Genomic DNA, 57,671 nt, shown 5'->3' on the forward strand with positions numbered 1-57,671 from the left:
CACTCCACATTCAATTTCACTTTATGCGCGAATCTAGTCGCCCCAAACCCTTGTAACTACGTTGTCCAAATTTCATCTTATGTGCAAACCCACAGGCAAGAGCGACTTAGAGATTTTGTTGATGAACTAATTAAAGATGTAGATATTTGTCAATACAAGTATATGTTTGTCTATATTATTGGCGACTTAGGACATACTCTCTGACATGCTCTGCGGAATCTTGTTGTAATGCTGATGCCGCGATCGCTTCACTTGCAACTATACTTGATCCAGCGATCGCCTGCTTCACTCCAGGTATACTTTGGGGATTGACGCTTAATTCATCCAGCCCTAAACCTAATAAAATTGGTGTTGCGAAAGTATCTGCTGCCAATTCTCCACATAATCCTACTGAAATACCTGCTGTATGGGCAGCTTGGACTGTTTGCTGTACCATTCGTAACACTGCTGGATGTAGCGCATCAACTAAATTTGCCACACGGGGATTATTGCGATCGCTAGCCATGACGTACTGACTTAGGTCGTTAGTACCTATACTAAAGAAGTCTACTTCAGCGGCTAACTGATCTGCGATCGCAACTGCCGAGGGTACTTCGATCATAATTCCTACTTTCATCGCGGCATCAAAGGCAATACCAGCTTGATTTAGTTCAGCCTGCACTTCACCCAAAATTACCTTGGCTGCACGTACCTCCGTCACCGTAGCAATCATCGGCAACATGATTTTAATTTGGTGTCCGACACTGGCTCTCAAAATTGCCCGTAACTGAGTTTTAAACAAATCCAGATGATCTAAACAGAAACGAATTCCCCGCCAGCCTAAAAAAGGATTAGCTTCTGGAAACCCTACTCTGAGATAGGGAAGTGGCTTATCACCACCGACATCTAGGGTACGAATAATTAGCGGACGATTATCTAAAACTTGGGCGATCGCCTGATACACTGCTAGTTGTTCTTCTTCAGTTGGGGCGCTTGTCCGGTCTAAATACAGAAACTCAGTGCGGAGTAATCCCACGCCTTCTGCACCGCTAGCTACAGCAACTTGGACATCATTTATACTACCAATATTGGCGAAGACGCTAATTTGCTTACCATCACGAGTAATTGCTGGTTGATGTGCTGTAGCTCGTGCTTCCTGTTGAGCAGCTTGCCAAGCTGACTGCTTTGCTGCTAGTAAATCTAGGATGTGTGATTCTGGTTCTACCCAAGCTCTGCCACTTTCGCCATCAAGGGCCATAAGTGTACCATCTGCTAAGTGCAACACCTGGGCATCTACTCCCAGAACTGCGGGAATACCCAATGTCCGAGCAATAATTGCACTGTGGGAGGTGGCGCTACCAGAAGTAGTACAAATACCCAACACCTTTGTCGGATCTAATCCAGCGGTATCTGAGGGGGTTAAATCAGTCGCCACTAAAATCGCCGGTTCCTGAAGATGCAGGTTAGCGGGGGCATTGCCAGATAGTAATCGCAGCACTCTTCGCCCGACATCTACAACATCGTCAACTCGCTCTTGCAGATAAGAATCCTCAAGGGTGTGGTAAGAAGTTATGACTTCATCTACTACAGCTTGCCAAATGGCTTCAGCATTTATATGGTTTGCTAAAATGCGCTCTTTAGCCGCTTCTAACAACACTGGATCTTCTAAAAATAGTAATTGAGCGTCAAAAATGGCAGCTTCAGCATCACCAATTTGCAGAGATGCTTGTGAGAAAACTGCTTGAATTTCTTGTTGGGCGGTGTGGATTGCTGTTTGTAATCTTTGCCACTCTGATTCAACATCTTCTATGTGGTATTGCGTAACAATGATCTGAGTGGGTTGATAATGAATAACGGGTGCGATCGCTACTCCTGGAGAAGCTGCAATCCCCGAAAGTTCGCCGTGAGTTGCTGGCGTAACTTCGTGGTGAAATACTGGTGGAGAATTCAAAACAACACGATCTTCACCCTCCGGGTTCGGCAGTCCCTCTTTGTTGGAACAACAAGACCGGGCTGCCTCACCAAAGTTATTTGCGAATAATGCCTGTAATGCTTCCAGCGCCTCATCTACATCTGAGCCAGTGGCAGCGATCGCCAGTTCGTGTCCTTGACGTACCCCTAAAGTTGTAACTTGGTTAATACTGTCACCCCTAACTAGCTGAGTATTTCTCGTTAAATTCCGTACTAGAATTTGGGATTGAAACCGAGCTGCGGTTGCTACAAACTGCGCTGCGGGACGGGCATGTAATCCTAAGCGATTGCTCACAATTAGCCGGATTTCTCGCGTTGGTGATTCTACATTGGTTGTTGTTGGGGTGATAACTGACAACGGACTACTAACTAAACCCAATTGAGTTGCTTTTGCTAGGAGTGCGCCGCGTGCTTCCGCCATCACTTGGTGAATATCTCTACCAGCTGCCGCCGCTACCACAGCAGCGATCGCACCTTCTACTAGCGGGGCTTCACACAAATACACTTTTTGCTGTTGTGCTTCTGGTAGAAACTCAATTGCCATTTCTGCACTTAGCAAAGCACTACCCAAATCCATTAACACCAAGACACCATCATCAGAAAATACAGAAGCGATCGCCTCATAAACCTGGATAGGATCTGTACCCAATGGATTTTCAGGATCTTCAATACCTGCTGCAACAGCAATGGAAACTTGGCCCTGAACCATCTGCGCGGCGAGTTCCCGCACACCCAGAGCCAGTTGTTTACTGTGAGAAACGATAACAATTCCGATCACTGCCACACCGTCAACCTTGTTGAGAGGTTTGCGTTTAGCTAGTTATCCTTTTCATTTTCCCGTACCGCTAAATAAGAGGAAGTCTCCTGCCTCCTAATTACAATTGCAACTGCCCGAAAATATTCCGGTCTTTCCAGCTAGAAATGCGAACAAGATAGCCTTCTTTTACATCAATACCTGGTATCCACTCATAAACTCCATCGCTAGCAGTACGGGAAGAAATGTTTTGGATAAGTTTGTTCCCATCGTACAACTTAATCGAGACATCGCCATCAAAATTATCCCGCCACAATATTAAATAAGGCTGATCTTTCTTTGGAAGTACTTTCTTCACTGGCTGAGTGATCAAAATTTTTGGCGCGACCTGGTTTTTGCTTTTCTTGCGGAATCCCAAATAATGGGGTAGGTGTCGGAAAGTAGGATTTTCTTGCAGATTAGACAGTTGGGGAATAATTGAGATTGGCTCTGATGCCCTACCTCCAGACCAAGTTTATAATTTCTGGCGTTTTTCAGCAAAAGTCCGCCTAAATGGACAGAAGTTACTGATTAATCAGCGTCAAATTCCATTGCAATCAGGGATGTCTATTAATGCTAATGTGAAATTACCAAGCCCCTTCGGGGCGGGAACAGGGAACAGAAAAAAAATTAGCCCCGAATACAGGGTTTAAAGCCCCTAAATTTATTTATGAAAAGAGATAAAAATATTTGAAACGAGATGGCGTCAGCCACGATGTTTCAATGTGTCCTTGTACAAATCCCCTGATTTTAATTATGGGGATTTCCCTGTTGCCTGTTGCCCGTTCCCTGTTCCCTTTTAAGTAAGCGCACCATTATGAGTATCTTCACTGATTTTTTAGTGGAGAAAACTGAAAGCTTAAAGTTCCTCCGTTAAACAAAGGGTGTTAAGGCTACGACCAGAGAGAGCAAGGGTTAAAGACAAGAATACTGAATTTTGGTTCAGCACTACCACATCAGTAGGGGATTCTACCCCTACTGAGAAATCTCCCCCTGCCCCCTGCCTCCTCAATGAAGTTTTTCGTGAGCAGCCAAAATAATTTCTTCGGTTTCTTCCCAGCCAATACATTTGTCAGTTACAGAAACACCATATTTTAATTCTTCTTGTTTACCAGTAATTGGTTGGCCGCCTTCATACAAATGCGATTCCAACATCATGCCAACAATTGATGTATTCCCATCCACGATTTGCTGAATAATATTTTCTAACACAGCACCTTGTAATTTGTAATCTTTATTGCTATTGCCGTGGCTACAGTCGATCACAATTCTTGGTGGTAAATTCGCCTGTTTTAATTTCTCTTCTACTAGTTTGACATTTGCTGGATCAAAATTGGGTTGACTACCACCCCTTAAAATTACATGACCATAGCTATTACCTTTAGTTTGAAAGACACTAACCTGTCCATTTTGATTAATTCCCAGAAAATTATGCGGGTTTCCAGCTGACTGTAGGGCATTCAAAGCTACTTGAATATTTCCGTCAGTACCATTTTTAAACCCTACAGGCATCGAAAGCCCACTTGCCATTTCGCGGTGAGTTTGTGATTCGGTTGTGCGTGCCCCAATGGCAGACCATGTAATCAGTTCACTAATATATTGAGGGATAATTGGATCTAGTGCTTCTGTGCCAGCAGGTAATCCCAACTCTGTAATTTTTAATAATAGATCCCGTGCAATTAATAAACCATTCTCTACATGGAAAGAATCATCCATATCTGGATCGTTAATTAATCCTTTCCAGCCGACGGTTGTTCTTGGTTTCTCAAAGTAAACTCGCATAATTAATAGCAGTTTATCTTGAACCCGCTCGGATAATATTTTCAACCTCTCGGAATATTCAAGCGCTGCTTTTGGGTCGTGGATTGAGCATGGGCCAACTACTATAAATTTTCGGCGATCTTGAAAATCCAGAATATCTTCTATTTCCTGCCTATATCCTAAAACTCTTTGTTCGGCTAATTGTGTTAAAGGTAATTTTGATTTAATTTCATTGGGAGTTAATAAAATGCGATCGTTCTCAATGTTAGCGTTATCGATACTGCTATTAAATAACTTGTTGTGCATGGGGATGCTCTGGCCATTTTATATACGCACTTCAACTCAGAAGTGTAACACAAACCTATGAAATTTTAAAATAGCTTATTTTTCACTTGACAAATTTGTAATTAGACTGTAGACAAATTAAAATAATAACTAAAAAAGGGGAAATATCTTTCCCCCTTTTCTTTTGCTATTAGACTACTGACTCAGTGGTAGTGTATATCATTACTGCCATACAAACACTTTAGCTTCGTATGGGCCCAAGTCTATGATGATGCCATCATCACCAGCTTCGACATCATAATTACCTGTCCACTCATGCCATGTACCAGCACTTGGAAAGTTAGGAACATGATAGCCAGCGAGGAAGTTTTCTGAGAAATTTGCTATTACAACTACCCGAGAACCTTCATCATTCCAACGAGTATAAGCTAATACTTTTACCTCAGCATTTTCGTGGATAAAATCAATATTTTCCGTGTAAAGAGCGTGATTACTTTTACGCAGGTTGGTTAGTCCTTTGTAGGATTCAAATAAACTCCGATTTAAATCATTCCCTAACAGTGTCCAATCGATTTTCGATGATTCGGGTTGTTTAGGTTTATACTCACCAAATTCCTCTCCCATCCAAATCAGAGGTACGCCCACAGCAGTCATTAGGATAGCTACTCCTAATTTAGCCCGTCTAAAGGCTTCTTCGTCAAAAATCTCACGGTTCCCCAATTCGACCATGATATGGTTGTGGTCGTGGTTGGTGAGGTAATTTACTACATTAGTAGCACCCAAGAAACCTTGGCGCTTGCAGTCAATGACATCTTTTAGACGCTCTAAATCAAATGTATCACCGCAGATATGTTCTAGAATGCAATGATAAAAACTGTCGTGCCAGCAACCATCCATTGGCCCATCGACATTGGTAATGCTGGTAGTTTCAGGAATGTGTTCAGCAACATTATAAAAAGGCTTCGCGCCAGCAGTTTTTTTGGCTTCCTGAACAATCCAGTGCATGAAATCGTAGTTAGCAATTTGCCGCGCCGCATCATAGCGAATACCATCAAGGTGATACTCCTCAATCCAAAAACGGATTGTCTCACCAATAAATTTTCGCGCTGGATAAATATCTAACTTTTCATCATGATGTTCGTAATTAAATTCAGGTCCCCAGTTATTATCAGGGTCACGAGGTTCGTGATGATACCAATAATCGTGGTCAATTTGTGTTAAGGGGGCAGATGCTTCTGAGTGGTTATAAATTCCGTCGATAATTACACGAATACCTCTAGCGTGACACTCGTCAATCAATTTTTTCAACTCAGCAGTCGAACCATAACTTGATTCTGTTGCGAAAAAGTGACGCGGGTTATAACCCCAGCTATAATCACCAGGATATTCTTTAAGTGGCATCAACTCAAGAGCGTTGATTCCTAGTTCACACAAATAATCTAACTTTTCAACGACGTGTTTATACTTACCTCGTGCATAAGGATCATCCTCGCCACCAGAAAAGTCACCGACGTGTAATTCATAAATTACTAATTCGTGGTCAGCAGGTAAAGGCTTATCATCATGTTGCCAAAGGTATTTATCGGTAATCCTTTCGCCATCTTTGACGTGGACAACACCATCATCTTTTCCACTCAGTTCATCTATATCAGTTGCACAGGGATCTGTGACATCAACCCATTGTTCTGGTTCAAAAAACCATGAATTTGACTGAACGCGGAATTTATATTTATAAACGCCATCTTCTAGTTCAACACTTGTGCGGAAATAACCATCATCACCTCTTTCCATTGGAATTTCTTGCCAATCAGAAAAAGAACCAATTAATGCGGCTCCTTTGTTGTAAGGTGCAAATAAATTAAATTCAATTGGCTTTGCCATAGAAGTGTTTGTAATATCAAGGGTTGATAGAAATATTCTCTGATGGTAAATTGAATTTGCGAATCGCTCTATAGAAATAATTAGATTGCGAGCGCTTCTATCTTCAGGAATAATTGCCAAATACTTTATAAAAGTTAATTATATTTCTTTTGTTTTTGGCTTTTTTTAGCATTTATTAATTGACTAATAGATAGATTTAGTCTATTAAAGATTTTGCCTAATACAACTAATATTTTCAAATACTATTAAATAAAACTACAATCAAGCAATAGTTTTTTATTAAATTCTAATCCAGCAAATATTCAGTAAAATTAGGATATTTTTTGCCAAATATCTCCCGGTCAAATTACTCTATTTTGCCGTGAGTTTGTTGCAAATAACTTAATAACCAATTCGCTGCTGTTGCTCTGCGAGTTTGCCGAGGGCCAAATTCACCAATTTTGTACCCTTTGAAGCCCAGTTTTTCTTTTAGCATTTGTTTATTTTCAGGAGGAATGGAACGAGTCAACTTAACTGTTGCAGGGCGAGATTCAATGAAATCTGGTGGTTGTGGATACTCATCCTGCCATTCTGGTGCAACTTGGCTAGTGTCCCATTGTGCAATTGAGGAATCAAAGCGATAGCCTAAATAATGCCATAGCAATTCGTTAACTGTTGCATCATCAAGTTTCTCGTCAAGAATTGCCCAAATTGTTTCTGTATTGAGTGGTGGGAGGTTACACATAAGCAACTAAAAATTCTAAATTGAAGGGGCGCGAGAGGTTGTAGATGATATGGTTCGCTGGTGTCACTCTGGGCCACCTGCTGCTGTAGTCAAAGATGTTGTGGTTGAGTATGAAGTACCCGAAGGGTTACGGGGATTTGAAGTTAAGCGAGTTAGTTAAGGAGTTAGCAGCTAACCATAGTTTACCGCCTGTGAAAAATTTTGATTAAAATGCAGATACTTGGCGGCGTGCTGTTTATCTACATAAATCCAGAAGATATCCAATGAGTAATCAATTACAAGACTACAATCCCAGCGGCGTAGGTGAAATAAATGGCAACCTCTTAGGTTTACCCTGCGATTATGAGTCTGCAAACTTGATTGTCTTTGGTGTGCCGTGGGAAGTCACTGTTTCATACGGTGCTGGTACTGCTAATGGCCCACAGCGAATTCTAGATGCTTCGACTCAACTGGATTTGTTCGATTTTGATAACCCTGATGGTTGGAAGCAAGGAATTTTCATGGTGGAAATTCCCCAGCAGATTTTAGAGAACAATACATACTACCGCACCTTGGCAGCAAAAATTATTGAGCGATTAGCCCAAGGGAAGTCACTCTCTGATACGCCAGATTTAATACCTGTCTTGACAGAAATTAATCAGGCTGGCCAACAGGTTAATCAATGGCTGTTTGAAAATTGTCAAGAAGCAATTAATAATGGTAAGCAAGTTGCAGTCATTGGTGGAGATCACAGTTCGCCTTTAGGTTATTTCCAAGCATTAGCGGCTAAATACGCCAACTATGGCATTTTACATATTGATGCCCACGCAGATTTACGCGATGCCTACGAAGGATTTGAGTTTTCTCATGCGTCGATTATGTTTAATGCGATGAAAATACCGCAAATTTCTAAGCTGGTGCAGGTAGGTTTGCGTGATATTAGTCATGATGAAGTGCAAATGATTGACCAATCTAGCGATCGCATTATCGCTTATTATGACCCAGCCATCAAGCAAAAGCTTTACTCTGGACAAACTTGGATTGATTTATGCCGAGAAATTATCAGTCATTTACCTGAGTATGTTTACATTAGTTTTGATGTAGATGGTCTAGATCCAAAACTCTGCCCAAGTACAGGTACTCCTGTTCCAGGTGGGTTGGAATTAGAGCAAACTTTTTGTCTATTTCGGGAATTGGTCAATAGTGGGAGAAAAATTATTGGCTTTGATATCTGCGAAGTTGGTGATGCTGAATGGGATGGTAATGTTGGAGCGCGGATAGTTTACAAGTTGGCAAATCTAATGGATTTATCTCAGCGGAAGATTTGAAGAAGAATTCTGTTCGATAATCAAATTAAACCTAACTCTTGTGGGGTGGGCATCTTGCCATTGGTGTCAACTTAACATGAAGAGTGTTGAGTTCCGAGTGCTGTACATGGATAGCGGGGCGTTTAGCCCGTGCTGAGATGAAAGACCGCCCACAAGGGGCGGGGCTTTTACCATAGTGCAAAAGTATTGAGTATTCAATTCAAAACTCAGCACTCAGCACTGAGTATGATGAAAACTTCTGTAAATAAAATTACTGACAAAAGGCATTTATCGAAGAAAGGCAGAGGGCAGAGGGCAGAAGGCAGAAGGGATTTATCCCTTCTCTGATTGCCCGATAAGCGTAGCGTTAGCGACGCAGGAGCGTCACCGTCTGCGCGACGGTCGGTTGCAAGGGTTTAAGACCCCCACCAAATTGAAAATTTGGTGGCTCTCGAACAGAAGAGGGTTTGAATCCCCATCTGAACGAAACCTTCTGCCAACTGAGCCTCCTGACTTCTGCCTTCTTTATTCGATGTTAAATCATAAAGTAATATAAAAATTTTGGCAGAGAATTTTGGTCAAGAGTATAATTTCAGACACCATAAATGATTGTCGTGATGTTTATACTTACCCATAAGTAAATCAAACAGGTGCAATATGAAACTACAAGATTTTTTGGGAAAAGATGATAAATGGGGATTCGAGGCGATCGCTGAAGATGCAGACTTATCTCGTCAGATTCAGGTATTATTAATTGGTTTAGGTTTGCTGGAACCTCCAGCCGATGGGAAGTTTGGCCCTGTTTCTGTGATAGGTCTCAAAAAATTTCAAGAATTGACAAAGACTGAAGAGAGTGGCTTTTTAGGAGCAGTCACAGCCAAAGAACTGATTGAAACTAAACTAGACGATCTTCCTAAACCCCCTTTAAAACTTGGTAATGACATTGCTAGCAGGATTGTGAAATACTTGCAATCTAAAGATTATCAGCTATTCACCAATCCCAAAGAATACAACATTGTTTATATAGAGGGTATAAATGGAGACTGGACTCTCAACAATGATGCACCCAATGAATTTAACGATCGGCGGATTGTTATTGAAGTCGTAAATGGTGTTCCCAAAATCGTAGATCACTGGGAAGCCACTACAGAACCAGGCAAGTACTACACTGATAATCCGATGAATCCTAAAGGAGCAGCTAGGATTCAGTTTGGACAATACAAAGCTTGGGCTGTTGGTACTCACGGCACAGCAGAACCTCACGAAGCATTAGTGCAAGTTGGAGATATCACTGTCTGTAGAGATTTGAACAAGGATTTTAAACGGACTGGCGACAAGCTTGATACAGGTGATAATTTTTACGTGAATCAACACTACGGCTTTGATTTTCCCCGAAGTGATATTCGTCGTGCGAGTGCGGGTTGTTTAGTCGGACGTACTCGTGAGGGACATAGAGAGTTTATGGCGATTATTAAACAAGACCGTCGTTATGTCGCTAATGGCAAATATACTTTCTACACTAGCGTGATTCCTGGGGATGATTTACTGAAAACGTTTCCAGGATAGAAATAATGGGTAATGCAATGTGTGTTGTGGGCGCACAACTCCCGGATTTCTCACCAATGCTCAAAGCCTGTGCTTGTGCAGGGGAGCAGGGGAGCAGGGGAGCAGGGGAGCAGAGGAGAGTTCAATGTGCCAAGTTCAATCCCCTCTGCCCCTCTGCCCCTCTGCCCCTCTGCATTTCAAACTTGTGAGAAATGCGGGAACTGTGCGCCTCTACTGTGAGAAGTAATTTTATCTAACCTTGTTCTTGTGGTTGCCCTATTTGTGCCGTCAGCTTCTCTTTATCTTGCCTGCGTTTTTTGGCGTAAAGTTGAATAGTGACTGCCATCAAAATAATCATGGCAAAAATAGCCCAAGCAGCGATATCTGTAGGTAGATTATTTTTAAACACAGCCAGCAGGACGATCGCTACTAACATAACTGTAGGTGCTTCATTTAAAGCACGTAATTGCTGACCACTCCAACGACACTCATCTACTGCTAATTTCTTCATCAGCCGAGCGCAGTAATGATGATAGCCAATTAGAATAGCCACAAACAGCAGCTTGATGTGCAACCAACCCTCTTTTAAAATATCCGGTTCAGTGCTTACTAAACCGATGGCCATTGCGATCGTCACGTACATTCCTGGGTTAGTGATGATATAATAAAGGCGCTTTTCCATAATTTGATACTGATTTTTCAGTATCGTTTGTGCTGGTTCAGGTTCAAGGTTAGCTTCAACGTGATATATAAAAAGACGTACTAAGTAGAACAAACCAGCGAACCAAACTACAAATCCGACAATATGAAATGCTTTAAACCAGGAATAAGCCATGAATCATAATCTCCTTTACTTGTGGTTGCAATCCATTTTTAATGGTAATAAAAAGTAGTCAGGAGCCAGAATTCAGAATATTCCACCCGTTAAAGGATAGAGTTTTAACAAGAAATAACATTTGAATTCTGCCACTTAATCTTTCATTTAGGGGACTACAGTGATGATTTTGCATCCTCCACTAATTGATTCTGAATTCTCACATTCATTTTTATAATATCGATTTTTGCCAAAGCTATATTCTCAATGAGCATCCTTACAACGCACAAAGGGTAAAAGGTCTTCCAAAATCGTTTCGTGGTAGTGTTCTTGAGGATAATGTCCGACGTTATTAAGTTTTATTAATTCGGTATTTGGTACGGAATTGGCAAAGTTTTCGGCAATGTCTACAGGTAGCCAAGGGTCAATCATACCCCATTGAATCAGAATTGGCTGTTGCCATTCTTTAAAGCCAGATTGTATTTCTGTCATGGCGGAATCAAGCTGTAAGTTGCGAATACTTGACAAGAGACTTCTACCAGATGAAGAAGCAGTTAAAAATGGTTTTCGATAAACATCTAAATCTTTATCTCCTATGCGATAACGGCTTCCACCTTCTAGCGTCCGGTCAACTAATAGAGGATCTTGGGTCATTATTTCACCAGCCAAAGGTAAACCCATTTGTTTAATTTTCCAGGGTAATTTAGCAGCAGTGGAAATTGGTGTATTTAAAATAGCTAAATTAGCAATTTGTTCTGGATGACGCAAGGCATATTGTAATCCTACAGAACCTAAAAAACCTTGTACAACTAAAGAAAAATGTTCAAGTTCTAAAGCTCTGATAAATCCTTCTAAAGCTGTAATAAAAGCATCAGGAGTGTAAGCAAAATCTCGTTTTTCTGGTTTGGCAGAAAAGCCGTAACCAATCCAATCTGGAGCGATCGCTCTTGTCCCCTGATTTGCCAACGCAGGTATAATATGACGCCAACTGTAACTTTGTGAAACTAAGCCATGTAGCAGCAACACAGGCGCTAAGTCACTTCTGCCGATTGGTAAAGATTCCCGATAAAACCATTCCAGTGAATCTACATTGATTTTATGTTCTGTTATTGACACGTTATTTTCCTATATTGGGGACTGGGGATTGGGTACTGGGGATTGGGTACTGGGGATTGGGGACTGGGGATTGGGGACTGGGTACTGGGGATTGGGTACTGGGGATTGGGTACTGGGGATTGGGTACTGGGGATTGGGTACTGGGGATTGATAGAAGAATTCAGTCCTTAGTCCTTAGTCCTTAGTCCCAGTCCCTAGTCCCCAGTCCCCAGTCCCTAGTCCCCAGTCCCCAGTCCCTAGTCCCTAGTCCCCAACCCTTGAGAAATAATCATCTCACGAATCGCATAAGCTGTAGTGGGTGCTAGTAAAACGCCGTTGCGATAGTGTCCGGTAGCTAGGAGGACGTTACTAAACCCTGGCAACTTACCAATAACCGGGGCTGGTCTTCCTTCAGGACGGGGACGTAACCCCGACCAAGTGCGGAGAATAGTTGCTGTGGCTAATTCTGGACAAAATGCGATCGCTTGTTCTCTAACAGATTCCAACAGTTCTTGATTGGGCGGTATATCATCGCCATTGCTGGGAAATTCCACTGTTGCGCCTACCCAATAATCTCCACCGCCCACAGGAACAATATGGACATCGTTACCCGTTATCGCTGGCTGGAAGTCAGGATTACCTAATGGATGCCCTACACGCACCTGCAACGCTTGCCCAAGTACGGGGCGGATATCAATTATCTGATTTAATTTTGCTGTCAGTGGTGTAGAACCTAACCCCGCTGCAATTACAAACCAATCAGCAGCTATTTTTCCTTCTGTAGTTTCAAAGCAATCGCAAAATTCAGGTGTTGAGGTTGGGGCATCCAAAACAGTCACGCCAAATTTGAAAGTTACACCATTTTGCTGGGCAGCCTCAACTAAAGCTAATGTCAGGGCAGTTGGATCGAGCTGGCGATCTTGGGGAGAATAAACAGCACCAGTAATTTTTTCGTTATTAATTTGAGGACAGATATTCTGGAGTTTAGCCGTGTCCCAAATTTCTAGATTCCAGCCTTGAGAGTGGCGAATTTCTACTAGTTTTTCCCATGCTGACATCTCCTCTAGGGAGGAATCAGATAAAAGCATGAGAATTCCCTGACGATTAAAAGGAATTTTGCAGCCTGTTAAAGCTTCTAGTTCAGGAATCAAGGTTTCATAGCGTTGGATGCTAGTTTGTCGCATCTGCCAAGCCTTACCCTTGATTTTTTGGCTGATTGCGCCCATTAAAACGCCAAGTGCAGCGCCCGTGGAAGCTTGTGCTGGTGGTTGGCGATCGCAAACTGTGATTTTCAGTCCTTTTACTAGACTCAATTCGTAAGCGATCGCAGCCCCGACTACACCACAACCGATAATAACTACATGACTCATTGCTGTTTGGAAGCGGAGACGGGGGAGTAGGGGGAGATAGAGGAGAAAGGGGAGCAAGTAAACAATTTTTACTCTTCCTCATCTTCCTCATCTTCCTCATCCCCCTCATCCCCCTCATCCCATCTTACCTTGCGCTTAACTTGCTTCTGTGCTGGTTTTAGGAAGCAATTGGAGGAATTTGTCAATATCTGCGAAAGCAGCTTGGGATTTATTCAGAGCAACTAGAGGATTGCCAGCACTAGTAGCTTTATCAAGTTTAACTAGGTCGTTAAACAAATCTCGTGTTATTTGACGTGCTGTAGGTTGGTCTTTGGGTAGAAGGTTGGGAGTGACATAAGTCAGGTTCAGCCTTGCTTCTGTTATGGGCCCATGTATAAAGTTACGCACATTGATCCAATCACCTTTTTTAATCAGGGTTGTCAACTCTTCTGAGCGATCGCGCACAGCCTGAATTTCAGGAACATAAGCCTGAATTTTTTCCAGTTGTACTGCTGTGTAAGTCGGAGGTGCGATCGCAACACCAGGGCCACCACAACTAATCAGAAATGTGGCCAATAATACTAGAAAAAATGAAAAAATCGAGCGTTGACGCACCATATATTCAACTTAATTGCTTTTGGTTTACCGATTCACAGTGTCATTTTAGATCGCTAGCGCAATAATTTATCGTTCTTGTCAGCCGAGGATTTTGCACAAAATCTTGATATTTTCTCTAAAAGGACTTCCAAATAAAAAAATAATCAATCGCTTTGGGGAGACTTGGGAGAGATATTGCTACCTTGTCCCCCTGCTCCTATTGGATGCAAAAATTGAGTAATTTAATTTTTGGATGTCCCAAAGGGCAGAGTTCCATCTGCTTTTGAAGAATTTTTAAGTACAATTACTTAATAGGTGTTAACCAGTCCCAACCAGAAGCAATTTTTGGCTTCTGTTAGTAACGAAAATTGTTAGGAAAATATGATTTAGAGTTGCTAAATCTCAAAGCTCTTGATAAGCTGAAACACCAATCATATAAGCCTTCTGGCGGTTTTTCTGTCTTCACATCCTTGAAGATGCCGATGCGATATAGGAGTGTTTTTTAGTGAACGCAGCTGAACAGGCAACGAACCTTGAACTCGCCAGCAACATAGCTACGGTAGTTAATTTGTTCAAATTCGAGTTTCCTGATGCCAAATCCGATCTCAAACCCTGGAAAAATGACCCAGAAACTAGGGAGTTAGTCGATCCAGATTCTATAGATATTGGCTTTCACTTTCCTGGTATTAGCAAATCTTGGCGAAGTCGTAGTATTTTAATTCAAATCCGATTTTATCAAGATCCCATCAATAATTCCCACCGTGCGATCGGCGTAGAGGTAGCTGGATTCGATCATCGCGGTGAAGCGTGGCGACTTTCTACGGTAGAAAACTGGAATGTTGTCGGCGCATCTTCACCTTCTGGTGAAATCGAGAATAAGCTCAAACAAATTTGCCGACAGATTTTAGAAGTATTTAATAAAGCAAGTGAATAAAATCAACTTGTGTCAGAGAAAGTAGTGAGGAATAATACAGAGGAGAGCTTTGCGTAGGCGTAGCCACCCCGATCACAATGACTACTGTAATATTTGTACATGGCACTGGCATTAGAGAACGAGAATACAACGAAACCTTTGAGATAATTGAGCAAAAGATTCACGCTCAACGTCCTGATATCAAAGTTGCTCCCTGTCTTTGGGGTGCATTAGGTGCAAAGTTCAATGCTCTTCGCGCATCAGTACCCTTGGAGAATGCGACACTGGCTTTATCTCAAGGAGAAGAAGACGCAGATATTGTACTCTGGAGGCAATTATACCGCGACCCTCTTTATGAATTGCGGGTCTTGTCTTTGAAACCGATTGAGTCAGGAAATCCCTTTGGGGAAGAACCAGGGGATATTTTACAACGAAGCATTGGCGATGAGAAAACGCTTATATGGGGATGAACACCCCGCTGTGGCTACTAGCCTGAACAATTTGGCATTTCTCTACTACTCCCAGGGACGCTACAGTGAAGCCGAACCAAAGTACATGAAAGCTTTGGCGATGAGAAAAGGTCTGCTGGGAGATGAACACCCCGATGTGGCACAAAGCCTCAACAATTTGGCTGCACTCTACAATTCACAGGGACGCTACAGTGAAGCTGAACCAAAGTACATGGAAGCTTTGGCGATGAGAAAAGGTCTGCTGGGAGATGAACACCCCGATGTGGCACAAAGCCTCAACAATTTGGCATTGCTCTACCGTTCCCAAGGAAAGTATAGCGAAGCCGAACCTTTGTTTATCCAAGCTTTAGAGATTGCTGAAAAACGGTTGGGGGCAAATCATCCTAAGACAATAACCATTCGTGCAAATCTGGAAGACTTGCGGCGGAATCGTCAGCCTTGATTCAGGAGAATGGTTGCTTTTGTCTAGCGTTGGTTTCAGTAATTTAGGTAATCTGCATCGGCTGCATTACCCGCCTGGGATTCAAATCTTAGTTTAATAAGTAGGCAACATAATTAATTACACAAAATCATTGCAAATGCACTAAAGCCAAATAAAGCGATCGCACAACCTAAAACTACTTCTCTACGATATGCTATGTGAAGGGTGCGATCGCATCTTGTAGAAAAGCAGCTTGTTGCTAGATATTGTAAGCACATCATACTTAAAAAATACCCTGTTTCAACCTTGACAAAAGTGCAGTAGACATCTCCAGAAATTAAATATGCGTTATCCAGAATCCTTGTAGAGACGTAGCACTGCTACGTCTCTACATTCATTTTCACCAGATGTCTAGTTCCATAAGAAGCACTCATGTAGTCTTTGTTTGCGATCGCCCATAGTCATCTACAATTTGTAGATGACGAAAATAACGTGACAACAAAGCTTCCAGACATAAATTATGAAAACTAAAGAAAAAAATAATTACTAATTGCTGAAAAACTCCGGTTTTTTTAGCTTCGTGATGATAAATAAAAGTAATAGCATTGGATGTCATGCTTCGTACCACGAAGGATTACTGAAATTCTTCGCTGCTTTCAGGATGACTGCTGAACATCAAACAAAGTCTACCACCAATCAGTTTTTTTGCTGGGGATGCTTCTTTGCCACACAAAAAGGTGATGGAGCTACATCAAAAGGCTCTACCACAAAACTTACTCTAGATGTATCTAAGTAACTATGCTGATAAAGTGTAAAGATGTGACGGTATCTTGGAGCAAATTTTAAAGGAATTGCAAAGAACTTGGTGCCATTTTGGCAGGTTTCTCTCCCAAATATGGGATATTAGTAGATTGTACAAATCTTTATTTTTATTCACATCTGCCTTCTTGCACTAATTCCTATCTACTGAAAACTGTTAAGACCAAGCAAATTTGACACAGATAAGTTTAAGTAATTTAACGAAGTAGGAAGTAATACATGGTATTATCACTGTCTTCTCATAACGTTATCCAGTATCTACAAGACGTGGGTCTTTGTAGCTCAGAAGATGACGTATCAGATAAATCTGAGTTGCCAGGAAATAGTCAGAGCAATTTCAATTTACTGGTGACTTTAGCAGATAATCGCCAACTGCTCCTGAAACAAGAACGTAACGTTAACAACAATGACGCCGCACCTCATGAATTGTTTCAGGAGTGGCTATTTCACCAGTTGCTCCAACAGTTTCCAGTTCTAGGTAACACTTCAGCAATCGCGCCATTGGTAGTGCATTTTGACGAAGAAAATTCTATTCTTGTCCGCAGTTACCTGAGTGAATATGTGGGACTTGCGACATTATACCACAATAATGAGATTTTTCCACAAGAAATTTCTTCTGCCATCGGCACTACTTTAGCGGGACTGCATCGCGCCACCTACAACCGCCGAGAATTTCAGGATTTTATGGCAACTGCTCCTCAAGGAGAGTTTCGCTATGGCTTTTACAATCCAGCACAAGGGTTAGGGTCAATTGGTTCGGAGATTTTTGGGACTGTTCCCACATATGCACTGAAATTCTATGTTCTCTATCAACAGTACGAGAGTTTGGAATCTGCGATCGCAGATTTGGCATATAGCTGGAATCCTTGTTGCTTGACTCACAACAACCTGAAATTGAACAATATTTTAGTTCATTCCAGGTGGGAGCAACTAGACAATTGTCTAATACGACTGATTGACTGGGAAGCTTGTTCTTGGGGAGATCCAGCCTTTGATTTAGGAACTTTACTAGCAAGCTACTTAAGAATTTGGCTCAAGAGTCTGGTAGTAGACCCCACTATTGAATTAGAAGAATCTCTACATTTGGCATTGACACCATTAGAGATTTTACAACCTTCACTTATTGCCCTAATTAGAGCTTATGTGAATGCTTTCCCGATGATTCTGGAATACCGCAGAGACTTTATTTTGCGCGTTATCCAGTTTGCGGGACTGGCACTGATTCATCAAATTCAGGATACGATTACGTGCCATAAATACTTTAATAATGCTGAACTCTGTATGCTTCAAGTAGCAAAAAAATTACTGACAATGCCAGAGCAAGCGATACTGACCATTTTCGGGATATCAGAGTCAGAAATTCTGAATTCTGTGGCAAAAATCCATAAATTTCCTCAGCCTGTCAGGGAACAGCAGTTACTTCGTATTTATTACGAAAAAACTCAGTTGCGTGGTTGTTAGTAGTAGGGATCAGAATAATTTCAAGAAGAACACATAATTCTGAATTCTGATTACTGACTCCTGAATTCTATTTTTTTAAAGTTTGATTTCTAAATGGATAATGCTAAATTCTTCTATCAATCAATCGCTAAATTCTCTATTTGATATTGCTCAGAATATCCAGATTGAGTCTAATTTTTGTATTTACCATCCCAATTATCAGCCCTTTGCTCTGCCGACTAAAATAGCCGATAGATTTCAGCAAAATTCCGTAGATTTACAACAGAAGTATCTCTCTTTATTGCTACGAAATTTTCTCTATGGAATCTATTACAATGGCTCCCTGCAAAGTACTTTAGCCGTCAATACTGATAGTACTAATCACCCACCAAAGCATAATTTAGCAGACAATTCCATTTTGGAGATTGATTGGAACTTTTATGAGCAACTGCACGCCAGTAATCACGGCATAGGTTACTTTGACCCTCGATGGCAGGTGTTGCGAAAAGAACCTGATGGAACTATGGCGGTGACTAAAGGCGGTTTAACACTTTATGTTGAGCCAGATTGCCATCTAAAATCCAGTAAGAAATCTACCAAAGTAGGTGATATGGTAGCAATCTGGATGCCCAAAAATAGACTGCAAAATGGTTGTTACTTAGCAGTTAGCAATGTCGGACAGGAACGACAGAGCAATCCCGATGCTGATTTAGGAGCAGGGCGAATCTACTTTAACTTTACGCCATCTGGTGCGATCGCTCTCATGGAAAGCTTGACACTACAATTAAACGCAGCCTCGATTCCCTTTAGCTTTCAGGTTCTCCACAACCCTTCTGCATACGGACGCTATGATTCGGGGCTACTTTACTTTGAACTCCCTGACTATCCAGCAATCCGCACAATCCTTCAGACTGTTTATATCGAAAATCAATCCCATTTCCAGCCCGAAATTCCTTTGTTTACCAAATTTTTAGCCCCAGGGTTAGGTTTAGCCGAAGAACCAACCCAAAAATTTGCAGCACAAGAAAGTTTTGGGATGAACCGTTGCCAAATTGTCGCTAATGCTTTATTGGAAGCTTGGCAAAAAGGTAAAAATGCGATGGAGGAACGGATGAGGGTTATTGACCAACATTTTGCGCGGCATCTAATAGATTTGCAGCGTCCTTATCTCAATCCCAGTTCTGAGGATATATACAAGCCTCTAAATTGACGGGATTGGGGACTGGGGACTGGGAATTGGGGACTGGGGATTATTATTCCTCCTAGTCCCTAGAACAACGATTTAGTAATAAAACACGAGACTGGACAACCAGATTTTTAGGTCATTTCAAGCACAATTTCCTTTCTTGCGCCTAAAATAAATCCGAATTTTTCATCATGACTATGAATACTGAATCGGCCTTCTATAGCGGTTCTTAATTGCATAGAATACAGACTATTTGTAGGGGCCATTCATGTAGCCGAAGGCTTCCCGTAGGGTACATTGGTGTCAACTTAAGAAGATAAAGCCCAAATTTATTGAGTGTAAGCGTCAATCTCAAGGGTGGCGCTTACGCCTGGTTTTGACTAATCCAAAGAGCTTTTGATGTTTGACAAGATAAAGAACAGCCTCACTGGCATCACCACAGAGAACAGCTTGGAAGGAATGGTATAAACTGCGGAAAACCATCTCTGTAGAAATTCGGTCTAAAGGTGGTTTAGCAGCAGCTTTTAGACTTAATTAAGTAACTGCAAATTCAGTATGTTGTCTGATATCGGCTGGTTGGAAGCTGAGAACAATTTGATTTTTAGGAATACCAGCGTTAACAAGTTCGTTGGCTATACCGTATTCTGTACCGTCTCTTTGAATCCAGATTTTATCGTTGATAATATCAATATGGACTAAGCAGCTATGCACCCGTTGATTATTTTCCCAGCCTAATGTTAGTAGCAGGTAATGATTAGTGGTTTTGTCTATAATTAGTTGTCTTTCTAGTTCTCCGTAAGCGTAGGGGAGTTGGGCGTATTCGTTTAATATTTTTTGAATGATTTGGCGGTAATTATCTAAGGTCTCCATTGCATTATATTTTTTGTAAAAATTTATTAATAAACAACAGTTAATTATCTGAATATTGTGAAAAACTTATACAATATAAATTGGTTAAGCTTTTTGAAATATTACGTAACATAATTTTAATTATTACATAAATAATGAAATCTAATTTTAAACAATTAAACTTATTTGAAGCAGAACCGACTAATACAAGTCCTGAAACAATAGTATTACCAAGAGGCTATAAAGGATTAGCTGCTTTTCATAAATATTGGGGGAAGAAACCAATTGAATCCCTAGCATTTTTAATTGAAAATTTAACCAAAAAGGGTGACATAGTTTTAGATCCTTTTTTAGGCTCCGGTTTAGTAGCTCGTGAAACAGTAATTAGGCAAAGACTGTTTATAGGTATTGATATTAATCCTGTAGCAGTAGAATTATCGAATTTACTAATTGATTTACCAAGTCCAAACCTTTTAAAAGAAGCAATTGATAAATTAGAAATAAGTGTTAAGTCAGAAATCTATAAAACTTACTTACTAGAAGATGGCAAATTTGCAACTCACTATTTATGGAATGGGAATAAACTAAATTCAGTCTGGCAGTTGTCACAAAAAAGAAATGAAGGTGGCAAAAGATTACCAACTAACTATGATTATCAACTATTGAAACAATTTGAAGAATATCAACCTCAGATACCTCGTCCAATTAAGTTTTTTCAAAATAGTCGAATAAATACAAATGATTCTTTAACACTGAAAGATTTATTCACTGGCCGCGCATTACATAATATAGATTTACTACTTGGTGCAATTCATAAACAACCAGATACAATCAAATCTGCATTATTGCTCTCCTTAACATCTGCTTCAGGTCAAATGTCTAATATGGTTTTTGCAATTACAGGAAGAGGTAAAACAAAATCTCAGCCAACAAATAAAATAGAAGTTGGTAGTTGGGTTATAGGATATTGGAGACCAGCACTACATTTTGAAATCAATGTCTGGAATTGTTTTATTAAACGTGCAAATAGCCTACTAAAATCAATTCAACAAGATGAATTTCAAAAAGGTTATCAGGTATCTAAAAGAGTAGAAGATGTTATTCATAACAAAGCTGAAGTAGCGATTATTCAAGGTGATAATCGAATAATTCTCAATAGTTGCCCTGATGAGACCATTTCACTTGTATTAACTGATCCTCCACATAGTGATAGAATTCCGTACTTAGAATTGAGTGAAATGTGGAATTCTTTAATAGATAAACAACCAGATTTTTATCATGAAATTGTAGTCTCTAATGCCCGTATTCGATTAAAGGATAAAAAACTTTATCTTCATGAAATGACGGAATTTATGCATACTGCTACTCGTATACTTAAGCCTAGCGGGATATTAGCTCTATTTTTCAATGCTAGAGATGCTGCTAGTTGGAAGTTTTTAAAAGAAGTAATACCATCTTCTGATAAATTACAATTTCGGGGATTATTTCCAATGAATTATTCAGCAAATTCAGTAGTGCAAGACAACAGAAAAGGAGGTTTAAAAAACGATTTTGTTTTAATCTATCAAAAACCTGGAAATGAAGATAAGATAAAATTAGAATTTTTAGAAAATTTACCTAATTGGTCTAAAGAAATACCTAATATTAACTCAAAATCATCTTGAATATGAAAAATAAATGAGTTGTACATTTTCTCACCTTTCTCGTCTATATAATGAAAAAAGATAAACTGTTATTAACTTGGACGTTTAAAAACAATGAATACCAAAGCTATGCTGATGTTTTATTTGTACTAAAGTAACAGTAATAAATTACAAACAAAGGGATTAAGTCAAAGTCTATTCCCAAAAAAATAACTAATTAATGAACAAGTTGCCGAAGTTCAATAATTGATATACTCAACTTTAAACTTCAGTCGGGATAGAATGCAAAACCAGTAAACTGCCGGACATAAGGTGACCTAAAACCTAAAACAATGCGTCTATCCTGCGGGAAGGTTTTCAGCGAATGCACGAAACACAAAAAAGGGATAAGCCCAAAAGCCTATCCCCCAAAAAATCAACTAATCAATGTATCAAGTTCCACTTGTCCAAGAATTGATATACTCAATTTGATCAGCAGTTAGGCTATCAATCGTGATACCAATAGCCTGCAACTTCAATCGCGCAATTTCTTGATCAACCTCAACAGGAATTGAGTGCAAACCAGGCGCTAACTTACCTTTATTGTTCACCAGGAATTCACAAGCCAAAGCTTGGTTTGCAAAACTCATATCCATTACCGCGCTGGGGTGTCCTTCAGCCGCAGCTAAGTTAATCAAGCGTCCTTGTCCAAGAACAACAACTGATTTACCATTTTTCAACTTATATTCTTCGGTGAAAGGACGAACTTCCTTGATTTCCTTAGCTTGTGCAGCCAAGTATTTCAAATCAAGTTCCAAGTCAAAGTGACCGGAGTTACAAACGATCGCACCGTCTTTCATGACATCGAAGTGTTCACCACGAACGACGTGCTTGTTACCAGTCACAGTGATAAAAATATCACCTTGGGGTGCAGCTTCAGCCATTGGCAGAACGCGGAAGCCATCCATTACGGCTTCAATTGCCTTGATGGGGTCGATTTCGGTGACGATGACGTTAGCACCCATCCCACGGGCGCGGAGGGCTGTACCTTTACCACACCAGCCATAACCGACGACGACAATATTTTTACCAGCCAACAAAATATTGGTGGCGCGGATAATGCCATCTAGGGTTGATTGCCCAGTACCATAGCGATTATCAAAGAAGTGCTTGGTGTCGGCGTCGTTGACGTTGACTGCGGGGAAGGTGAGAACGCCTTCTCTAAACATGGCGCGTAAGCGCACGATACCGGTTGTGGTTTCTTCGGTGCTACCAATCAAATCAGCAATTTGGTGTTGGCGTTCTTGTATCAAAGTTGCAACCACATCGCTACCGTCATCAACAATAATGTTGGGGCGATGATCTAAAGCTATTTGGACGTGGCGGTTATAGGTTGCGTTATCTTCGCCTTTTTGAGCAAAGACGGGAATTTCATGATCGAGGACGAGGCTAGCTGCTACGTCATCTTGGGTTGATAAGGGGTTGCTAGCAATTAAAAGCGCGTCTGCACCACCGGCTTTCAGAGCGATCGCCAAATGTGCTGTTTCTGTTGTAATGTGGGCGCAAGCTACAAGGCGTAAACCAGCAAAGGGTTTCTCGATAGCAAAGCGATCGCGGATTTGCCGCAAAACTGGCATTTCGCGTCCAGCCCATTCAATGCGCTGTCTTCCCAAGGCAGCTAGGCCGAGGTCTTTAACCTCGTGCTTTAATCGGGGAGAAGTTGCGGTCATCAAAAGTTACCTCAAAAAATTAAAAAAGCTACGTAAAATTTACGCACTCTACTAGGTTATTCTACTACTGCTGATTTTTGCTGGCAATTAGCAAATTACTAGTTAATAGTCTTCAAAACTAGCTTGACGTTTGATCGGCGGAATGTCAACTTCCTCTCCAGGTTCTTCTTTTTTGTTTTATCTTTGTTAAGAGTAAGACTTCTCTAAGTCTTGATCGCTGATTTTCAGTAGTTTGTCATCTGTCTGAAGATAGAAGATAACTAAAAAAACATCAAACTTTCATCGTCTAAAGAGAAAACCTCAACTTTAGATAGGTACATCTACCCAAAGTTATTGCAGAGGATAGTTATAGAAATAGTCACTAGTAGATTTTACTCAAGGAGGTGTTTGAGTGCGCTTTCAATTTTTGGCGATCGCCAGTTCAATGGCAATAGGCGTTGGATCTGTGCCAAAAGCCACAGCCCAGATTCCTTTTTTACCGCAGCTGCAAGCTCCCAGCAGTGTGAGTAATGATTCAGATAACAGAGTTGTTTCGGGCTGGATTTATTTAGATGGTCGTCGGTTATTTCAAATAGCGGCATCAAGAACCAACTTTCCTGAGCGTTCAGAAGATATTCAAAAGAAGTTGAAGAAAATTGGCCAAAATTACTTTCAATCACCAGCAACAACACCAGTCAAGGTAGAAGTTCGGAAAGTAAACGAATTACCAGTAATTTATGTCAACGGTCAATATCTGATGACCGTTACTTCTGAAGATGCTGGACTGCGACAGGTAGATATATCAACATCAGCAAATCAAGTAGCCGAATCATTACAAGAAGACTTGCAACAAGCAAAGCAAGAAAGGCAAACTCAATCTTTAATCGACCAAGGTAAAATTGCTGCCGGTATCGGACTGGCAATGATTGTCATGAGTTGGGGGGTATATGGCTGGCAGCGGCGTTCTCAAAAGGATTCAGAACACCTCATTGCCTCCCAACCCCAAAGGGAACTCTTCAACTACCCAACACCAACAGATCAAGCAATTACAACACAACTAAATCAACGACAAGAGCAACATCTACAAGAAGCCAAGAGACGATTGTTTCAGCTAAGTCAAGCCGGAATTTGGGGAGGTGGAAGCTTCTTTATTTTGGGTCTATTTCCTTATACACGAGGTTTTCAGCTAGGAATTATCACTGCTGCCCAATTTCCTTTGCGATTAGGTGTCGTATTTCTGGGAACCTATGTAGCGATCCGTTTGACTTACGCCCTGATTGACCGCTTCGCCTCCACTCTGATCAGCAGTGGCGCTTTTTTAACTCTAGAAAGTTCTGCACGGCTACAACTGCGAGTTTCCACATTTTCTGGTGTGACTAAAAGTATTGCTACTGTTCTCTGGGTAGGAGTAGGCTTCTTGCTAGCGTTGGTGTCATTGGGGATAGATATCGTTCCCTTGCTAGCGGGTGCTAGTTTAGTTGGTGTTGCATTGTCTTTGGCGTCGCAAAACTTAATTAAAGATGCGATTAACGGTTTCCTGATTATTTTAGAAGATCAATACGCTTTAGGTGATGTGATTACTGTGGGAGACGTGGGAGGCTTAGTAGAAAATCTGAATCTGCGGATGACCCAAGTGCGGGATTCCGAAGGACGCTTGATCACGATTCCCAATGGTGAAATTAAAGTTGTTGCCAATCTTTCTAGTCGTTGGTCACGAGCCGATTTAACAATTCCTATCGCGTACCAAGCCGATACAGAAGAGGCTTTAAAGTTGATTGCAACTATTGCCGATAAGATGAATCAAGAAATGCAATGGCAGCGTCAAATTTTGGAACCGCCGCAAGTTTTGGGAATAGATCAATTTGGCGATCGCGGTTTGGTTATTCGTGTCTGGATTAAAACACAGCCCCTCAAGCAATGGGATGTCGCACGAGAACTTCGCCGCCGCCTGAAAGTTGCCCTAGACGAAGCTGGAATTTCCATCTCTGTGCCTCAACAAGCAATTTGGGTCAATGACGATCAGTTGGTGAACTACCCCGCCGTAAAACGGACGGGGCTTCCCAATGGGCATCGTTAATTTTTCTCCATGCCCAAAAACTCCATCCCGCAAGTGGCGTGGAGTTTTTCATTACCACATTACCTACTAGGCTTGATAAAGTTAACTATGCTTTAGTCAGAATTCTTTGGACAATTTGCACACCAGTAACAGCCTGCCAAGCAAAAAGTCCCAAAAGGGTGAAATTTATCAAAATGTGAGTTGCACGCGCCCAATTTGCCCCTTTCTGCATATAGGGGGACAAAGCAGCAGAAAATGCTATTAGACTTGTCATACCCAGTCCTGCTAACAGGTGAGGCTGGACAAACAATTTACCATTATTGATGTAAGTGACAGCCATCCCACCGATCGCACCTGTCACCATCAAAGCTAGGAGTATAGACCCAATTTGGTAGTGTCTGACGTTATATCTACCTTTAATCAGTTCTTTCTTTTCTTCTCCCTGAGCATTTCTGGTACGCTGTACTTGCAGCCCCAAGTAGGCGGCATAAATTGAGAATGCTAATAGCGCCCACATCAGCACCGGATGGAAGAAGCTCAACCAATATTTCACCGACGCAGAAAGTTCCAGACTCATTGTGTTCTCGCCTAATTCTTAAATCTTCATAAAAATTAGCATAACTCTATTTTGTGTGCCTAATGTTGCTCAAATTAAAAGAGGTTGAGGAATCAGGACAGTCCCAATGAAAAAATTTCATCACCATGAATGAAAATGTCATGTGAGACGGATCTATGGATCTATATAGATACTCATCGAAGGAGTATTTTCAAGTCAGAAGACAAGAGTAAGAGGATTTCTTGATGAAATGATCGCTAAACAAGATTGATCAGGTTTAGAGAAGTATTTTGCAATTTAGTTTAGCCCTCTTGCCAAAGTGGATAAACAATCTCAAACTAAATTTTGAGTGGATACAACAAAACCCCCACCGTGGGATCTCATTCATGACTGAAAACAACGATACTTTGCTGCTAAAAGCTGCTAAAAGTGGTGATATCAAGGGGCTGTGTGCGCTGCTGGCTGCGGGTGCGGCGGTGGACGCGTGCGATCGCCAAGGCACCACAGCGTTAATGTTTGCTGCTAATTTAGGTTATACCGAAATTGTGCGATCGCTTCTGGATGCTGGGGCAGATATCAACTTGCCCAGAAAACTCTATGGTTTGACGGCTTTGATGTTGGCGGCTAGTGCTAAACAACTTGACATTGTGCAGCTTTTACTATCTAGAGGTGCTAATGTCAATGCCACGAATGAAGATGGCAGCACAGCTTTAATGGCAGCAGTCCTCAAAGGTCATATCGATGTAGTGCGAGTTTTATTAGCTGCTGGTGCCCAAGTTAATATCGCCGATAAAGATGATGATACGGCCTTAAAACTCGCCATTAAGCAGGGAAAAATAGAACTTCTAGAAGCAATTCTCCAAACAGGTGTCGATGTTAATATCCCAGATGAGGACGGTGAGACACTTTTAATGCTAGCAGCAGACTTGGGACATCTGAAGATTGTGGAAGCACTGCTAGCAGTAGGGGCTGATGTGAATGTGAACAACCCTGATGGTGGAACTGCCCTATCAGCCGCCGCCGCCGCTGGACACAGTGCGATCGCAGCAGCTTTACTGGATCGAGATGCCCAGATTAATCTCCAAGACCAAGATGGTGAAACTGCCCTACATCTTGCCGTTGTGGAAGGCTATGTTGATGTCGTAAAAGTTTTACTTAACAGGGGTGCAGATGTCCAAATTAGGAACTACCTAGGTGATACACCACTGCTTGTAGCAGCATTGCAGGGACATAGCCAAATTGTCGAGTTATTGCTGCATTCTGGGGCAGATATTAATGGGAAAAATCTTGGTGAAGTACCTTTGACATTGGCAGCATCACAGGGACACACCCAAACAGTGAAAGTGTTGCTAGACTACGGTGCTGATGCCAACATTCCGGGGGATGATAGCAAAACTGCTTTGACCAAGGCAACCGAACGCAAGCACACAGAGATTATAGGTTTGTTGCTAGCAAAGGGGGCAGATGTGAATTTTCAAGACTCAGCAAAGGCAACATCATTAATGTGGGCTGCCTCAGCAGGTTATAACGAAATTGTGCAGGTATTACTGCAAGCCGGGGCAGATGTGAATTTGAAAAACCGGGGCGGTTATACGGCTTTGATGATTGCAGAATTTAATGGTTATAAGAATGTGGTGCGGAGTCTGCAAAAAGCTGGAGCGCAAGAATAAGCATCGGAATTTTTCATCTAAAATATTTTCAGAAATATCTTGACAAATCATTAAATGAAGGTTAGATAATCTTAATGCCAAGAAAGTTTAAAACAACCAAGTTTAGACCGAAGAAACAAACAAAAGCAAAACTCCGTCGTAACTGTTGTGAACTTGCTACGGCGGAGAAAAGAAAAATTAAAACGCCAAGAGGGAGCAGGTTAAATGCTTGTGTCACAAGGATAAAAAGAAAGCAAAAATGAAGAAGTAAATTTACCTTTTATTTTTTACCTTGTACCTTTTACCTTTCACCTGCTCTCCCCCTTGACGTTTCCTACTGTGCTAGATGTGCAAAATATATAGTTTTTACTTGAGCAGAAAAGTATTCTAAGGATCATTTTTTATGTATAATCCAAAAGGCTGCATACAAACAAGTCACCAAAAAAGGTTGATGTGCGACGATTTAGGCGAGCACTACGGAAAAATAAATAAAAAATAAATAAAAAATTAAATTTAGTAGAATCACTGTAGTGAATTCCCTGTCACCATAACTTAGGCGCAGCCTATCCTAGAGAAGGAAAGTTTTCATTCATAATTTTCCCCTGCCTCCTCCTATAAAATTTGTAGAACAACTAATGTCATATCATCAGTATTTTGCTTATCATCACCAATGAATTGCTGAACTTGGTCAAATAGGTAATCCACAATCTCCTGTGGCCCATTGCAGTACTTGCAAGCCGTATTGAAGCTAGAGACAAAATTATCTTCATCGAAGCGATCGCCACCAGCGGCAGCAGCATCGGTCAAACCATCTGTATAGTAAATAATTGTATCCCCAGGCTCTAACTGTACCTGGGCATCTTCATATTGGCTGTTAGCATCCAAACCGATTAGCATTCCCAAAGTATCTAAACGGCTGACAGTTTTTGTTGCTGCGTGCCACCACAAAGGAGGATTGTGTGCCGCATTGCTATAAGACAAAATTCGCTTATGGGGATTATATTCTGAATAAAATAGCGTTACAAAGCGGTGGGAATTTTCCAAATCCGCATACATAACTCTATTTAAGTTTTGCAGAATTCCGGCAGGGGAATTACCATGTAGCACTTCTCCCCGTAGCATTCCCCGCATCATCGTCATAATCAGCCCAGCGGGGACACCTTTGCCCATGACATCTCCAATAACCAAACCCCAGCGACTATTTTCCGTGCCGCCTTTGATTTTGGGTTGAATCTTATTGTTACTGGTAGCAATAAAATCGTAGTAGTCTCCACCAACCCGATTGGCAGGTTTACAACGTGCCGCCAGAACTGCACCAGGGATTGTAGGACATTGACGTGGCAAAAGTCGCCGTTGAATTTCTGCGCCAATTTCTAGTTCTTGGTCTAGGCGTTCTTTTTTTCTCAGTTCTACAGCTAGTTCATCATTTTCGATCGCTACTGCTGTTTGGTCTGCCACTAACCTAACTAACTTTTGCCTAGTTTCTGTCCAACTATATTCTGGATCGCGACTCAAGACGTAGAGCCATCCCCGTTCTGTATGCTTTACCAGAATTGCCGTACCAAAGATTTGCACATCTGGCCCCAAGTAGCGATGCATTTGGTCATCCAAAATTCCCGTGGCATTCGCTAAAGGGGCAGCATTGGGTACAAGTGTGATTTGACTGCTAGCTATTTCTAGCGCCTTGCGGATATTCTTTCGCTGGCGACTATCTTGCCAATGTAACTGCTCTAACCTAACTTGACCATTAGGTTTATAGAGAAACAGGGCGCTACCATCTGCATCTGTCACCCTTGTTGCCATCAGCGGTATCAGTTCCAAAAACTGATTTAAATTATTGAAACTTCTCAGGGCAAATCCTAAAGAACTTAGCAAATCTTGAATTTTGTTCTGTTCCCGGTGCAACCTTGCCACGAGTTCTTTAAGTGCCACGACTGGTGTGACATCAGTTGCGGCACTACTATTGTTATCAGTGGGTTGAGAGGGAAGTTGAGACACAGGTATCGGTATTATTGCACTTTAATATTGGCGGATTTTAGATTACTTATAAATCTTTTGGCTTTGGCATTGCTAAACCATATTTAGACAAGACTTGTCATTTTAGCAAGAGTATAAAGACGTAACAGGCAAATTTCATCAGTATTCTATTTTTGATGGAATATTTAGTCATTTCAAATCATGTATTTGTAGTCCAAACCCAACCCGTAAAAATTACTAGTTTCAGTGATCATTTAGAAAGCTTTTCATTTTTTCATAACTTAATTTCCAAAGCATATCTCTAAAGTCATAAAAATACTTTAGTTAAAGAGTAATTTATAACGCTTTCAGATTGACTGTTTGGGCAGAAACAATCAGGAGGTTAGAAGTCTTCTGAGTGAAAACCTCTAGAAGCTCTCAAGTCGAGCTTGTTTGGTAAAAATAGACTTACACTTACTCCCAAACCTGAAAATATGTAAATAAGTCTTCAAATACTTAATTTGTATACCATAATTGTCGGGATAATTGCCAAGATTGAGCTTTTGAGTCCACAATAGATAATTCTCCGAAGTTTTGATAGTCGGAAGCCGTACTTTTGTTGAGATAGGTGCTGGGCAAATAGCTGACACTTTGCTTGCCCGTCAAATTGCTGCAAGATGCAAGTTTACAGGCTTTTGTGTGTCACAAAATAGCCGTATTGCTACATTGAAAAAGCCCATTTTGGGTGTCAAAAAGGGCATTAGCTGGGGATTAGGGACTCTTTACTGGGAAAATTGTTCGGGGATTCAGACCCCAACCAAGTTTTGTCCGCGCAGCGTTCGCACGAGAAGAAAACTCTTCATAGTCCCCAGTCCCCAGTCCCGAAGCGCCATTCCTTCCCGACTTCGGCGCAGCAAGTCGGGAAGGAATGGCGTGACCCGTTGAAATGTTAGCAAAAATCACCCATTTACTGAGAGAAGGTAGGAGGCAGGAGGAAAGTGCCTCCTGAATGTTACAAACTTATGGTTTTAGTACTTGAGCCGTTTCCAGAATTTTATTTCTAGTTAGTTCAAGTGATAATACCAGATCAGTTATCCCTAAATTTATCAGTTTGTCAAGAAAAATTTTTAACTCCAAATTTTTCAATTAGCCACTCAAGAGAGCTTCGACAAACTCATAGCTCGAAAAGGGTCGCAGGTCTTCAATTCCTTCGCCAGCACCAATAAAGCGAATGGGCAAACCTAGCTGTTGTACAACGGCCAGGGCAACGCCGCCTTTGGCAGTACCATCGAGCTTAGTTAAGACAACGCCACTTAGTTGGGCAGCTTGGGAGAAAACTTCAGCTTGCCGCAGTCCATTTTGCCCTAAAGTGGCATCTAGAACCAAAAGAGATTCTACTTTGGCATTTGGGGCTTTTTTGTCGATAATTCGCCGGATTTTACCGAGTTCATCCATTAAATTTTTCTTGTTTTGCAGTCGTCCAGCTGTATCTACTAGAAGTAATTCGGTTTGACGCGCTTGGGCGGCTGCGATCGCATCAAATACAACTGCTGCCGGATCTGTATTCTTTCCCGGATTGGCAATTACTTCTACACCACTCCTACTACCCCAAACCTTCACCTGTTCCACAGCAGCGGCGCGGAAGGTGTCTGCTGCCCCAATCAAACATTTATAACCAGATTTTTGTCCGAGGTGGGCAATTTTGCCGATGGTGGTAGTTTTACCGGCACCATTTACCCCAGTGATTAACCAAATATTTAAGGTTTCTTTTTCTGGGGTAAAGCTAGTTTTGTGGGATGTAATGCTTGGCGCATCCAGCATATCCCGGAGGATTTTTTTCAGATAAGCGATCGCTTCTTCAGGTGCAGTAACTTCTTCTCGAAGTTTTTTCTGTAGGGCATTGATAATAAAGTCTGTTGCCTCTACACCCACATCAGCTTGCAAGAGCAATGCCTCAATTTCCGTCACAGCAGCTTGATTAAGCGGCCCTTGACCAACGATCGCCTTTAGTTGGTTGAGAATACTACGGCGAGTTTTGTCTAACCCTTGCCGGAGCTTTTTCAGCCAGGTAATTTCTTCAATAGAAACATCTTCTGGACTTCTACCTTGAGCTGCCAGGACTTTCGCTGACCAGACAAACCCATCATCAAATTCCAGTCCGAGAATTTCCTCTCCTAACTCTGAGGTTGCAGCTATTGGCTGTGCTACCTCCGGTTCTGGGACTTCAATAGCGGTGGCTATTAGTTGTTCCAGCTTGGCTTGCCGTTCTGCCGCCGCCCGTTCTAAGAAGGATAAGGCGGCTGGTGCTGCCTCTGGTTCGGTGGGAGTTGGTTCAACTTCGCTGGCTGTGAGTTCTGGGCTAGAGACATTTGCCTCTTCGGTAATTGCTGCCACTGATGAATCTTCTGTATTTTCCTCAGTAGCAGCTTCTACGGTTGTACTAGCAGGTTCCTCAGTTGCTTCTGGTTCAGTGACTTCTGCAATTGGCGTTTCTGCGGTTTCAGGTTGTGCTGATGGTGCTGGGGCATCTGCTAAATCAGGTGGGGTTTCTACTACCTCGGCTTGTTGTTTTTGCTGAATATTTTTGTAGGCAGCTTTAGCAAATGCTAACAAATCTGCCGTTGTGTCTGGTGCAGTTTCAACTGGCTCTGTTTGGGGTTCTTGTACAGGAGGAGTTTCTTCCTGCTTCTGATCAGAGGGAGTATCAGAGGAATCATTATGTTGACGACGGAACCAATTAAAAACCATTGCAGCAGTATTGGTTATATGAGTTATAAGTTATGAGTTATGAGTTTAATTTAACTTGGGGCATGGGGCATTGCTTATTTCTCCCTTATCCCCTCATTTTGCTCACGTAGCCACTTAAGGCTTAGTCTGGTCAGATGGGCTTTTTCAAGCCCCTGCCTTTAGGCATGGGGTTTCTGACTTTTGGAAGTAAGTATAAAAGGCTATGCTGTTTGTTTCTGCTCAGTGACTCGGCGCAAAACACCGTTAATAAACCGATGACCATCGTCGCCACTGTAGCGTTTGGCTAATTCCACAGCTTCGTTGATGGCGATACTATCTGGAACTCCTAAGAACTTCATTTCTGCCACAGCGATTTGTAAGATATCGCGGTCAATTTGGGCGAGGCGAGTTACTTGCCAATCAACTAAGGCATTAGAAATGAGTTCATCTATGATGTGTCGATTTTCGTTGACGGTAATCACAAGCTCTTTAGCGTAATTCCGAACTCCCTTGTCCTGATTAGCTAACTGAATCAATACGGGGAAATCAACTGCTGTACCCAACTGATTGATTGCTGTCTGGGTACAGGCGATCGCTTCTTGAAGCATCGTTCTGGCAGTATTGAGATCAGAAGCACGAGTTTGACTGCTTAAGAGGCGATCGTTACTGCGTTGCAGTTCACCTGCGGCATTATCAAGAGTATCTTGCACTTCTGAGGTCAGAGTCCGTACTGCTCCTAGTACCAACTTGGATACTAGTTGATCGTCTTCCAATTTATCTAATTTTTTGGGGTTGACTGGCAATTGGCTAAGGCTTAAAAGCGCCAATTCACGAGCAATTTGCTGGGGTTTACGGGGTTGCATAAAAGTGATGGGTGATTTGCGAGAACAGATTAACTAGGCTGGACAAACTTATAATTATATCAATTTTGGCATAGTCAAACAACAACATTACGGATTTGCTTGTGACTTTGCCAGATAGATTTTAACGGTTCACGTCCAGAATTCTCCAACTTCTCTACGAGACGCTACCTAAAGAGCTAATAAGAAGGTACTGGGGATTGGGGACTGGGGATTGGGGACTGGATGCTGGGTACTAGAACTTACACAAAATAAAAAACGAACCGCATAGACGCGGAGGGGCTTCCCGCAGGCTAGGACGCAAAAGCCACAAAGGAATAAGAGTTTCAGAGAGTTATTGCGTAAGTCCTACTAAAGAAGAAATTCTTTTAAGATTTGCTTAGTGCATGAATCCACATACTCATCTTCCCCAGTCCCTAGTCCCCAGTCCCTAGTCCCCAGTACCCAGTCCCCAGTACCCAGTCCCTAGTCCCCAGTCCCTAGTCCCCAGTCCCAAATTCAGTAATAACCTGCTGCTTGGTTTCTTCGTGTGTGACTTCCAGTGTGGACTGTTTGGGGAAAACCAAGGGTGTATTGGGAGCGACAATGCCACCTGATACAACTATTTTAAAGGCGTCTTCAATAGACATGGAGAGGTTTACCACCTCGTCTTCAGGAACGACTGCGTACCATCCAGTAGTTGGATTCGGGGTGGTGGGGATAAAAACACTTAGCACGGGGCGGGACATCTGGGCTTGGATATCACTGCTGATTGCACCAGTGACAAAAGCGATCGCCCAAATTCCTCGGCGGGGATATTCTACTAAAATTACGCGGCGAAACTTGCCATTAGAATCCTTTAAGATTGTTTCTAAAAGCTGTTTGAGAGTTTTATATACCTGCCCTGCTAAAGGAATTGCCTGTAATAATCGCTCACCAAAATCTAACAACCATCGCCCAGCTATATTACGAGCCATTAAGCCCATTAATAGTATACTTAGTAAAGGTACAGCCAATCCTACTAATAAATTAAGTATATTTACTAGAACTGGGTTTAAGCCATCAAAGGGATTCAGTTGTTTGGGAATTTGGGTGAGGAAGTTGATTACCCAATTAGCAATGGTAATTGTCAGCCAGATAGTGGTTGCTAGGGGAATTATTACCAATAAACCAGCAATCAGGTCGTTTTTTAAATCCTGTTTTAGGCGATCGATTACCAAGCCCCGATTCTCCTGTTTTAAGCTAGAGGAACTTTTGTTATCGGTATCCATACCAGCAGATTCGTCAAATTCCAAAGACTTTAACTTTAGGCAGTTTATACCGAAAGTAACTTCCAAAACACTAGCAGCTTGGATACTGCCGCAAAAATACGTAGAGATTGCTGAAAATCAGCTATTTTCCATAAGCATACACATAGACGTTAACCAATCCGATGACGACTGGTTATTCTCAAAGGATGTTACTTTTCTTTGTCAGACTTGTAAATGATTGTTGCAAGTCCTTGGTTATTACTAATCTACCGCGCTTAATCAAAAGCTGCTGATGATTGTGAAAGTCTCACCAGGTAAACTAAAGAATTATTTTATCTGGCCAGTCACATTTAAGCAGGGGCGGCTTTTATGAAAATGTTCTGTTAAAAATATTAATTTATGATGGTGGTTTTATTTAAGATGTAACACGCAGTAGTGGCGTTGCAAGCAAAAAAATTGTGCATTAGACGTAGGTTGGGTGGAGCGGAGCGCAACCCAACATATAGGATTCGTATTTGATTGCGTGAAAAAACTCAGTACAGGTCTATTCCCTTCTTCCCTGTTCCCCGTTCCCTCTTCCACAAGTAAGTTCAATAATCAAATCGGATTCCTATATATCAGGATATCAGGATGTTGGCTTTGGCAAAGCCTCCACCCAACCTACAATTTTTTGGCAACATTTTAGCCTTGACACGCAACTAGGGTAGCACAGCCAGCTGTGCTACCCTACTTCTGGAATTCTGATTTTGCGATCGCGCACCCTCTCGCTGCTTGTTGATCTTACTAGGAATCCTTCTAATCTCCAGTTCCCTTTACACCACATCAACATGAGTACTTTCAGAATCCCTGCACTGTAACTGTTGTGTACTCTCTTGTACCAGAATTGCTGTTGCGTCTAAATTAGGTTTTGGTAGATACTTCATTTCCCAGACTTTGAGCAAAATCAGATATTCGTAGAATGCCTGCAATGTACACCAAGCGATTCCAGCGCGTCCATCTAAACATCCGCCTAAGATAAAATACATATATAGAAACCGTAGCAACGGTCTGGCTGGCAAACGCAAAGACAAATCTTTCAGGGCGCGACGTTTTTCAACTTCCGATTTGCCAAAGAATAAATCTCGCCAGTTTACCTCTCCTTGTTCTAGTTGATACAGTGTTTCTTGAGCTTCATCTGTAGAATAACGGTTATGCTTGTCAATCCAGCGGCTCAAGCCTTTGCTACAAGTGTAATGTGGGTATGTTTCTTTTAAAAAGCCAGTTTCACCCTCACAAACTTCTCGCTCAGTATGACCATAGTCTGTAAACCACACTTTACCGTGGCGGAAGAGTCGCATTTGGTAACGGGGATACTGTGTGCTGTAGCGAATCCAACGATTCATAAACATGACACGTTCAGCCACGTAGTAACCGATGTAGTCTGGATTCTGACTTGCCCTTTCACATTCCGCGAACAGTTCTGGTGTCATACGCTCGTCAGCTTCGAGAATGTAAACCCATTGGTGCTTCGGGGGGATAGACTCTAACATCCAGGTGCGTTGGCGTCCGTGGCTTTCAAAAGCGTGTTGGACAACGCGGATGGGATAGCGATTGGCAATTTCCACAGTGCGATCGCTACTACATGAATCCACAACAATGATGTCATCCGATAACATCGCCGATTCGATACAAGCAGCAATATCTATTTCTTCGTTATATGTCAGTATGTAAATTGAGAACATTACCCAAGTTTTATAGCGATTTTACTCAGTGATAATTGCTTTTTTATTGTTATTAGGTGCATGGCAGTATTAGCCGTCAATAATTTTTCGACCCGTTTTACTGCCATACCACAATAGTGGATTAGCGTGTGGTAGCTCTAGGTTTACCACCTTGTACAGCACCCCTACCTCTTAACCCTGTCCAGCCGATAATAATGTAACCAATAGACAACAGCAAACTGCTAATCCCAATCCGCAGTCCAGACTTCCAAGCAGTATCTTTAGCTTGTGTCTCTGCTTCGTCTCTGCGTTGGCGAAGCTGGCTCAGTTGTTGGGTTCGCAGTGTCTGAATATCTGTTTGTTGTTCGATAGCTTTGTCAAGTACTTGGGGATCTGTTTTAGCCTTCTTCAGTAACTCTTTGATATTTGCAGGAATTTGAGCGCTCTCAAGTGCTTGCTTATATTTTTGATCGTCTTTGAGGATTTCACTAAACTGAGCTTTAGTTTGGTTTCGCAGCTGCTCTAGTTGTGCTTTTCCTTGCTCAGTAGTCAGTTGTGCTTGCAATTGCGATAATCGGCTGTTCAGTTGATTTTCTGCTTGATCTGCTTCTTGAGTGATGCGGTTGAGTGTTTGAGTCTTAGCTTGATTGACGTTATTGAGGTGCAGGGGAAAAATCAGCAAGAACATCAACCCTAAAATACTTGAGAGGATCAGGGCAGGAAATCTTAAATCGATACCTTGGGGGCGATCGCTTCCTGCATCAGCATTCTCAATCCAATAGGCAGCAAACAGAAGCCCTAAACCTACTAAAGGAACAATTCCCCGATCGACGAGTGCTGTTGCCAAGTTGATTTGCCATACCCGATCAGTTGGTTGAAAGGGTAACAATAGAATCAAAAAGTCAACGAAAAAGGACAAAATGCAGATTATTCCAACTACCTTAAGTGTGAGTGCAGGACTTACGGAAGCAAAACGGTTAACCATAGTTTTTCAAACTGGCGGTGAATACGAGTGATTTTCATATTTCAAGCTACTTGAATATTGTGCCCATGACCGTGACTATTGGGTAGAAACACAAAGCAGATTCAATAGTGGTAAAGGCTATCTGCCTCTTGGTTTTTAACTAGACCACAGTAACATTTGTTATGTACAGTGTCTTCAGGAAATCCCTGGTGTTTTAATATACGAAGCTAATTGTGGGCTGTAGGAAAAGACTCATTAGAGTACTTCTCAAGTAATTAGACTACATTACTCCCCTGCTCCCCTTCTCCCCCCACTCCCTCATCTCCTTCATTTTTCCATCTGACTTGCAAGAGCTTGTTCCCAAATCGGCAGATCCTCCGGTCGGTCAACATCAGCTAAAGGCGACAAGTTCACGTATGATAAATTAAGTTTCTGGGCAATGTCCACGGTTTTCTGGAATACTCCATTGGTTCCCCAATCGATGTTAACGAATAACTCCGGGATGGGTTGGCGCAAACCAATTAAGTAATATCCACCATCGATCGCAGGGCCAAGTACTAAGTCAAAGGCGTCTAACTTCTCAAAGGCTGTCGCGAGAATCTGGGCATTAACTCCAGGACAATCTGTACCGATGATAATTACTTGTTCCATACCAGATTGAAAAGCCTCGAAAAGCGATCGCGCCATTCGTAAACCTAGATCCCCTTCACTTTGAGACCGATAAACCAAATCCAACCCCAGCCAGTCTTCCATAAGTTGCGAATCGCCACCTGCAAACCGCACTTCCATAGATATGTCAATAGCCTTTTGCAATTCTTGAACCTGAAATATTGTATATTCACTCATTTGGCGTTGAAGATTGGCAGCACCAACAATTCCTAAAACAGGTATCAATCGGGTTTTTGTCTTACCTGGCTCTGGATAGCGAGTAAAAATAATCAGGTGCCGTTTTGGGTTTCCTGGTAAGTTCAGCACAGAATAGCTTGTTTTTTGAAAAAACTAAAAATATTTTAATAACAATACTTATTATTATTGGTTTTATTATGCTCCTTTGCCGTTCGCATTGCTCCTAAAATTGTAGAAACTATGACACAACGTTTAACTTTACCACCAGACTTGCTAGATAGCGTGATCCGTCCCAACGGTGGTTTACTGACACTACCCTTGTAATCAAATTGGATTTGCTTGATGCCATTTGACTCTGATAGGGTTGTTTCCTTATCCAAACGCACATTGGAATCTAGATTATTCCAGTTGGCGTTAGATGGGTGTACTGTAGCAGGATGAACCGCCCATTGAACAATGCTGTTTTGTTCACGAAAGCTGGCTTGCCAAGTCAATTTATCCTTGGTGGCTTGCCTTTGAGCTTGGCGCATAGCATAATGAACCTGGTTTTGGGCAGTGTTGAGACGGCGAGTCTCCACAAAAGCTAGCCAGTTGGATATTCCCAATGTGGTTAATATGCCAATTAATACAACAACTACTAACGTCTCTAATAAGGTAAAACCACTGTTAGAGTGATTATTCCAGAGATTTTTTGCATTAGCTAGAGATCGTAAATACACCTGTGTATCCATTTTTTCTTTCTGGTCGATTTTCTTCAACTACCCAAATGTTGAGCAATCTTTCAGGTTCTTGGTTTATTGCGTCGCGCCGATTAATAATACTGTAGAGCAATGTGGGCGAGATCAAAATTATGACAATTTTCAATAACAATTTTAAGGTTAAACTTATATTCTGAAATCTTGAAGGATCGTAAAAAAAATACTTCCATAGAAATCTAGCAGATGATAGAGCTTTTTGTCGATTAAATGGCTTTTGTAGGGCTTTGCAGACCAGGTATTTGTATAAATTTCCTAGACTTATATCCCAACTATTTTTAAGTGTTGAAGGTCTTTCTTTATACGCTCTCTCAAGCACTTGCAAGCAGGCTTTTTCCTGCCTGACAAGATTGGAAGAAACTGAATTTGCACTTATGCGATATAAAATTTGTACATATGGTACACATACAAAATTAAACTTAGAGGCTAATCGCAGCCACATATCCCAATCCTGAGCCGCATTTAGAGATTCGTCAAAGCCACCTAATGTAATTAAAGCTTTTTTATCAATTAAGGGATTGGAACCATTCTCTAAAAAGTTATTTAGTAATAGTTCTTCGTAAATATTTCCATTTACATTAATGCGCTTACCTGAAAGTATAAATTTACCATTGGTATCAATATAATCAGTCCAACCGTAAGCAACTTTTGCAGTAGCATTTTCTTGTAAAGCTTTTAACTGAGACTGAAGTTTATCAGGTGTCCAAAGATCATCTGCATCTAAGAAACTAACAAATTCTCCAACTGCATGATGTAGCCCTCGGTTACGGCTGACATTTCCACCAGCATTGGCATAGGAAAATACTTTTATTCGTGAATCTTGAAATTGTGTAACAACTTCTAAAGTTGAGTCTTGTGAGCCATCATTAATTACAATTAATTCTAGGTTAGTAAAAGTTTGATTTAAAACAGATTGAATTGTCTGCTTAATAGTCTTCTCACTATTATAAGCAGGGATAATTACAGAGATTTTTGGTAATTTTTTTCTAGCTTTCATTATTTTATAAGGCTAATTTATTTTTTAATCCTCTGCGTAGATGAGATTTTAAGTAGTAAAAAGGACTCATCATACTAGCTAAGTAAAATTCCATTTCAAAAAGTGCAATAAGATTACTTTTCAATTGCCCTCTATATTGAATGAGATGCTGTAATGCTCGGCGTAAATTACCTAAAATAGTTTTCACAAATACTATTGGTTTTTGCCAATTTTTAGTATTTATTAAGCGTAACTGGAAAATACACAAGCCACAGCCACGTGCCAAAGTTAGAAGGTAATCTCTCTCAAATCGCCAATGTGGTATTTGATGATAAGTATGCATAGTGGGGTTATACCAAATTTCCCAGCCTGCATAATGTATATAAAGCAATGGTTCATAGTCATCACCCTGCACCAAAATACCAGGTAACTTCCCGCTTAAATTAGGTCGCAGTGGTACATTTTCACACCACACTTGTTTCCGAACCACAAGCGCCGCACCAGGAGGAAGCCTTAAATTATCTGCATCAAATAAATGTGGATTTGAACCATGTTCTCTGATAGCTAAAAAAGCTTGAATTTTTTCAAAATTTTCTGGCGGATTTACTTCAAAATCACCATGAATTTGTCCACTCCAAGCACCTGCTTGAGGATGCTCTAATCCAAAAGTATATGCTTCTGATAACCAATTAGGAGCAGGTAAATTATCATCATCTAAAAATGCGATTAGCTGCCCTCTGGCTTCACGCACTGCTCGCAGTCGAGCAAAAGCGGCTCCCTGTTCGGGTTCTAAAAAATATCTTAAATGACATCTTCCATCATATATTTTTTGGTAAGTCTCGATTACTTCAGATGTATTGTCAGAACTATTATTATCCACAACAATAATTTCCCAGTTAAGTTTTTCTACTCCTGTCTGGGTTAAGATTTTATCCAAAATCTTAGGTAAACGAGTTGCTCCATTATATGCAGGAATGGCTACGCTAATATCTAAATTTTCAATTGGTAATTCAGTCATAATATCTAATATTTTGATGAGTTATTTTCTAAAATAGCCATTTTTCCACAGATAAAAAGGGCTAATAAAACTACTTACAAAAAGTTCCATTTCACAAGCAAGTACCAAATCTTTTTTGAGTTTATTCCTATACTTAATTAAATATAAAGTTATTTTACGCAGGTCATTTACCATGTAAGACAAAAGAGCAAATGGTCTATACACATTTTTGATATTTACCATTCTAGTTACATGGCGGCTAAGTCCAATACCTCGAAAAAACGGAATTAAATAATCTTTTTGTAATCGAAATTTTGGTATCTTGTGAGAAATCTCCATTTCTGGGTTATACCAAACTTCCCATCCTGATTTTTGGATATAGGACAACATTTCTAAGTCTTCACTGGTGAGCATATTACCTTGAACTCTCCCAGTTAAAATAGACTTATCTGGTAAACTTTCTAACCACGCTTGTTTACGGACAACAAGTCCGGCAGAAGGAGGTAGTAGTCTTTTAGCTGCTTCATATAATAGTGGTAAATTACCTCGCTCTGTAATTGCCAAGAATGGAGCAATACGCTGAAAGTTTTCTGGTGGTTCTACTTCCCAGTCAGGATGAATTTGGCTGCCATAAGCTCCCGCCTGAGGATATTTTTCACCAAAAGCATAAGCTGCGGATACCCAATTTGATATTGGGTAATTGTCATCATCTAGAAAACCTATGAATTTACCTTTAGCTTGTTGCACAGCCTTTTTTCTGGCATAAGCTGCTCCCTGTCGCGGTTCAAAGCAATACTTTAAAGGGTAAGGACACTGCCAATTTTGTTGAGTTTCTTGAACAACTTTAGCTGTGTTATCAGTGCTGTTGTTGTCTACAACTAGAATTTCCCAAGATAAATTTTCGGTGTGAAGTTGATTTTTTAGTCGTTCTAGTAGTTCAGGCAAACGACTTTCACCGTTATAAGTTGGAATAGCTACAGTAAAGTCAAGGTTATCAGTCATTTTCTGAAAAGAATATTTTGATTAGGACGCTTTGTATATATTCAGCCAATGGCTAATTTATAGCGGCTGGCATATCAGTTAGGATAAGTCTGCTTCTGCTATAGATAGCTGTGACAGCCACTCTCTTGCGATTTGCCAATGTCCTAAGCTGTCTGACGAATACTATATCAGCGACTTTTAAATAAATCTATCAAACATTAAAACTGCACGTGATGTTTCAATTTTGCGATCAATGTGCAGTTTTATGTACAGTGTTATTACGTGTTTTTATATAAAGATTACTACATAAACGACCTAATTGCATTGACTGTCTTTTGCTGTTACCATTGCTCCCAGGAGAGTTTCAACAATGACGCATCGCTGTATACTAGGCGATGTAGAGTTTGTAGAGCTTGGTGCAGCTACTACTATTTTTAACCCAGGTGGATCTATCGAAGGGGATATAGGTGTTCCAAAGTTTGGAGTTGGTAAAGCCCCCATATAGTCAAAAGTGATCTGTGTTGACGTATTTGAAGCAGGGTAGGATACAGTAGAATTAGAGTTCACAGTGTTTTCGCCACTGAGATTTGTGCCCAGCAGTAATTTATTAGAATTAGCTCCCACATCTGCCCCTAAAGGTTTCCATGTGCTGATTCCAGCACTGGTACGATAAATAGCAACATCTATATCTTGAGTTGTGCTATCTGTCTGAAAACTGACACTATAGCTAAGTTTATTTCTTTTAGCTTCGCTCTGTGCTTCTCGCAGTGCGGCTAAAACGGCATCGTTAACCTTATTTACCTGCTGTCGATTTACAAAGGCGAGCCAACCAGGAGCTGCGATCGCTGATAAAATTCCGATCATCACCATCACTACGATTAATTCCAGCAAGCTAAAGCCAGCATCTTGTCGGGTGTATCCAGAAGCATAGCGCAGCCTGTTAATTAGCCATAGCTGTTTACTGGTTTCATTTCTACTGTTTGGGTTAAATAACTTCAAACTTAACTTTTCCATAATGGCAGCCATTAAGTAATTATTTGAACTTCAGCATTTACTTGGTATACAAGTATCCGCGTCCTTGTACTCGTACACTTGCAGTTGGAAAATAAGTTTTTTGGGCATCAGTATACTTGATTTTACTTGAGTCTGTTTCGATACGAGCAAGTGCATTACCTCGTATAAAGACTTGCGCTGCTGTGTTAACTTGATCAACACAGGCATAAAAGCTAGTCATTTTACCCGTATCAAGAGTATTGAAAGAGGTTGGTATGCTGGTGGGAGAGCAGGCTGCTGTTGGTGCAGGATTTGAAGCGTCGTCAGTTTTGGTTTGATCAATAAAGTCAACAAGTACTGTGGGATTGGCAGTGTAACTTGCTGTATCTTTTGTCCAAGCATTCATCTTTTGTGCTATCGAGCCTATTCCATCAAGATTAAATGGGGCAAAGCCTGGGCTAGGACAGTAACCGGTTAGATACTTCCCACAAGTTTGTGTACTGCTAGGATCTGGTACACCATCCTGAATTTGCCATCGGGCAATACGAGCAGCTTGAGACCAGGTAGAAGTAGAACTATTATAAGTAGCGTCTTGAATTAAATAGTAGGCAACTAATGAGTAAACAAAAGTATCATCTTTTTGAGTACCTGTAATTGTAATTGCTTGACTAACTAATTCTCGTTTCCAAAAGACAAGCACAGGAACTCTATCTGTTGCAGTTGGATTAGGTAGTTGATTCCCAGTTGTACTTGCATTTGGGCAAGTAGTAGTATCAGCAGTACCGGTTAGACAACCAATTCCAGTAGCATCATAAATATAAATTGCCTGTTGTAAATCACGGGCAATGTAATCTAGTGCAGCTTGAGTTTCTTGCTCAGAATTTGCCTTGGCTTGTTCCTTTCGGTCGGTATCCAGAATATTGATCATGAATCCTAGCAACGGCGTGATGATCAGGAAAGCTAGGATCATGGCTACCAACAATTCAATTAGGGTAAAACCATCAACTTGCTGAATGCCCTTGGAGCTATTCAGCTGTTTACTGAGCAGAAATTTTAATGTCCTCATCATACTGGGGTATTCTCTTTACTAATAGATGCACTGCGATCAATCACATAATATGAACTTGCTTGCCCAGTTTTTTATTGGCAAGTTTGATTTGTCGCAATACCTAGCCGCTGACATAAAGCCTGAAATGAAGTCGTACTGTTGGCAATGTCGGTTGTAATTTCAATTAATGGTGCTTTGCGGCTACCTAATCCACCAGTGAAGGGTGTTTGTGTGTTTTTAGTATCAACAGTGCTGGCTATTAAGGGAAAGTCAGCATCTGCTCGATAAACCCTAATTCCCAGACGGTAGCCATCGTTCACCCCAGCACTTTGAACAACAATTCGACTAGCCTGGATATAAAATGAATTGCCAGTATTGCTACTACAGTCTGGATTAGAAATGCTACCGTTCTGAAAGCAATATAAGGTAGTTGCATCTGTAGGAACGGGCATATTTGTAGTATTAATTAAATAGTCACCTGGGCTACCTGTTACAGCTGGTGTACCCGCTACATCTGCAACGCGTCTGGGCGCAGCTGATGTAGAAGCAGCAAGTGCGCCTGTAATGACTGTACTTGGCGCTGTAATAGCTCCAGTTCTGATGCCATCAATGAATGTTTTTGCCGCTTGGGTTGCCAGTTCTACCCGTCGAGATTGAACGCGGGTTGCTGTTGCCAGGACTATTACAGGTGCGATCGCTGTTAGTAAAATAGCAACTACGAGTAATGCTACCAGCGACTCAATAATCGTAAAACCAGACTCACCAGAAGGGTGGATTTGTTGTTGTTTGTGCTTAATCATTGCTAATCACCAGCTTCTAAAGTTCTATGATGGGCAATTACCACGTTGATCTTCATCAATTGCAGGAGTAGTAAAGCTAGTAGGGTCACTAGTATCGGGTTTTTTCGCACATAACAAAGTTGCCACCCAGGAGTCATCTCGACCAACTTCCCGGAAGTACTCGTTTGGCAAATCATCTGGGGTTCTCACCAATTTTTGAGCAAACAAGTCAGGCGACTGAGAAAGCAACGCTACATCATAACCCCACTGCCGTTTAGGAGCTATGTAGAAAGGAGCTTGACCACTATTACCAGCGATTGGATATGCTCCGCTTAAAGTTGCCGTAAACGGCCCAGTAGCAAAAGCACTGCGCTTGAACTGGATAAAAGAGCCGCTAATCCTCGCCGGGGTAGCATTTGCTGTACTATCGTCTGAGTTCCAGTCCTCCATAAACCTCACAAAGTTGTGTAAACCACCATTATCTTCATTGGATCGTGCAGGTGTATCTCCAGCTGCTGCGGCTAAGTTGAAGGTGGTTGAGGTAGCCAATTGTAGCCAATTGTAGTGATTCGGGGTTTTACCACTTCCTGGGCCTATTCTTGTAGTATCGGGTGAGCCAGGACTCCCAAAAGGTATATTGATTTGTAAGACTGGTGACAAGCGGGGTTGAGCTTGCAAAGTAGGGGCGCTACTGTCTATGATTAAAGATTTGTCGGCTGAATTGTTTGAGTCATTGGTCTTGAACCATAAAGCAGTAGTGGATTGTCGCGGGTTGCCATTCCCATAGTTATTACTACCCCCATAGTAAAATTTTGCCACTTTATTTGTCGTATCAACTCCCAAGGGTGAAGGACTACCACCACTAGTAGACACGTTGCCATCAGTACCACGAAAAATTAGGTTGCCAACAGGAGTAGAAGCATTATCACGTTCAAAGGCAACTCGACGGGGGTAGGTCGATATTGAACTTGCTGCTGGTACAGCCGTTGTACCTGCATTTAAGGTTGAAATTGACCAATCTGAATTACCATCAGGTGGAATTTGCCAAGAGTATTTATTATTAGCTGAGTTTATTGGGTCATAGTGAACATACCAGTCTGTAGGTAATGTACACGCCGAAACAGGTAATTTCGGACAAACTTCCATTAAGTACTCGTTGAAATTTCCCCGTCGCTGAATTGGTGTGACAAAGTTATTAAGGTAAGAACTAGAGATATTTGGGATACCGCTGCTGTTATACCAGCTAGCATTGGTGACGTTGGCGTTGGTAAAAAAGCCATTATTTTTAAAATTGGTAATAGAATTAGTATCCCCTAAGTTATTGTTCAAGTCATAGTCTCCATCATTGCGGAAACCCAACTGAAAGCTATTAGAAAGTAGGGTTACAGCATCAGCTATCACGCTTGCAGGTCGCCATTCATCCCCAGTAGCACAATTTGGTAGCCTGGGATCTCCCGAACGACAGGCAAAGTTAACGTTGAGTCCGGTGCGATCATAAAAGTTGCCCCAATTATCTTGCAATGCAGTTGTGAATTCTTCTTGGGTGTGAAGATTAAAGTCACCCTTAACATATACAGGTATATTAGAAGCCAAAATTAGCCCTTTTTCTGTGTCTCTATAAGAGTTTGTACGCCAGATTTTTCCCCCATTGACCAACATAATGGCGTTAGGACGGCGAGTTGGGTCAAGTATATAGTCAACAGGACTTACTGTCGTTTGGTTTCCTGCCGTTGCAGCTGCACTTGCATCCAAAAGCGCATCATCACGGGTAGCATAGATAATGCCGCTATTTGGCAATAAGTATTCTGTTGCTGTTACACCACCACTAATAGTTTTTCCTCGCAGCTGATTAACATCTAATACTGTGGCGCGAATTTCTAGGGGTTGACGATCTGTAAGGGCAAGATCGTAGTCAGCGGCTGCTGGTACACTTGCTTGAATTGTTGTTGTTCCATCAGGTAATGTATAACCATCTGCATTAGTGAATGTATTTATACCAGATGTACCATCAGCATGAATTGCCTTAACTTGCCTGGGATCGAGAAAGGCAGTTTCCATGATTGCACCGTGAGGAATAGCAAGAGGACTTTGAACGGTAATAGTGCCGTCTAAAATTTGGATGGCGCAAAGTGCAGATTCAACAGCAGACCTTTGTGAGAGAGTACGGTTAGCCGCAGTTTTTGCCAAAGCATTTTGAAGTAGCTGATTCACCCAACGCCCATTGGGATACTTCAATTGGGCTTGATAACTAAGCACTGCCGCATAAGTTGTTTCACCGTTAGCTGTGTCGGGAGGATTGTAGACTATACCGTTATTGGAATTGCCATTATTTGTACCATCCAAGTTGGGGAAGTTTATAGGAGATACATCAGCTAAACCTGTTTTGTTCCTGGCTGTAATGCTATTCGTTGGATCATAGTAGCTACTAACACAAGCAATAGGCGCTGGAGTCTGTTGGTTGTAACTTGCAATGTTGTAGTGATAAACTGCTGTTGCCCGCATCCGCAGGTAGGGCGTGTATTTGTCTAGTAGTTGCTGATCAGTGTTAGAACCTCTTACAGCAGTCGTAATACCTGATTTTAGTGAGTTTGAGCCGTTGGCTAATACAATAGTATTATCTTTCGTACTAGTATTAGTTGCAGCATTTTGTGAGGCAACTGGCATCATGTCTGACCAGATATTTGTGGTGACACTAGCGGCTGTGGAAAAGTCTGTATCAGTAGCACTACCTGTGGTGGTATAGCTACTAGGTAAATAAATTCCACCACCAGTAACTACTCGTAAGCCACCTACAGGATCTTGTGGATTTGTTGGGATACTAGCTGCTGCCAATTCCCAGTCTCCATCTCTGTCTGTAGCTCCCAAATCAGCCAATTGCTCTACGAGGGTACGACGAGTGCGAGTTCCTCCTCCAGTGTTATCCCATGTAATACCTGTGATATTTTGGGTGTCTTGTGGATTTGGCCCAACAAAGCTTGAGCTTGTTTGATTCCACCAGAGTTGAGGTAAATTATTACCAACTGAAATGCGATCGCCTAAAAATACCTCTTTACCGTCTGGGTCTTTTTGTAGAGTAGTTGGTTCAGTTGCAGTCGGTTGAAGCTTTGTGCCACCACTTGTTGTATTCAGTGTCAGTTCAGTGTAGTTAGTACCTGTCGTTTTACCATCGCTGGGGTCAGTTGGATAAATCCAAATATCTGGTGGACGTAGCGTATCGCCACTACCATTTAGTGGGCTGGTTGTTTTATAACTACCCAAAGCATCACTATTAAAACCAACCTCTGTAAAAGGTACACGGCGGGTGCGCTTTTGAAAGTAAAGCTCTAGCTGTTGTTGGCGGAACTGAGCTTGTTCTACTGCTGTGAAATGTGATGCTGTGAAGCCACTCTTCTGATATTCCTGGTTAATGCCATTACTAACCTCTGTCGGATCAGTACTAGCATTATTAGCCATCTGTGCAGAAACTAAGCTATTGATACGCTGCACATAAGCTAGACTGTTATAAGCTATAACATTCGGACCCTGGGTAACTGATTTTTGAAAATTAACTCCAGTCGGGTTGCTGCTTGTTCCCTGGAATAAATGTACTGCGGTACTGGGAGATATATCACTAGAATCTGTAAATCCACCAGCGGCCGTATTACCACCAACAACTATTTTGGCATTATCGGCTGTATAGTAACATGATGCTTTACTACTAACCTGATATAGGGTAATTCCTGATCCTCCCCCAGTCAGGAAGTTACTATTGGTAAAAATCCGCCCATTCAGGTTGAAGGTAGGACCTGGAGTGAGGTTGATATCATCCTCATAAATAACTGCGTTGTTAACCAAAAGAAGTTGCACGCGGTCTTGTTGATACTCTAGGGCAGAGAAACCTTTATTGCCTTTATATTGCTCATAATTAGTAGTATCAGCAGGTGTACTAGTAATAGGAACAGTTGCGGTGTAAGCAAAGAAGCTTTTTTTCAGTTGGCCATTGATATTAAACCAGCCAGTATTACCTACTAAACTGGCACTTGTTGAAGTATCTCCACAATCTCCACTCAAACCACCGGCCGCCATTGGTGGAGTTCTCGCCTCTAAGGAGTTTCTAGCATTTTGATATGCGCCATTCGTTATCGGAGGATTTGTAAAGTAGATGCCATAAAGAGTGTAGCTATCAAATTTACCATTGTTATCGGTATCGACTGGATATTGCCATGCCGTTTGCAGTTGGGTTCGTTCGCCCTGATACGTTGAGCTTGTAGTTAGTGTCAGTTGAGTTTCATCGCCAAAGGTATATTCTGGTATATTAGTCGTCAAAGTAGAGTACAACGCATCATCTGTTGGCGTAGCTCGTGGTAGCCGTCCATCTTGAAATAGCTTGTTTAATTTAGCTCTAGCACGATCAATTGCTGGGGTTGCAGAATTGAGAGTAGCCTCATTCACGCGGGTATTACTGGCGTTTTTAGAGCGCTCAAAAGACCTAAATAAAATTGCGGTAGTCAGTAACACAACTACTAGTGTTACCATTACTACAGTTGGCAAAATAAACCCAGCATTTCCCGCACTACGCTTTCTCTTAGTAGTGAAAATGGTTCTTAGTAGCCAAATAAGTTGCTTTTTGATTGTAGATAAAAACTGTTTTCTAAGTTTTTTTAAAGAAAATCTTACTGCCTTGAATAACTTGCGTCTTACAGACATAGAAGCTTCCCTGCCAAGTGTTTGATTACAGATTTGAGGATGTTAGTTCTATAGGTAATTAAGCCTGTTAGGTAATTTTTAAGTCAAAGTTAGACTTTTGATTTGTGTTAAAATTGACCTTGCTTGAACATTGCTAAAAATGCATTAGCAAATTAACAAATACGGTTTATTCGATTTATATCATGGGTTGATTTTTTGGTTAATACCGAAAAATACTGATCTTCTCGAAATTCTTGAATTTATACCTGCTTATGAAAGAAAAATTGTTCCTTTTATAGAATACTGATTTCACAGAAAAAACCTGCATTTCCAGGCAATTAAGCTCACTTTTATAGGTAAATAGTATGACTTAAAATTAACTTTGTAGAAATCTATTCCATCCAAAGGTAGCTTTATGAAGATATTGTCAGCATACTAAAGTTATATTACCCACGTGTTCAAGTAAAAATATCAGTTGGTGTCAAAATAATATGAAGAAATTTAAAACCTCCCCACTACAGCTACCGTGTATACACAAGTCAAATTACCCCCCTTAATCCCCCCTTAGAAAGGGGGGAAAATAAATCTAGTTCCCTCCCCTTTATAAGGGGAGGGTTAGGGTGGGGTAAAACTGACACGAAAAACCAGGTGAGTGAACTATTTCAGACTTGTGTATACACCGTAGCCACTACAGGGAGGTGGCAGAGTAAATATTCTTAAGTAAGTTGGTGAGAATATTTGAGTGACTTGGGGATGTTTCTCAATCTCTGTTTCACATAAAATACTAGCAATATATTTACCTGAGGTAGTGCGAGTTATAGTAACGTTTACAAGCGATCCTTTAATTTCCTGAGACTTGTGAAACTTCACCCATCCTAGCTTTGGAAGCTTTAAATGATTCTCTATTACCTGAATATTGCCGTTGGTCAGGTTGGTTTTGTAGGACTGCTTGGAGACATGTTTCCTTTTGAATTTAGGGAAGCCTACACCTTTACCTTTTGCAAGAGGTCTTATCTATTAGATTATTGATTTGACAGCAAAGAAGGCGGTTTGAAAAAAATTTCATACGGTACGAAAAATCGCCGTAGGAAATCAGGCTTTAGTACAGCAGAAGTTTCAGCATCAATAGGTAGGCACTGGGAGCGATAGGCTTCAAGCGCCTCTATTTTCTTGCTTTGAACAGAATGAATAGATATACGGTGAGCAGATGCTAATTCATCTAGTTTCAGGTCACGGAAGAGTAAAGATTTCCAGAGAATCCAAATAGGGTATTGTAAAATGTCAACCTCAATTTCAGAGTATTGAATCGCCGCTTTAACTAATTCATAAGTTACTTCGTGGTCTTTAATACGGTCTTGGCGGTGAGTCACATAAACCTCCCCAGGCTGGAAAGATTTCAGGAGTTGAGCAAGTTGTTCAATTGTTTGTTGGCGCTTGCTTGCATCTAGATATTGAAGCTGACTATCTGGTTTGTCGAGAAAGTAAATTTGGCTCTTGTCGATGCCTAAGATGCTTAAAGCACAAAGCGCTTCCTGCTTACGAATGGGAACCATTTCACCAGATTGAAACTTGGGATGTTTGCCATGACTTGCTGCTCCATCTGTGACAAAAACAATCTGGACTGGCACATTCTGTTCCCGCTTGAGTCTAATCAAACCACCACACCCCAAAACTTCATCATCCTGGTGCGGTGCAATTACCATCGCGGATTTCTGATTAATATTCATTGGCTTACTACCAATATACAATAGCCAAAAAAACTGCAACCTACTCATAAATTCTGGCAATTTCTGATTGTATAGTCGCCAAATCTTGTTTTGTACTCGATGAAGAAAATGTTTGATGTTCAGCATAAGAAAGGCAGAGGGTAAAGAAATTAATATGGAAGCGGCTTAAAAACTTTCTTGTTTCTTCTCTTCTGCCTGCTTTTGCAGGTTATTATATATGGTTGCTAAATCTGCTGCCTGCACATTTACTGTGCGAACAGGTTTAATACCTTGGCGCAGTGTATTAAGTAAATTAGTATCTGTTGCTAATCGCTCAAGAGCATGAGTCCAAGCCTTAGTATCGTTAGCAGTAACTAACCAACCATCAATGCCATGTCTAACAAGTTCAGCAATACCCCCCAAGTTAGAGCCGATGACAGGTACAGATAGAGAGTGGGCTTCTAATACAACCAAAGGTCCAGTTTCCAGGCATTGAGAAGGTACAGCCAGTAAGTCATAGTTAGCTAGAGTCTGAGGGAGTTCAACTCTAGTTAGTTCTTTATTTACACGAATCCGAGGATCATTTGCGATCAAATTAAAGATTTTTTGGCGATATCGTTCATCCTGCGTTATTCCATGAATGACTAACTCAATCTTGACTTGCTCAGGTAAATCTTTAACTGCCTGTACTAAAATATCGATACCCTTATATATATCCCAGCGTCCTAAAAAAACTACTTTTAAAGGGTCTGATTGCTGTTTTATCTGTAGTGATTTTTCTTGTGCAGTATAAGAAATTCCATGTCGAGAGAGAATAAGTTTTTCTTCAGGGATGCCGTTGATGAGTAGAGCTTTATAAAGCCAATCACACACTGTCACAATACGATCAGCATATTTGGCCATTTTTAGCAAACTATTTTGACGCGCAGCAACATAAGCAGGCACGACAAAAGGACGTACAAACCTTCCCAGATTACCATCGTCTACTGAGGCTGGAAGATATGCACTGGTAGGCAAAGGTAGGCGACTGAGAAGATCCAAGGGAAAATGGCTCAAACTTTTGACCATTGGAGCAGGTAGCTTTTTGCTCAAAGTATCGGCACACTGAGAACACCGCACCACATCAATTTTGCCATCACAAACTTTTTGTCCGTTGAACATCAAAGTAATTCGCTGGCATAAGGGTACGGCATAGTGTACTGTCAACACTGTTGCCATGCCTAATTCTTTAGCTAATCGCAAATGAGGCAAACCACAATATACTTCCCAGTGGTGCTGGTGATATATGTCTGCTTTTTGGTTAGTTAACCAATTAGCGAAATATTCAAATTTCCCATGTGGAAATTGCCCATGATTGGGTTGTGTTTTGGGCGCGGGAAATACAGGATATCGATAAACTTCTACATCGTTATATTTATAAGTCTCTTCTTTTTGGGAACCGTTACTAGCCGCTGCTATCTGGATGTCAACATCATGGGTTCGTAATTTTGGCAGTAACTCGTTGAGGTTTACTTGAATACCACCACATTTATCTGGAAAATAACGAGCAAGAGCTTGAATTACTTTCATAATAGGAGCCACCAGGACAGTAAATCTGTTCTTGCTATTTTACTCGCTGTATTATGAATTACCCAGTAATAGTTGTGCTTCAGTTAATTCATATCTTGCACCGGGCGACTGGAAGTCGCGGCTACACAGGCAAAACCCGCCTAGGCGGGTTTCAAGCCCTTAATTTTACCGAAAAATTGGGTTTAAAGCCCCGTCGTTCTACAACGGCTTTTTCTTCATCTTTAGACTTCTAATCAATTCTCTAAGAACATCGGTTTTTGTTCGCCCCACTAATTCGCAATATTCTTCAAGAATCTGAAACTCAAATTCTTCGATCCTAAAATCTAATCGCTTCTTCATTGATTATTCCGGCTATATGCTGTACAATATTAGCATGAAAACACTGAAGTTCAAATTATATCAACACAAGCGGAATAGATTTCTGAAGCGGTCAATTAATGCTGCTGGGATAATCTACAACCATTGTATTGCTCTCCACAAACGCTACTACCGGATGTGGGGAAAACACTTGAATTGTGCTAAAATTCAGGGTCACATTGCCAAATTGCGGAAGCGTAAAGAGTTCTGGCAATCAGTAGGCTCTCAAGCAGTACAAGATATTTGCCAGCGCATTGAGAAAGCCTACCAGTTATTTTTTAAACACAATAAAAAGGGGGTTCGACCACCGGGGTTTAAAAAGGTCAGAAAATATAAATCATTCACCTTAAAGCAAGCTGGTTATAAGTTTCTGGGTGGTAATCGAGTTAAAATTGGTAGTCGAGTTTATCAGTTTTGGAAGTCTAGAGAGATTGAGGGAACGGTCAAAACTTTAACTATCAAGCGCACACCATTAGGTGAGTTGTTTATGGTTGTGGTTGTTGATGAAGGCAGTAAACCAAAAGTTGAAGTTAAGACGGGTAAAATCGCTGGTTTTGATTTTGGGTTAAAGACATTTCTCACCTGCTCAGATGGTACAACAATTGAGTCTCCCCAATTTCTCAAGCAATCGCTGAAAATAGTAGCCAATGCGAGTCGTCACCATTCCAGAAAACTAAAGGGTTCCTCCAATCGGGAACGAGCGAGAAAAAATCTAGTACGCAAATATGAAGATATTTCCAACCGTAGGCGCGATGGCGCGTGGAAATTAGCGCATGACTTAACCGATAAGTTCGATGTACTGTGTTTTGAAACGCTCAACCTCAAGGGGATGCAACGCCTTTGGGGACGGAAGATATCAGACTTAGCGTTTGGTGAGTTTGTCCAAATCTTAGAATGGGTTGCCAAAAAGAAAAATAAATTGGTTGTTTTCATCGACCAAGGGTATCCCAGCAGTAAGACTTGTTCTCATTGTGGACACGTTCTAGAAAAACTAGATTTGTCGGTGAGAGAGTGGCGTTGTCCCTCTTGTCAGTCCGTGAATGGACGTGACGAGAACGCCGCACGTAATATTCAAATGGTTGGGGCATCAACCATTGGCTTAGGTGATGTCAGACAGGCTATGCCTGCAATTGCTGTTTGAGGCTAGAATCCTCGTGCGTTCACGCCGGGGAGTGTGTCAAGATTCGGGTGCTGACTTAACTAACGTGACAATGCTTTGCGGGACTGACACTTTAACAGGCGCTTTTTTACTAAAAGACAGACCATTTTCATTTTTGTCAATGATTATGGTGTCTCCAGAGATAAAAGTATTTTCCAATAACTTGGTGGCGAGGGGGTTTTCTACTTCTCGCTGAATTGCCCGTTTGAGTGGGCGGGCACCGTAAACTGGGTCATAACCTGATTCGACAAGGTGATCGCAAGCTGATTGGGATATCTCAAAGAAGATTTTTTGCTCACGGAGGAGATTTTCTACCCGTTTGAGTTGAATACGGATGATATGCCGCATTTCCGTGCGACTGAGGGCATGGAAGAGAATAATATCATCAAGGCGGGTGAGAAATTCGGGGCGGAAATGCGATCGCAATGCTTCCATTACCCTAACCCGCATTGTTTCATACTTGGAATCATCACCAGATATATCCAAGATATGTTCGCTACCAATGTTACTGGTCATGACAATAACAGTGTTACGAAAATCTACTGTCCTTCCTTGAGAGTCAGTAACTCTCCCATCATCTAACACTTGCAATAAAATATTAAACACATCGGGGTGCGCCTTTTCCACTTCATCCAGCAGCACCACTGAGTAAGGACGGCGGCGAACCGCCTCGGAAAGTTGACCCCCTTCTTCATATCCTACATATCCTGGAGGCGCACCGACTAACCGAGAAACTGAGTGTTTTTCCATATACTCAGACATATCTAAGCGCACCAATGCATCATCAGAATCAAAGAGAAACTGAGCTAATGCGCGGGCGAGTTCGGTTTTGCCCACACCTGTAGGGCCCATGAACAAAAATGAACCAATGGGACGAGAGGGATCTTTCATCCCCGCACGGGCGCGACGAATTGCGGCTGCTACTGCTTCTACAGCCTCTTCTTGTCCAATGACTCGTTGATGCAAATGACTTTCTAGTTGCAGTAATTTTTGCCGTTCTGATTCCAATAGGCGATTGACGGGGATTCCTGTCCATTTGGCGACGATTTCGGCAATATCGGCTTCGGTGACTTGTTCTCGCAGCAACGTGGAACCTTGGTTTTGAATTTCTAAAAGGTTCGCTTCTTTGGCTTCGCGATCGCGCTGCACTCCCTCCAATTTGCCATACTTCAGTTGGGCAGCTTTATTCAAATCATAAGCACGTTCCGCCTGTTCAATTTGCACTCGCAGCGCATCTTCTTCTTTCTTTAAGGCGCTTATAGCCTCAAGTATCTGCTTTTCACCTTGCCATTGCTCGTTAAATGTCAGCTGTTTTTCCGTTAAATTGGCGATTTCTTGCTCAATTCGTTCTAAACGTTCTTTAGTTTGGGGAGTACCCTTTTCTTCGCCAGCTAATGACAGTTTTTCCATTTCTAACTGCATGAGGCGGCGATCAATGGTTTCCAATTCGGCTGGTTTGGAGGTAATCTCCATTTTCAACTGGGCTGCTGCTTCATCCACTAAGTCGATGGCTTTATCTGGTAGGAAGCGATCGCTAATATAACGCGCTGACAGGGTTGCTGCTGCTACCAAAGCCGAATCAGAAATTTTGACGTTGTGATGCACTTCATAGCGTTCTTTCAATCCTCGCAGAATGGAAATAGTATTTTCCACGGTTGGCTGATCGACAAATACTTGCTGAAAGCGGCGTTCTAGGGCGGCATCTTTTTCTATGTGTTTGCGGAACTCGTCGAGGGTAGTAGCGCCAATACAACGCAGTTCTCCCCGCGCCAGCATCGGTTTGAGCAGATTTCCGGCATCCATTGCCCCTTGTTGGTTGGAACCTGTACCAACTACGGTATGCAGTTCGTCAATAAACAGGACGATTTGACCATTAGATTCCGTAACTTCCCGGAGAACAGATTTTAGACGGTCTTCAAATTCACCTCGGTATTTGGCCCCAGCAATCAAACTACCCATATCTAAAGAGATGAGTTGGCGATTTTTCAGAGATTCGGGAACGTCACCATTTACCATTCGCTGTGCCAAAGCTTCTGCGATCGCAGTTTTACCTACCCCAGGTTCACCAATCAATACGGGGTTATTTTTGCTACGACGAGACAAAACTTGAATTACCCGCCGAATTTCGTCATCCCGCCCAATCACCGGGTCGAGTTTTCCCGCTTTTGCCTGTTCTGTCAAATCTCTGCCAAATTTTTGTAAAGCTTCATAGCGGGATTCTGGGCTTTGATCTGTCACCTTTTGGCTACCGCGAACGGCTTTGATCGTAGCTTCTAGTTTAGCGGCATCAGCACTAAAGCCTTTGAGGATCTTTCGTCCAATGCGATCGTCTTCAGCAAATGCCAAGAGTATATGTTCTACTGAAATGTAGGAGTCTTTCATCCTGGCTCTAGCTTCCTCGGCTCGGTCTAGTAAAACATCTAAACTGCGGCTAAGGTAAAGCTGATCACTTTTACCAACTTTGGGCTGACGTTGGGTAAAGGCTTCTAGCTGTTCCTGTAAGCGGATTGGATCGACCTCAGATCGCGCCAGGATACGGATTGCTAAACTCGTGGGTTCTTCTAACAGGGCAATAATTAAATGTTCAACATCTAGTTGCTGTTGTTGATAAGCACGTACTATATCCTGAGATTTAACAATTCCTTCCCAGGCTTTATCAGTAAATTTATTTGGATCTGTAGGTTGCATCTTTAGAATTTTGGAATTTTGATTTTTAGTTTAGGGATTGGGAGTGGGGATTGGGGATTGGAAAAACTTTTCTCTAGTCACTAATTCCTAGTCACTAGTCCCCAGTCCCTAATTATCCAAGCATTCTCAGCGTATATCCGTGTGTATCTCCGGTGGCAATTTTGGCTTGGTAATTGGTGATAGTTTAACGTGTCGCGGAAGTCCCCACCTTCAATGTACTCATAAGGTGGGGATTGTGAGCGGGGGGTGTTCGCAAAGCGTCACGAAGTGAGGATTGCATCCAGTATTGTTTTTTTTGCGTCAGCAAAAACAAATACGCTTATGTATGACGAAGCACCAAAATTTTCTGATAAAATTATTGGGTCTTGACCACCAATGTCGTAAGCGAAAACCAAGCTGTATAGGTAAGTGTCACAAGAGAAAGATTTGGGTCTTGGGAACCAGGACTCCTGACAAGAGGAGGGAATGTCAGACTTTCTAGTACTAGGAAGACAATAGAGGCTGTTCCCGATGAATTGGGAAGCCTCGTCCGTCTTAGGTTGGGGTAGTTCACGTGATATTCCACACTAGCGGATAATTTATTTTTTTGGAAATCCCTTATAAGAATTACTGACTCACAAGTTGCTCTTGTGATTCCTGTTTGACTATTGACCCTTGACTTCCCAGTTGAATCAGTTCAATTTTATACCCATCTGGATCTTCCACAAAAGCAATTACCGTTGAACCATGTTTCATTGCCCCTGGTTCGCGCACTACTTTACCGCCCTGATTGCGGATTTCCTGACACGTAGAATAAATATCATCAACGCCAAGGGCAATGTGACCATAAGCATTACCCAATTCGTATTTTTCCACTCCCCAGTTGTAGGTTAGTTCGATCACCGCGTTATCGCTTTCATCACCATAGCCAACAAAAGCCAGGGTAAATTCTCCTCCTGGATAATCT

General features: G+C 41.5%; 47 protein-coding genes and 3 pseudogenes (1 of these 50 running past the window's edge). 16 read left to right on the top strand and 34 right to left on the bottom strand.

Translation table 11 applies throughout. From position 1 onward, the window contains the following. On the top strand, window positions 1–204 hold a 204-nt coding region (locus tag V7K67_RS04290; protein ID WP_335165360.1), incomplete at its 5' end, for a hypothetical protein. Here V7K67_RS04290 and ptsP read toward each other — a convergent pair. After that, window positions 176–2,728, bottom strand: coding sequence for a phosphoenolpyruvate--protein phosphotransferase (gene ptsP, locus V7K67_RS04295; RefSeq protein WP_335165403.1), 2,553 nt, complete (start codon window positions 2,726–2,728; stop codon window positions 176–178). The genes V7K67_RS04290 and ptsP overlap by 29 nt on opposite strands. A gap of 97 nt (window positions 2,729–2,825) precedes the next feature. Further along, window positions 2,826–3,062 (bottom strand): hypothetical protein, encoded by a 237-nt coding sequence (locus V7K67_RS04300; protein ID WP_334731040.1) that lies wholly within the window; start codon window positions 3,060–3,062, stop codon window positions 2,826–2,828. Between the two features lie 115 nt (window positions 3,063–3,177). Here V7K67_RS04300 and V7K67_RS04305 point away from each other — a divergent pair. Then, a pseudogene (locus tag V7K67_RS04305) lies at window positions 3,178–3,333 on the top strand (hemolysin D); the annotation flags it as partial. A 418-nt stretch (window positions 3,334–3,751) separates the two neighbouring features. Here V7K67_RS04305 and V7K67_RS04310 read toward each other — a convergent pair. From V7K67_RS04310 to V7K67_RS04320, 3 genes are all read right to left on the bottom strand, one after another. Then, window positions 3,752–4,810 (bottom strand): 3-deoxy-7-phosphoheptulonate synthase, encoded by a 1,059-nt coding sequence (locus V7K67_RS04310; protein ID WP_335165362.1) that lies wholly within the window; start codon window positions 4,808–4,810, stop codon window positions 3,752–3,754. A 201-nt stretch (window positions 4,811–5,011) separates the two neighbouring features. After that, window positions 5,012–6,670 carry an alpha-amylase family glycosyl hydrolase gene (locus V7K67_RS04315; protein ID WP_334731042.1) on the bottom strand — a complete coding sequence of 553 codons (1,659 nt, stop codon included), beginning with the start codon at window positions 6,668–6,670 and terminating at the stop codon, window positions 5,012–5,014. A gap of 346 nt (window positions 6,671–7,016) precedes the next feature. Beyond that, on the bottom strand, window positions 7,017–7,394 hold the full coding sequence (locus V7K67_RS04320) for a DUF1823 family protein (protein WP_334731043.1): 378 nt from the start codon (window positions 7,392–7,394) through the stop codon (window positions 7,017–7,019). 22 nt (window positions 7,395–7,416) lie between these two features. On the opposite strand from V7K67_RS04320, the pseudogene V7K67_RS04325 reads away from it, so the two are divergent. The 3 genes and pseudogenes from V7K67_RS04325 to V7K67_RS04335 all read left to right on the top strand — a co-directional run. Then, window positions 7,417–7,554 (top strand): annotated as a pseudogene (locus tag V7K67_RS04325) (acylphosphatase); the annotation flags it as partial. A 103-nt stretch (window positions 7,555–7,657) separates the two neighbouring features. Beyond that, window positions 7,658–8,701, top strand: coding sequence for an agmatinase SpeB (gene speB / locus V7K67_RS04330; RefSeq protein ID WP_334711057.1), 1,044 nt, complete (start codon window positions 7,658–7,660; stop codon window positions 8,699–8,701). A gap of 636 nt (window positions 8,702–9,337) precedes the next feature. Continuing rightward, window positions 9,338–10,246, top strand: a complete 909-nt coding sequence (locus V7K67_RS04335; protein WP_334711055.1) for a peptidoglycan-binding domain-containing protein — start codon at window positions 9,338–9,340, stop codon at window positions 10,244–10,246. 232 nt (window positions 10,247–10,478) lie between these two features. Here V7K67_RS04335 and hemJ read toward each other — a convergent pair whose 3' ends face one another. Together hemJ and V7K67_RS04345 are read right to left on the bottom strand one after the other, a co-directional pair. After that, window positions 10,479–11,060: a protoporphyrinogen oxidase HemJ gene (gene hemJ, locus V7K67_RS04340; RefSeq protein WP_334711054.1), complete on the bottom strand. Its 582-nt coding sequence runs from the start codon at window positions 11,058–11,060 to the stop codon at window positions 10,479–10,481. Between the two features lie 243 nt (window positions 11,061–11,303). Next, on the bottom strand, window positions 11,304–12,155 hold the full coding sequence (locus V7K67_RS04345; RefSeq protein ID WP_334731045.1) for an alpha/beta fold hydrolase: 852 nt from the start codon (window positions 12,153–12,155) through the stop codon (window positions 11,304–11,306). Here V7K67_RS04345 and V7K67_RS04350 point away from each other — a divergent pair. After that, window positions 12,149–12,340 (top strand): hypothetical protein, encoded by a 192-nt coding sequence (locus tag V7K67_RS04350; protein ID WP_335165365.1) that lies wholly within the window; start codon window positions 12,149–12,151, stop codon window positions 12,338–12,340. The genes V7K67_RS04345 and V7K67_RS04350 overlap by 7 nt on opposite strands. A 51-nt stretch (window positions 12,341–12,391) precedes the next feature. Here V7K67_RS04350 and V7K67_RS04355 read toward each other — a convergent pair whose 3' ends face one another. Both V7K67_RS04355 and psbQ read right to left on the bottom strand, forming a co-directional pair. Further along, on the bottom strand, window positions 12,392–13,504 hold the full coding sequence (locus V7K67_RS04355) for an NAD(P)/FAD-dependent oxidoreductase (protein ID WP_335165367.1): 1,113 nt from the start codon (window positions 13,502–13,504) through the stop codon (window positions 12,392–12,394). 135 nt (window positions 13,505–13,639) lie between these two features. Continuing rightward, window positions 13,640–14,101 carry a photosystem II protein PsbQ gene (psbQ, locus tag V7K67_RS04360; protein ID WP_334711051.1) on the bottom strand — a complete coding sequence of 154 codons (462 nt, stop codon included), beginning with the start codon at window positions 14,099–14,101 and terminating at the stop codon, window positions 13,640–13,642. 484 nt (window positions 14,102–14,585) lie between these two features. Here psbQ and V7K67_RS04365 point away from each other — a divergent pair, with 484 nt between their 5' ends. The 3 genes from V7K67_RS04365 to V7K67_RS04375 all read left to right on the top strand — a co-directional run bounded on the left by V7K67_RS04365 (window position 14,586) and on the right by V7K67_RS04375 (window position 15,905). After that, entirely contained in the window at window positions 14,586–15,014 is a 429-nt protein-coding gene (locus V7K67_RS04365; RefSeq protein WP_334731047.1) for a hypothetical protein, read from the top strand. Between the two features lie 77 nt (window positions 15,015–15,091). After that, a complete protein-coding gene (locus V7K67_RS04370; RefSeq protein WP_334731048.1) occupies window positions 15,092–15,463 on the top strand; it encodes a hypothetical protein in 372 nt (123 codons plus the stop codon). Continuing rightward, complete coding sequence (locus V7K67_RS04375; RefSeq protein ID WP_442943750.1) at window positions 15,438–15,905, top strand: tetratricopeptide repeat protein; 468 nt, start codon at window positions 15,438–15,440, stop codon at window positions 15,903–15,905. Before V7K67_RS04370 ends, V7K67_RS04375 begins: the two co-directional genes overlap by 26 nt. Before the next feature lie 113 nt (window positions 15,906–16,018). Here the strand turns inward: V7K67_RS04375 and V7K67_RS04380 are convergent, their stop codons facing one another. Together V7K67_RS04380 and V7K67_RS04385 are read right to left on the bottom strand one after the other, a co-directional pair. Then, window positions 16,019–16,165, bottom strand: coding sequence for a hypothetical protein (locus V7K67_RS04380; protein ID WP_334731049.1), 147 nt, complete (start codon window positions 16,163–16,165; stop codon window positions 16,019–16,021). A gap of 149 nt (window positions 16,166–16,314) precedes the next feature. After that, window positions 16,315–16,500 (bottom strand): hypothetical protein, encoded by a 186-nt coding sequence (locus V7K67_RS04385; RefSeq protein WP_334731050.1) that lies wholly within the window; start codon window positions 16,498–16,500, stop codon window positions 16,315–16,317. Window positions 16,501–16,922: 422 nt separating this feature from the next. Between V7K67_RS04385 and V7K67_RS04390 the strand changes: the two genes are divergently transcribed. After that, window positions 16,923–18,164, top strand: coding sequence for a phosphotransferase family protein (locus V7K67_RS04390; RefSeq protein ID WP_334731051.1), 1,242 nt, complete (start codon window positions 16,923–16,925; stop codon window positions 18,162–18,164). Between the two features lie 100 nt (window positions 18,165–18,264). Further along, window positions 18,265–19,353, top strand: a complete 1,089-nt coding sequence (locus V7K67_RS04395) for a T3SS effector HopA1 family protein (protein ID WP_334731052.1) — start codon at window positions 18,265–18,267, stop codon at window positions 19,351–19,353. Window positions 19,354–19,658: 305 nt separating this feature from the next. On the opposite strand, the pseudogene V7K67_RS04400 reads toward V7K67_RS04395, so the two are convergent. After that, window positions 19,659–19,842, bottom strand: a pseudogene (locus V7K67_RS04400) (IS4 family transposase); the annotation flags it as partial. A 21-nt stretch (window positions 19,843–19,863) separates the two neighbouring features. Then, window positions 19,864–20,199 carry a XisI protein gene (locus tag V7K67_RS04405; protein WP_334731053.1) on the bottom strand — a complete coding sequence of 112 codons (336 nt, stop codon included), beginning with the start codon at window positions 20,197–20,199 and terminating at the stop codon, window positions 19,864–19,866. A gap of 134 nt (window positions 20,200–20,333) precedes the next feature. Between V7K67_RS04405 and V7K67_RS04410 the strand changes: the two genes are divergently transcribed. Then, a complete protein-coding gene (locus V7K67_RS04410) occupies window positions 20,334–21,842 on the top strand; it encodes a DNA methyltransferase (RefSeq protein WP_335165371.1) in 1,509 nt (502 codons plus the stop codon). Window positions 21,843–22,252: 410 nt separating this feature from the next. Here the strand turns inward: V7K67_RS04410 and ahcY are convergent, their stop codons facing one another. Next, window positions 22,253–23,530 carry an adenosylhomocysteinase gene (gene ahcY / locus V7K67_RS04415; RefSeq protein ID WP_335165373.1) on the bottom strand — a complete coding sequence of 426 codons (1,278 nt, stop codon included), beginning with the start codon at window positions 23,528–23,530 and terminating at the stop codon, window positions 22,253–22,255. 391 nt (window positions 23,531–23,921) lie between these two features. Here ahcY and V7K67_RS04420 point away from each other — a divergent pair, with 391 nt between their 5' ends. Beyond that, window positions 23,922–25,586, top strand: coding sequence for a mechanosensitive ion channel family protein (locus V7K67_RS04420; protein ID WP_335165375.1), 1,665 nt, complete (start codon window positions 23,922–23,924; stop codon window positions 25,584–25,586). An 85-nt stretch (window positions 25,587–25,671) separates the two neighbouring features. On the opposite strand, the gene V7K67_RS04425 is transcribed toward V7K67_RS04420, so the two are convergent. Then, window positions 25,672–26,142, bottom strand: a complete 471-nt coding sequence (locus tag V7K67_RS04425) for a DUF4079 domain-containing protein (protein ID WP_334711038.1) — start codon at window positions 26,140–26,142, stop codon at window positions 25,672–25,674. A gap of 365 nt (window positions 26,143–26,507) precedes the next feature. On the opposite strand from V7K67_RS04425, the gene V7K67_RS04430 reads away from it, so the two are divergent. Continuing rightward, window positions 26,508–27,791 (top strand): ankyrin repeat domain-containing protein, encoded by a 1,284-nt coding sequence (locus V7K67_RS04430; RefSeq protein WP_334731056.1) that lies wholly within the window; start codon window positions 26,508–26,510, stop codon window positions 27,789–27,791. Window positions 27,792–28,382: 591 nt separating this feature from the next. Here V7K67_RS04430 and V7K67_RS04435 read toward each other — a convergent pair. From V7K67_RS04435 to V7K67_RS04515, 17 genes are all read right to left on the bottom strand, one after another. Then, on the bottom strand, window positions 28,383–29,774 hold the full coding sequence (locus tag V7K67_RS04435; RefSeq protein ID WP_334731088.1) for a PP2C family protein-serine/threonine phosphatase: 1,392 nt from the start codon (window positions 29,772–29,774) through the stop codon (window positions 28,383–28,385). 1,098 nt (window positions 29,775–30,872) lie between these two features. Next, on the bottom strand, window positions 30,873–32,474 hold the full coding sequence (gene ftsY / locus V7K67_RS04440) for a signal recognition particle-docking protein FtsY (RefSeq protein ID WP_334731057.1): 1,602 nt from the start codon (window positions 32,472–32,474) through the stop codon (window positions 30,873–30,875). 200 nt (window positions 32,475–32,674) lie between these two features. Continuing rightward, window positions 32,675–33,316, bottom strand: coding sequence for a transcription antitermination factor NusB (gene nusB / locus V7K67_RS04445; protein ID WP_334711032.1), 642 nt, complete (start codon window positions 33,314–33,316; stop codon window positions 32,675–32,677). Between the two features lie 476 nt (window positions 33,317–33,792). Further along, window positions 33,793–34,563: a DUF502 domain-containing protein gene (locus V7K67_RS04450; protein ID WP_334731089.1), complete on the bottom strand. Its 771-nt coding sequence runs from the start codon at window positions 34,561–34,563 to the stop codon at window positions 33,793–33,795. Window positions 34,564–35,354: 791 nt separating this feature from the next. Beyond that, complete coding sequence (locus V7K67_RS04455; RefSeq protein ID WP_334711031.1) at window positions 35,355–36,263, bottom strand: glycosyltransferase family 2 protein; 909 nt, start codon at window positions 36,261–36,263, stop codon at window positions 35,355–35,357. Between the two features lie 121 nt (window positions 36,264–36,384). Continuing rightward, the gene (gene hpsJ-B / locus V7K67_RS04460) at window positions 36,385–37,227 is read right to left on the bottom strand and encodes a hormogonium polysaccharide biosynthesis protein HpsJ (RefSeq protein ID WP_334731058.1); all 843 of its coding nucleotides are present in this window, start codon (window positions 37,225–37,227) and stop codon (window positions 36,385–36,387) included. Between the two features lie 306 nt (window positions 37,228–37,533). Beyond that, window positions 37,534–38,181, bottom strand: a complete 648-nt coding sequence (locus V7K67_RS04465; protein ID WP_335165379.1) for a TIGR04282 family arsenosugar biosynthesis glycosyltransferase — start codon at window positions 38,179–38,181, stop codon at window positions 37,534–37,536. Window positions 38,182–38,216: 35 nt separating this feature from the next. Next, window positions 38,217–38,783 carry a prepilin-type N-terminal cleavage/methylation domain-containing protein gene (locus tag V7K67_RS04470; RefSeq protein ID WP_334731060.1) on the bottom strand — a complete coding sequence of 189 codons (567 nt, stop codon included), beginning with the start codon at window positions 38,781–38,783 and terminating at the stop codon, window positions 38,217–38,219. Further along, window positions 38,749–39,804 (bottom strand): glycosyltransferase, encoded by a 1,056-nt coding sequence (locus V7K67_RS04475; RefSeq protein WP_335165381.1) that lies wholly within the window; start codon window positions 39,802–39,804, stop codon window positions 38,749–38,751. The genes V7K67_RS04470 and V7K67_RS04475 overlap by 35 nt, the downstream gene beginning before the upstream one ends. 4 nt (window positions 39,805–39,808) lie before the next feature. Beyond that, entirely contained in the window at window positions 39,809–40,801 is a 993-nt protein-coding gene (gene hpsE, locus V7K67_RS04480) for a hormogonium polysaccharide biosynthesis glycosyltransferase HpsE (protein ID WP_335165383.1), read from the bottom strand. Between the two features lie 21 nt (window positions 40,802–40,822). Further along, window positions 40,823–41,782, bottom strand: coding sequence for a hormogonium polysaccharide biosynthesis glycosyltransferase HpsE (gene hpsE / locus V7K67_RS04485; RefSeq protein WP_335165385.1), 960 nt, complete (start codon window positions 41,780–41,782; stop codon window positions 40,823–40,825). 294 nt (window positions 41,783–42,076) lie between these two features. Beyond that, the gene (locus V7K67_RS04490) at window positions 42,077–42,775 is read right to left on the bottom strand and encodes a prepilin-type N-terminal cleavage/methylation domain-containing protein (protein WP_335165386.1); all 699 of its coding nucleotides are present in this window, start codon (window positions 42,773–42,775) and stop codon (window positions 42,077–42,079) included. Window positions 42,776–42,812: 37 nt separating this feature from the next. After that, window positions 42,813–43,820 (bottom strand): hormogonium polysaccharide secretion pseudopilin HpsC, encoded by a 1,008-nt coding sequence (gene hpsC, locus V7K67_RS04495; RefSeq protein WP_334731090.1) that lies wholly within the window; start codon window positions 43,818–43,820, stop codon window positions 42,813–42,815. A 74-nt stretch (window positions 43,821–43,894) separates the two neighbouring features. Then, window positions 43,895–44,602, bottom strand: a complete 708-nt coding sequence (hpsB, locus tag V7K67_RS04500; RefSeq protein WP_334731065.1) for a hormogonium polysaccharide secretion pseudopilin HpsB — start codon at window positions 44,600–44,602, stop codon at window positions 43,895–43,897. Between the two features lie 24 nt (window positions 44,603–44,626). Beyond that, window positions 44,627–49,267 (bottom strand): hormogonium polysaccharide biosynthesis protein HpsA, encoded by a 4,641-nt coding sequence (gene hpsA / locus V7K67_RS04505; protein WP_335165388.1) that lies wholly within the window; start codon window positions 49,265–49,267, stop codon window positions 44,627–44,629. 1,001 nt (window positions 49,268–50,268) lie between these two features. Beyond that, window positions 50,269–50,973: a PIG-L deacetylase family protein gene (locus V7K67_RS04510; protein ID WP_334731067.1), complete on the bottom strand. Its 705-nt coding sequence runs from the start codon at window positions 50,971–50,973 to the stop codon at window positions 50,269–50,271. A gap of 165 nt (window positions 50,974–51,138) precedes the next feature. Then, entirely contained in the window at window positions 51,139–52,521 is a 1,383-nt protein-coding gene (locus tag V7K67_RS04515) for a glycosyltransferase (protein ID WP_334731068.1), read from the bottom strand. Window positions 52,522–52,574: 53 nt separating this feature from the next. Between V7K67_RS04515 and V7K67_RS04520 the strand changes: the two genes are divergently transcribed. Continuing rightward, window positions 52,575–52,754, top strand: coding sequence for a hypothetical protein (locus V7K67_RS04520; protein WP_335165391.1), 180 nt, complete (start codon window positions 52,575–52,577; stop codon window positions 52,752–52,754). 140 nt (window positions 52,755–52,894) lie between these two features. Beyond that, on the top strand, window positions 52,895–54,019 hold the full coding sequence (locus tag V7K67_RS04525) for an RNA-guided endonuclease InsQ/TnpB family protein (protein ID WP_335165393.1): 1,125 nt from the start codon (window positions 52,895–52,897) through the stop codon (window positions 54,017–54,019). A gap of 36 nt (window positions 54,020–54,055) precedes the next feature. On the opposite strand, the gene clpB is transcribed toward V7K67_RS04525, so the two are convergent. Next, window positions 54,056–56,725 carry an ATP-dependent chaperone ClpB gene (gene clpB, locus V7K67_RS04530; protein ID WP_334711018.1) on the bottom strand — a complete coding sequence of 890 codons (2,670 nt, stop codon included), beginning with the start codon at window positions 56,723–56,725 and terminating at the stop codon, window positions 54,056–54,058. A 606-nt stretch (window positions 56,726–57,331) separates the two neighbouring features. Continuing rightward, window positions 57,332–57,671: the 3' portion of a lactoylglutathione lyase gene (gene gloA / locus V7K67_RS04535; protein ID WP_334731071.1), read on the bottom strand. Its footprint extends 95 nt past the window's final position; 340 of the gene's 435 nt are visible here — the last part of the coding sequence; its start codon lies beyond the right edge, outside the window; the stop codon is at window positions 57,332–57,334.

It is taken from the genome of Nostoc sp. (genome assembly GCF_036917155.1).
In the GTDB taxonomy this organism is placed as follows: domain Bacteria; phylum Cyanobacteriota; class Cyanobacteriia; order Cyanobacteriales; family Nostocaceae; genus Nostoc.

What these genes read in the sequence shown, in the direction of transcription:
- V7K67_RS04310 (WP_335165362.1), bottom strand. Translation starts at nt 4,810, where the DNA reads ATGCACAACAAGTTATTTAATAGCAGTATCGATAACGCTAACATTGAG.
- V7K67_RS04315 (WP_334731042.1), bottom strand. Translation starts at nt 6,670, where the DNA reads ATGGCAAAGCCAATTGAATTTAATTTATTTGCACCTTACAACAAAGGA.
- V7K67_RS04320 (WP_334731043.1), bottom strand. Translation starts at nt 7,394, where the DNA reads ATGTGTAACCTCCCACCACTCAATACAGAAACAATTTGGGCAATTCTT.
- speB (WP_334711057.1), top strand. Translation starts at nt 7,658, where the DNA reads ATGAGTAATCAATTACAAGACTACAATCCCAGCGGCGTAGGTGAAATA.
- V7K67_RS04335 (WP_334711055.1), top strand. Translation starts at nt 9,338, where the DNA reads ATGAAACTACAAGATTTTTTGGGAAAAGATGATAAATGGGGATTCGAG.
- hemJ (WP_334711054.1), bottom strand. Translation starts at nt 11,060, where the DNA reads ATGGCTTATTCCTGGTTTAAAGCATTTCATATTGTCGGATTTGTAGTT.
- V7K67_RS04355 (WP_335165367.1), bottom strand. Translation starts at nt 13,504, where the DNA reads ATGAGTCATGTAGTTATTATCGGTTGTGGTGTAGTCGGGGCTGCGATC.
- psbQ (WP_334711051.1), bottom strand. Translation starts at nt 14,101, where the DNA reads ATGGTGCGTCAACGCTCGATTTTTTCATTTTTTCTAGTATTATTGGCC.
- V7K67_RS04370 (WP_334731048.1), top strand. Translation starts at nt 15,092, where the DNA reads ATGACTACTGTAATATTTGTACATGGCACTGGCATTAGAGAACGAGAA.
- V7K67_RS04375 (WP_442943750.1), top strand. Translation starts at nt 15,438, where the DNA reads ATGAGAAAACGCTTATATGGGGATGAACACCCCGCTGTGGCTACTAGC.
- V7K67_RS04380 (WP_334731049.1), bottom strand. Translation starts at nt 16,165, where the DNA reads ATGATGTGCTTACAATATCTAGCAACAAGCTGCTTTTCTACAAGATGC.
- V7K67_RS04385 (WP_334731050.1), bottom strand. Translation starts at nt 16,500, where the DNA reads ATGACATCCAATGCTATTACTTTTATTTATCATCACGAAGCTAAAAAA.
- V7K67_RS04390 (WP_334731051.1), top strand. Translation starts at nt 16,923, where the DNA reads ATGGTATTATCACTGTCTTCTCATAACGTTATCCAGTATCTACAAGAC.
- V7K67_RS04395 (WP_334731052.1), top strand. Translation starts at nt 18,265, where the DNA reads ATGCTAAATTCTTCTATCAATCAATCGCTAAATTCTCTATTTGATATT.
- V7K67_RS04405 (WP_334731053.1), bottom strand. Translation starts at nt 20,199, where the DNA reads ATGGAGACCTTAGATAATTACCGCCAAATCATTCAAAAAATATTAAAC.
- V7K67_RS04410 (WP_335165371.1), top strand. Translation starts at nt 20,334, where the DNA reads ATGAAATCTAATTTTAAACAATTAAACTTATTTGAAGCAGAACCGACT.
- ahcY (WP_335165373.1), bottom strand. Translation starts at nt 23,530, where the DNA reads ATGACCGCAACTTCTCCCCGATTAAAGCACGAGGTTAAAGACCTCGGC.
- V7K67_RS04425 (WP_334711038.1), bottom strand. Translation starts at nt 26,142, where the DNA reads ATGAGTCTGGAACTTTCTGCGTCGGTGAAATATTGGTTGAGCTTCTTC.
- V7K67_RS04430 (WP_334731056.1), top strand. Translation starts at nt 26,508, where the DNA reads ATGACTGAAAACAACGATACTTTGCTGCTAAAAGCTGCTAAAAGTGGT.
- ftsY (WP_334731057.1), bottom strand. Translation starts at nt 32,474, where the DNA reads ATGGTTTTTAATTGGTTCCGTCGTCAACATAATGATTCCTCTGATACT.
- nusB (WP_334711032.1), bottom strand. Translation starts at nt 33,316, where the DNA reads ATGCAACCCCGTAAACCCCAGCAAATTGCTCGTGAATTGGCGCTTTTA.
- V7K67_RS04450 (WP_334731089.1), bottom strand. Translation starts at nt 34,563, where the DNA reads ATGGATACCGATAACAAAAGTTCCTCTAGCTTAAAACAGGAGAATCGG.
- V7K67_RS04455 (WP_334711031.1), bottom strand. Translation starts at nt 36,263, where the DNA reads ATGTTCTCAATTTACATACTGACATATAACGAAGAAATAGATATTGCT.
- hpsJ-B (WP_334731058.1), bottom strand. Translation starts at nt 37,227, where the DNA reads ATGGTTAACCGTTTTGCTTCCGTAAGTCCTGCACTCACACTTAAGGTA.
- V7K67_RS04470 (WP_334731060.1), bottom strand. Translation starts at nt 38,783, where the DNA reads ATGGATACACAGGTGTATTTACGATCTCTAGCTAATGCAAAAAATCTC.
- V7K67_RS04475 (WP_335165381.1), bottom strand. Translation starts at nt 39,804, where the DNA reads ATGAAAGCTAGAAAAAAATTACCAAAAATCTCTGTAATTATCCCTGCT.
- hpsE (WP_335165383.1), bottom strand. Translation starts at nt 40,801, where the DNA reads ATGACTGAATTACCAATTGAAAATTTAGATATTAGCGTAGCCATTCCT.
- hpsE (WP_335165385.1), bottom strand. Translation starts at nt 41,782, where the DNA reads ATGACTGATAACCTTGACTTTACTGTAGCTATTCCAACTTATAACGGT.
- V7K67_RS04490 (WP_335165386.1), bottom strand. Translation starts at nt 42,775, where the DNA reads ATGGAAAAGTTAAGTTTGAAGTTATTTAACCCAAACAGTAGAAATGAA.
- hpsC (WP_334731090.1), bottom strand. Translation starts at nt 43,820, where the DNA reads ATGAGGACATTAAAATTTCTGCTCAGTAAACAGCTGAATAGCTCCAAG.
- hpsB (WP_334731065.1), bottom strand. Translation starts at nt 44,602, where the DNA reads ATGATTAAGCACAAACAACAACAAATCCACCCTTCTGGTGAGTCTGGT.
- hpsA (WP_335165388.1), bottom strand. Translation starts at nt 49,267, where the DNA reads ATGTCTGTAAGACGCAAGTTATTCAAGGCAGTAAGATTTTCTTTAAAA.
- V7K67_RS04510 (WP_334731067.1), bottom strand. Translation starts at nt 50,973, where the DNA reads ATGAATATTAATCAGAAATCCGCGATGGTAATTGCACCGCACCAGGAT.
- V7K67_RS04515 (WP_334731068.1), bottom strand. Translation starts at nt 52,521, where the DNA reads ATGAAAGTAATTCAAGCTCTTGCTCGTTATTTTCCAGATAAATGTGGT.
- V7K67_RS04520 (WP_335165391.1), top strand. Translation starts at nt 52,575, where the DNA reads ATGAATTACCCAGTAATAGTTGTGCTTCAGTTAATTCATATCTTGCAC.
- V7K67_RS04525 (WP_335165393.1), top strand. Translation starts at nt 52,895, where the DNA reads ATGAAAACACTGAAGTTCAAATTATATCAACACAAGCGGAATAGATTT.
- clpB (WP_334711018.1), bottom strand. Translation starts at nt 56,725, where the DNA reads ATGCAACCTACAGATCCAAATAAATTTACTGATAAAGCCTGGGAAGGA.